The sequence below is a fragment of the Nocardia implantans genome, from assembly GCF_035544775.1.
In the GTDB taxonomy this organism is placed as follows: Bacteria; Actinomycetota; Actinomycetes; order Mycobacteriales; family Mycobacteriaceae; genus Nocardia; species Nocardia implantans.
The window spans coordinates 454870-504222 of sequence record NZ_JAYKYQ010000004.1 but is presented as its reverse complement, the minus strand read 5'-3'; the positions used below and the strand labels follow the sequence as shown (position 1 = coordinate 504222).

General features: G+C 70.4%; 44 protein-coding genes, 1 tRNA gene and 1 pseudogene (1 of these 46 only partly in view). 13 read left to right on the top strand and 33 right to left on the bottom strand.

Going from position 1 to position 49353, the window contains the following annotated elements; genetic code table 11:
- Positions 1-465: pseudogene (locus tag U3653_RS12900) on the bottom strand (hypothetical protein); the annotation flags it as partial.
- Positions 466-492: 27 nt separating this feature from the next.
- Between U3653_RS12900 and U3653_RS12895 the strand changes: the two are divergent.
- Positions 493-684 carry a hypothetical protein gene (locus U3653_RS12895; RefSeq protein WP_323124726.1) on the top strand — a complete coding sequence of 64 codons (192 nt, stop codon included), beginning with the start codon at positions 493-495 and terminating at the stop codon, positions 682-684.
- A 275-nt stretch (positions 685-959) separates the two neighbouring features.
- On the top strand, positions 960-2069 hold the full coding sequence (locus U3653_RS12890; protein ID WP_323124725.1) for a glycosyltransferase family 9 protein: 1110 nt from the start codon (positions 960-962) through the stop codon (positions 2067-2069).
- Between the two features lie 156 nt (positions 2070-2225).
- On the opposite strand, the gene U3653_RS12885 is transcribed toward U3653_RS12890, so the two are convergent.
- Both U3653_RS12885 and U3653_RS12880 read right to left on the bottom strand, forming a co-directional pair.
- Positions 2226-2301 (bottom strand) — tRNA-Gly (locus U3653_RS12885).
- A 71-nt stretch (positions 2302-2372) separates the two neighbouring features.
- Positions 2373-3587 carry an MFS transporter gene (locus U3653_RS12880; protein ID WP_323124724.1) on the bottom strand — a complete coding sequence of 405 codons (1215 nt, stop codon included), beginning with the start codon at positions 3585-3587 and terminating at the stop codon, positions 2373-2375.
- A 93-nt stretch (positions 3588-3680) separates the two neighbouring features.
- On the opposite strand from U3653_RS12880, the gene U3653_RS12875 reads away from it, so the two are divergent.
- Complete coding sequence (locus U3653_RS12875; protein WP_195078802.1) at positions 3681-4010, top strand: ArsR/SmtB family transcription factor; 330 nt, start codon at positions 3681-3683, stop codon at positions 4008-4010.
- Between the two features lie 137 nt (positions 4011-4147).
- Here the strand turns inward: U3653_RS12875 and U3653_RS12870 are convergent, their stop codons facing one another.
- The 4 genes from U3653_RS12870 to rpsO form a co-directional block, all read right to left on the bottom strand.
- Positions 4148-4570 carry an Rv0361 family membrane protein gene (locus tag U3653_RS12870; protein WP_195078801.1) on the bottom strand — a complete coding sequence of 141 codons (423 nt, stop codon included), beginning with the start codon at positions 4568-4570 and terminating at the stop codon, positions 4148-4150.
- 143 nt (positions 4571-4713) lie between these two features.
- Positions 4714-6054 carry a M16 family metallopeptidase gene (locus tag U3653_RS12865; RefSeq protein WP_195078951.1) on the bottom strand — a complete coding sequence of 447 codons (1341 nt, stop codon included), beginning with the start codon at positions 6052-6054 and terminating at the stop codon, positions 4714-4716.
- Between the two features lie 38 nt (positions 6055-6092).
- On the bottom strand, positions 6093-8369 hold the full coding sequence (locus U3653_RS12860; RefSeq protein WP_195078800.1) for a polyribonucleotide nucleotidyltransferase: 2277 nt from the start codon (positions 8367-8369) through the stop codon (positions 6093-6095).
- Positions 8370-9513: 1144 nt separating this feature from the next.
- The gene (gene rpsO / locus U3653_RS12855) at positions 9514-9783 is read right to left on the bottom strand and encodes a 30S ribosomal protein S15 (protein ID WP_063021162.1); all 270 of its coding nucleotides are present in this window, start codon (positions 9781-9783) and stop codon (positions 9514-9516) included.
- Between the two features lie 246 nt (positions 9784-10029).
- Here rpsO and U3653_RS12850 point away from each other — a divergent pair, with 246 nt between their 5' ends.
- Positions 10030-10848 (top strand): alpha/beta fold hydrolase, encoded by an 819-nt coding sequence (locus U3653_RS12850; protein ID WP_195078799.1) that lies wholly within the window; start codon positions 10030-10032, stop codon positions 10846-10848.
- A 4-nt stretch (positions 10849-10852) separates the two neighbouring features.
- On the opposite strand, the gene U3653_RS12845 is transcribed toward U3653_RS12850, so the two are convergent.
- Positions 10853-11824 (bottom strand): bifunctional riboflavin kinase/FAD synthetase, encoded by a 972-nt coding sequence (locus U3653_RS12845; protein WP_195078798.1) that lies wholly within the window; start codon positions 11822-11824, stop codon positions 10853-10855.
- A gap of 368 nt (positions 11825-12192) precedes the next feature.
- Between U3653_RS12845 and U3653_RS12840 the strand changes: the two genes are divergently transcribed.
- Positions 12193-12861 (top strand): metal-dependent transcriptional regulator, encoded by a 669-nt coding sequence (locus U3653_RS12840; protein ID WP_195078950.1) that lies wholly within the window; start codon positions 12193-12195, stop codon positions 12859-12861.
- 257 nt (positions 12862-13118) lie between these two features.
- Positions 13119-14360 carry an aspartate aminotransferase family protein gene (locus U3653_RS12835; RefSeq protein WP_195078797.1) on the top strand — a complete coding sequence of 414 codons (1242 nt, stop codon included), beginning with the start codon at positions 13119-13121 and terminating at the stop codon, positions 14358-14360.
- A gap of 450 nt (positions 14361-14810) precedes the next feature.
- On the opposite strand, the gene U3653_RS12830 is transcribed toward U3653_RS12835, so the two are convergent.
- The 12 genes from U3653_RS12830 to rimP form a co-directional block, all read right to left on the bottom strand.
- Positions 14811-15215, bottom strand: a complete 405-nt coding sequence (locus U3653_RS12830; RefSeq protein ID WP_195078796.1) for a hypothetical protein — start codon at positions 15213-15215, stop codon at positions 14811-14813.
- Between the two features lie 49 nt (positions 15216-15264).
- Entirely contained in the window at positions 15265-16164 is a 900-nt protein-coding gene (gene truB, locus U3653_RS12825; RefSeq protein ID WP_195078795.1) for a tRNA pseudouridine(55) synthase TruB, read from the bottom strand.
- Positions 16164-16832, bottom strand: a complete 669-nt coding sequence (gene npt / locus U3653_RS12820) for a 4'-phosphopantetheinyl transferase Npt (RefSeq protein ID WP_195078794.1) — start codon at positions 16830-16832, stop codon at positions 16164-16166. Before npt ends, truB begins: the two co-directional genes overlap by 1 nt.
- Positions 16833-16890: 58 nt before the next feature.
- On the bottom strand, positions 16891-17850 hold the full coding sequence (locus U3653_RS12815) for a metallophosphoesterase family protein (protein WP_195078793.1): 960 nt from the start codon (positions 17848-17850) through the stop codon (positions 16891-16893).
- A gap of 58 nt (positions 17851-17908) precedes the next feature.
- A complete protein-coding gene (locus U3653_RS12810) occupies positions 17909-19258 on the bottom strand; it encodes an MATE family efflux transporter (RefSeq protein WP_397069165.1) in 1350 nt (449 codons plus the stop codon).
- A gap of 144 nt (positions 19259-19402) precedes the next feature.
- A complete protein-coding gene (locus U3653_RS12805) occupies positions 19403-20404 on the bottom strand; it encodes a DHH family phosphoesterase (RefSeq protein ID WP_195078792.1) in 1002 nt (333 codons plus the stop codon).
- Positions 20405-20417: 13 nt separating this feature from the next.
- Positions 20418-20861: a 30S ribosome-binding factor RbfA gene (gene rbfA, locus U3653_RS12800; RefSeq protein WP_195078791.1), complete on the bottom strand. Its 444-nt coding sequence runs from the start codon at positions 20859-20861 to the stop codon at positions 20418-20420.
- Positions 20862-20948: 87 nt separating this feature from the next.
- The gene (locus tag U3653_RS12795) at positions 20949-21239 is read right to left on the bottom strand and encodes a DUF503 domain-containing protein (RefSeq protein ID WP_067810001.1); all 291 of its coding nucleotides are present in this window, start codon (positions 21237-21239) and stop codon (positions 20949-20951) included.
- Between the two features lie 75 nt (positions 21240-21314).
- On the bottom strand, positions 21315-24335 hold the full coding sequence (gene infB / locus U3653_RS12790; RefSeq protein WP_195078790.1) for a translation initiation factor IF-2: 3021 nt from the start codon (positions 24333-24335) through the stop codon (positions 21315-21317).
- A 108-nt stretch (positions 24336-24443) separates the two neighbouring features.
- The gene (locus U3653_RS12785; protein ID WP_323124236.1) at positions 24444-24776 is read right to left on the bottom strand and encodes a YlxR family protein; all 333 of its coding nucleotides are present in this window, start codon (positions 24774-24776) and stop codon (positions 24444-24446) included.
- A 122-nt stretch (positions 24777-24898) separates the two neighbouring features.
- Entirely contained in the window at positions 24899-25930 is a 1032-nt protein-coding gene (gene nusA / locus U3653_RS12780) for a transcription termination factor NusA (protein WP_067808621.1), read from the bottom strand.
- Positions 25927-26592, bottom strand: a complete 666-nt coding sequence (gene rimP, locus U3653_RS12775) for a ribosome maturation factor RimP (RefSeq protein WP_195078789.1) — start codon at positions 26590-26592, stop codon at positions 25927-25929. The genes nusA and rimP overlap by 4 nt, the downstream gene beginning before the upstream one ends.
- A 159-nt stretch (positions 26593-26751) precedes the next feature.
- Between rimP and U3653_RS12770 the strand changes: the two genes are divergently transcribed.
- Both U3653_RS12770 and U3653_RS12765 read left to right on the top strand, forming a co-directional pair.
- Complete coding sequence (locus U3653_RS12770) at positions 26752-27348, top strand: hypothetical protein (RefSeq protein ID WP_323124227.1); 597 nt, start codon at positions 26752-26754, stop codon at positions 27346-27348.
- Positions 27345-27779, top strand: coding sequence for a ferritin-like domain-containing protein (locus U3653_RS12765; protein WP_195078788.1), 435 nt, complete (start codon positions 27345-27347; stop codon positions 27777-27779). The genes U3653_RS12770 and U3653_RS12765 overlap by 4 nt, the downstream gene beginning before the upstream one ends.
- A 91-nt stretch (positions 27780-27870) precedes the next feature.
- Here the strand turns inward: U3653_RS12765 and U3653_RS12760 are convergent, their stop codons facing one another.
- A complete protein-coding gene (locus tag U3653_RS12760) occupies positions 27871-29622 on the bottom strand; it encodes an acyl-CoA dehydrogenase family protein (protein ID WP_195078787.1) in 1752 nt (583 codons plus the stop codon).
- 181 nt (positions 29623-29803) lie between these two features.
- Positions 29804-31561, bottom strand: coding sequence for a proline--tRNA ligase (locus tag U3653_RS12755; protein WP_195078786.1), 1758 nt, complete (start codon positions 31559-31561; stop codon positions 29804-29806).
- A gap of 58 nt (positions 31562-31619) precedes the next feature.
- Here U3653_RS12755 and yaaA point away from each other — a divergent pair, with 58 nt between their 5' ends.
- Positions 31620-32363, top strand: coding sequence for a peroxide stress protein YaaA (gene yaaA, locus U3653_RS12750; RefSeq protein WP_195078785.1), 744 nt, complete (start codon positions 31620-31622; stop codon positions 32361-32363).
- A gap of 85 nt (positions 32364-32448) precedes the next feature.
- On the opposite strand, the gene U3653_RS12745 is transcribed toward yaaA, so the two are convergent.
- Positions 32449-32628 (bottom strand): nitroreductase/quinone reductase family protein, encoded by a 180-nt coding sequence (locus tag U3653_RS12745; protein ID WP_195078784.1) that lies wholly within the window; start codon positions 32626-32628, stop codon positions 32449-32451.
- On the opposite strand from U3653_RS12745, the gene U3653_RS12740 reads away from it, so the two are divergent.
- Complete coding sequence (locus U3653_RS12740) at positions 32627-33223, top strand: PPOX class F420-dependent oxidoreductase (protein ID WP_323124226.1); 597 nt, start codon at positions 32627-32629, stop codon at positions 33221-33223. The two genes, U3653_RS12745 and U3653_RS12740, sit on opposite strands and share 2 nt — an antisense overlap.
- 78 nt (positions 33224-33301) lie before the next feature.
- On the opposite strand, the gene U3653_RS12735 is transcribed toward U3653_RS12740, so the two are convergent.
- Positions 33302-34768 (bottom strand): MFS transporter, encoded by a 1467-nt coding sequence (locus U3653_RS12735; RefSeq protein WP_195078783.1) that lies wholly within the window; start codon positions 34766-34768, stop codon positions 33302-33304.
- A 516-nt stretch (positions 34769-35284) separates the two neighbouring features.
- The gene (gene cobA / locus U3653_RS12730; protein WP_195078782.1) at positions 35285-36559 is read right to left on the bottom strand and encodes a uroporphyrinogen-III C-methyltransferase; all 1275 of its coding nucleotides are present in this window, start codon (positions 36557-36559) and stop codon (positions 35285-35287) included.
- A 163-nt stretch (positions 36560-36722) separates the two neighbouring features.
- Here cobA and U3653_RS12725 point away from each other — a divergent pair, with 163 nt between their 5' ends.
- Complete coding sequence (locus tag U3653_RS12725) at positions 36723-37166, top strand: nucleoside deaminase (RefSeq protein ID WP_195078945.1); 444 nt, start codon at positions 36723-36725, stop codon at positions 37164-37166.
- 9 nt (positions 37167-37175) lie between these two features.
- On the opposite strand, the gene U3653_RS12720 is transcribed toward U3653_RS12725, so the two are convergent.
- Positions 37176-38531, bottom strand: a complete 1356-nt coding sequence (locus tag U3653_RS12720) for a DoxX family protein (RefSeq protein ID WP_195078781.1) — start codon at positions 38529-38531, stop codon at positions 37176-37178.
- A 67-nt stretch (positions 38532-38598) separates the two neighbouring features.
- Complete coding sequence (locus tag U3653_RS12715; protein WP_323124225.1) at positions 38599-39957, bottom strand: DoxX family protein; 1359 nt, start codon at positions 39955-39957, stop codon at positions 38599-38601.
- Positions 39958-40182: 225 nt separating this feature from the next.
- Between U3653_RS12715 and U3653_RS12710 the strand changes: the two genes are divergently transcribed.
- The gene (locus tag U3653_RS12710; protein WP_195078780.1) at positions 40183-41313 is read left to right on the top strand and encodes a phosphotransferase family protein; all 1131 of its coding nucleotides are present in this window, start codon (positions 40183-40185) and stop codon (positions 41311-41313) included.
- Between the two features lie 2 nt (positions 41314-41315).
- Positions 41316-42413 carry an Rv3169 family protein gene (locus U3653_RS12705; RefSeq protein WP_195078779.1) on the top strand — a complete coding sequence of 366 codons (1098 nt, stop codon included), beginning with the start codon at positions 41316-41318 and terminating at the stop codon, positions 42411-42413.
- A gap of 225 nt (positions 42414-42638) precedes the next feature.
- Here U3653_RS12705 and U3653_RS12700 read toward each other — a convergent pair whose 3' ends face one another.
- From U3653_RS12700 to mqo, 6 genes are all read right to left on the bottom strand, one after another.
- On the bottom strand, positions 42639-43007 hold the full coding sequence (locus U3653_RS12700; RefSeq protein WP_195078778.1) for a cobalamin biosynthesis protein: 369 nt from the start codon (positions 43005-43007) through the stop codon (positions 42639-42641).
- On the bottom strand, positions 42994-44526 hold the full coding sequence (locus U3653_RS12695) for a cobyrinic acid a,c-diamide synthase CobB (protein ID WP_195078777.1): 1533 nt from the start codon (positions 44524-44526) through the stop codon (positions 42994-42996). The genes U3653_RS12700 and U3653_RS12695 overlap by 14 nt, the downstream gene beginning before the upstream one ends.
- A 79-nt stretch (positions 44527-44605) precedes the next feature.
- The gene (cobO, locus tag U3653_RS12690; protein ID WP_195078776.1) at positions 44606-45220 is read right to left on the bottom strand and encodes a cob(I)yrinic acid a,c-diamide adenosyltransferase; all 615 of its coding nucleotides are present in this window, start codon (positions 45218-45220) and stop codon (positions 44606-44608) included.
- A 256-nt stretch (positions 45221-45476) separates the two neighbouring features.
- Positions 45477-47489 (bottom strand): magnesium chelatase subunit D family protein, encoded by a 2013-nt coding sequence (locus U3653_RS12685; RefSeq protein WP_195078943.1) that lies wholly within the window; start codon positions 47487-47489, stop codon positions 45477-45479.
- 139 nt (positions 47490-47628) lie between these two features.
- On the bottom strand, positions 47629-48084 hold the full coding sequence (locus tag U3653_RS12680; RefSeq protein WP_195078775.1) for a GNAT family N-acetyltransferase: 456 nt from the start codon (positions 48082-48084) through the stop codon (positions 47629-47631).
- 19 nt (positions 48085-48103) lie between these two features.
- Positions 48104-49353, bottom strand: partial view of a malate dehydrogenase (quinone) gene (mqo, locus tag U3653_RS12675; RefSeq protein WP_195078774.1) — the 3' portion only. Its footprint extends 265 nt past the window's final position; 1250 of the gene's 1515 nt are visible here — the last part of the coding sequence; the start codon falls outside the window, past its right edge; its stop codon occupies positions 48104-48106.

The window sequence follows — 49353 nt, the reverse complement described above, 5'->3', positions numbered from 1 at the left end:
CCGGCCGCCCCGCGCCGCCGCCACCCCCGCGCCCGCCGCGGGCGGCCGCGGCCCCGCCCCCCCCCGCCCCGCACCGGAGTCGATTCTGGTGATCAGGACGGGCCTGCCGGACTGCCGGGCCCGGCCGTGGCCGTTCGGGGCGGCCCACGGGCCGATCGCCCGCACCCGCTGCTTGCAGACCGTCGCACCGCGCAGCGGGAGGGCGACGACCCGCACATGCCGGTCGAGCAGCCCGCGCAGCCGGGCGCCCGCCTCGTCGGCGGCGAAGCCGGCGATCAGCACGACTTCCGCACCGTCGGCCGCGGCCAGCCGGGCCGCCAATCCCGCTCCACCGGGGCGGAAGGTCCGGTGCGCGACGTCGACGACGGGAGCGGCCGACCCCGCGCTGCATCGGTCCGCGCGGCCGTCGAGGTCGATGTCGAGCAGCGCGTCGCCGATCACGACCAGCGGACCGCCCGCGGCCATCACCGTGGTGCCGATGCCCGGTAAGGCATGAGCATCGGATGGGTCTGCCGTCCCGGCGCGACGGCACCGGGCCGGATGCCGATCGCGTCGTGGCACGGCAACACGGGCGAACTCGGCGACGGCCCGGTCATCGCCCTCGCGCCGGCCGGTATTTGTCGCCCGGGACGCGGGCCGTCGTACCCGCACCGGGGCCTGGCAGCCGCCCACTCGGCGGCGTGACGATTCCGGCTACAGGCGGCCACACAGCGCTCGACCAGCGGACTCGCGTGCTCGGACACCGTGGCGATCTGCACTGCTGGCTCCGTTCGCCGAGGACGATTGGATCGAACGCAGTAACGATCCGGGCCTCGCGGCGAAGCCCGCACGTGCGGACATGCCCGGACCGACCGTGCCGAAACATCCGATCCTGGACGGGGCGCGGTTTGTGCCGTCGGCTCCCGGGTAGAACGACGGCATTCGTTCCGGGCCGTCGGCTCGTCCCCGCAGGAGGTCGCATGGCACAGGCGAGCGGCGCGATGGCCGGCGCGGAACTCGCTTCTGGTCCGGCGCTCGGCCCGCTCGGCGAGGTCTTTCCCGATGTGCGGCGCATCGCGGTACTGCGCGGCGGCGGTCTCGGCGATCTGCTGTTCGCCCTTCCCGCGATCCACGCGCTGGCGGCGACGTATCCCGGCGCCCGCATCGTCCTGCTCGGGTCGGCTGAGCACGCGGAACTCCTGCGCGACCGGCCGGGCCCTGTGCACGAGGTGGTGGTCGTCGCCGAGCAGGGCAGGGCATGCGGCGAGGTCGATCGACAGCTGGGGCGAATCGATCTGGGTGTGCAGCTGCACGGCGGGGGCGCGTGGTCGAATCCGTTCCTCACCAGCCTGCGGCCACGGTGGACGGTGGGTTCCCGCGCCGCGGGGGCGGCTCCCCTGTCCCGCATGCTGCCGTTCCGCTACTACCAGCACGAGACCTTGCGCGCGCTCGAGGTGGTCGGTCTGGCCGGCGCGGCGCCCGTGCTGCTCGAACCCCGCCTCGAGTCGACGCCGTCGGATCGGTCCGCCGCCGACCAGGCCCTACGCGGTCTGCGCGGGCCGATCGCCGCCATTCATCCCGGGGCCAGAGATCCGCGCCGTCGCTGGCCGCCGGATCGCTTCGCCGAGATCGCCGCCCACTGCCTGGACCGGGACCTGGCGGTCGTGATCCTGGGCTCACAGTCCGACCGCGACCTCGTGGCCGACCTCCGCTCGCGCATCGGCGCGCGATCACCCGGCGCGGGGATCCGGCAGGTCCGCGCATTGGTCGGCGCGCCGCTACCCGCGCTGTGCGGCGTCCTGGCCCGCAGCGCGATCTTCGTCGGCAACGACAGCGGTCCCCGTCATCTGGCCAGGGCGTTCGGTACCCCGACCGTCGGCATCTTCTGGATCGGCAATGTGATCAACGCCGGGCCGCTCGGTCGGGCCCGTGATCGCGTGCTGATGTCGTGGACCACGGCCTGCCCGGTCTGCCACCGCGACTGCACCGACGAAGAACTGCCCCGCTGCCCGCACGACGTGTCGTTCGTCGCGGGCGTGCGGACCGCGGACGTCCGCCGCGATATCGATGACCTACTCGAGCACCGCTGACCACGGCCCGGCACTGCACCTCCGAGCGACGGAATTCGCGCTCGATCACCCCAGAAGAAGTTCACGGAGAAAGTCGAGGGGTGTAACGGGGGTGACCCGGAAACGCTTGTGGAGCAGGCGCCTCGGCGCGACCGGCGCGGCGGCCGGATGATTTCGTGGAGCGGATGACGGGATTCGAACCCGCGACCCTCACCTTGGCAAGGTGATGCGCTACCAGCTGCGCTACATCCGCATGCGCATCGCGGTGACCGCGATGCGACACAGAACATTAGCGGACACGCGCGGCAAAAAGCCAATCGCCGCTCATACCCGCCCGGCCGCCCGCCGGTCGCCGCGCAGGCCGAGACCGGCCGCGATCAGGCAGGCGACGGCCACGACACCGACGAACCACGGGAACACGGCGCTAAGCCCCCAGGTGGTGGCCGCCCACCCGGCGAGGATGGTGGGCAGCGCCATGGCCGAGTAGGCGAGCAAGTAGTACGCCGACATGGTCTCGCCGCGCTTGTGTTGCGGCACGACCTCCGACAGGTGGCGCAGCGATCCGCCGAAACCGAGACCGAAGGTCGCGCCGAGCGCGACGCCCGCGGCGAGCACCGCCACCCAGTTGTGCGTGGCCAGCGCGGGCACCGTCAGCACCAGCGACAGCGCCATGCCGGTGTCGCCGAGAATGGCCGCGCGCCAGGCGGGCACTCCGGTCGCGAACAATTGCGCGGTGGCGCCGGAGAGCGCGGTCGAGGCGACGACGGCCCCGCCGAAGACCAGATTGTGGATGCCGGTCTGCTGGGTGGCCAGCGAGGGGTACAGCGACAGCAGCACGCCCAGCACCGACCAGGCCGCCATCACGCCGATGGCCGAGAACCAGAAATCGGCCCGGATCTCCGGCGGCACGGCGGGTTTCGCGATCCGGATGCGTCCGGCCACCCGGGCCGAATGCGGTTCGCGCAGGGCGAGCACGCCGGCGCCGATCGCGAGGCAGACGACGGTGATCACCACGTACGGCGTGCGCAGCGGATGCGGCGCGTACTGCGCGAGCAGCGCCGAGCCGAGGATCGCCACCGCCATGCCCACGTTGAACGCGACACCGCTGAGCTGGCCGGACCGCGCGCCGCGGTGCGGACGAAGATCCAGCAGCGCGGCCGCGCCCGCGACCACGGTCGAGCCGACCGCGACGCCGTGCAACGCCCGGGCCAGCAGCAGCATGGGCACACTGTCGGCGAGGACGAACACCAGCAAGCCTGCGACCATGGTGGCGAAGGCGCCGAGCAGCACCGGTTTCCGGCCGACCACGTCGGAGATCCGTCCCGACACCAGCACCGCCCCGAGGGCGGCCACCGCGTACACCGCGAACACGATGGTCGTGGTGAGCGGGGACAGATGCCATTGCTTCTGATAGATGCCGTAGAGCGGCGCGGGAACGCCCGAAACCCCCAGCGCCACACCGCTGGCCGCCAGCACCAGGGCGTAGGCCCAGCGCTGCGCGGTCTGCTCCTCGACGGCCACCGCCATCGTCGCTGCCATCGGAACTCCGATCGGGTAAGTTTGATGATGATCGAACAGCATTCGACGATACATCCGGTACGACAATCATCAAACCCGAGAGTGAGCCAGATCATGGCCGATGTCCGAGACGCGGACCAGCAGGCGCCCCCGGTCGCCGCGCTGCCCGTGGTGCTCAGCGCCCTGCAGGACCCGGTGCGCTTGGAGATGGTGCGCAGGCTCAGCAACGCGGGAACGGCGGTGCGCTGCGGCGCGCTCTACGAGGTGATCAACAAGTCGACCGCCACCCACCATTTCAAGATTTTGCGCGAGGCGGGCGTGATCGAGCGGCTGACCATCGACGGCCAGACCTGCCAGCGTCTGCGCGCCGACGATCTGGAGTCCGCCCTGCCCGGGCTGGTTGCGACGATCGTCGCGGCCGCCAACCGCGCCTGCCGGGATTGACCCCGGCCGAGCGGGTTTGGTCGACAGGTATCGAAGGCCGCTCGCGCCCGGTAATGATCGGCCGAGCGGGTCCCCGGTCGACAGGCGTCGAAGCGCCACTGCCCGTCCGGCAGCGACCGGTCGGGCAGGTCCCCCGGTCAGCAGGCGTCGAAGCGCCACTGCCCGTCGACGAAGGTCCAGGTCTTGGGCTTCGTGTCGTCCTCGGACGCGCGAGCGTCGAAATTCTTGACCGTGACCGTCCCGGTCGATCCGGAGACGGTGACGGTGATCTCCGACGGCTTCGACTTCAGGTCCCTGCCGTCGTAGAGCTGCGCCATGGATGCCGCGAAGTCGTCCTCGTTGAGCGTGAGCCTGCAACGCGCGGAACGGAACTGATACGCGGCGGCGTAGTCGTGATCGGCCAGCGCGTCGTTCATCTTCCTGGCGTCCGCGCGCAGCGCCGCCTCGGTCGGCTCGCCCGGCTTGCCTGCGTCCGCGTCCGTCCCGCCGCACCCGGCCAGCACGAGGACGGGCAGCGCCACCGCGCCCAGCAGGCGAAGGGCACGACTCGTTCGGTTCATCTCGACTCCTTGCCAGAGATCGCCGGATCCGGCACCCGGACAATCGCGTTCAACGCCCTCCGGCGAAGACCGACGGCCGGGCGGCCGAAACAGTATCGCGGCGGCGGACGCTCCGCCAAGCCGCGACACCGCCCGCGCTCGGATCAGCTCGGCACCAGCCGCCGGACGGCGGCGGGCAGGTCACGGGTGCGCTTGTACGGTCCGGCGACCGACGCGGCGAACGGCCGCGCCAGCAATGTGCGCGCGACGGCCGACACTTCCTCGGTCGTGACGGCGTCGATGCGCGCCAAGGTCTCCGACACAGTGCGATGGTTGCCGTAACTGAGTTCGCTGCGCCCCAGCCGGTTCATGCGCGAGGCGGAGTCCTCCAGGCCGAGCACCAACCCACCGCGCAACGAGCCCTTGGCGCGGGCGCACTCGGCGTCGCTGATGCCGTCGGCGGCGACTTCCTCCAGGACGCCGCGCGCCAGCGCCGCCACCTGCCCGAGATTCTCCGGCTGACAGCCGATGTACACCGAGAACGCGCCGGTGTCTGCGAAGGTGTCGACGCTGGAATACACCGAGTAGGCCAGCCCGCGCTCCTCCCGGATGCGCTGGAACAGCCGGGAACTCAGGCCGCCGCCGACCACGGTGTTCAGCACCGACAGCGGCCAGCGCCGGTCGCCTTCGTGCCGCCCGAAGGCGCGCACGCCGAACACGAGATGCGCCTGTTCGCTGTCGCGGTGGCTCCAGTGCAGCCGGGGGTCGCCGTGGGGGCGGAACCGGCCCTCGCGCCGCGGGGCGGGCGTGGCCGCCGGATCGAGCCGGTTCTCGAAGGCGCGATGCACCAATTCCACGGTGTGGTCGTGCTCCACGTTGCCCGCGACCGCGACCACCATCCGGTCCGGCCGGTAGCGCCGCAGGTGGAACGACCGCAGCTGCGCGGCCCGCATGCCCTCGATGGATTCGATCGAGCCGATCACCGGACGCCCGATCGGATGATCGCCGAACAGCGCGGCCAGGAAGGAATCGCCGACCAGGTCCTCGGGGTCGTCGTCGCGCATCGCGATCTCCTCGAGCACCACCTGCCGCTCCACGTCCACGTCCGACGCCCGGCACAAACCGTTGAGCACGACGTCGGAGACCATGTCGACCGCCAAGGGCAGGTCGTCGTCGATGACGTGCGCGTAGTAGCAGGTCTGCTCCTTCGCGGTGAACGCGTTGAGTTCGCCGCCGACCGCGTCCATCGCCTCGGCGATGTCGAGGGCCGACCGCGTCGGCGTCGCCTTGAACAGCAAGTGCTCCAGGAAGTGCGCGGCCCCCGCGACGGTGGGGCCTTCATCGCGCGACCCGACACCCACCCACACGCCGACGGACGCCGAACGCACTCCGGGCAGATGCTCGGTGACCACGCGCAACCCACCGGGCAGTACGGTGCGCCGCACGCCGCTGTCCGAGTCCGCCCGCAGCTCGAGTGACGAACCCCCCTGCCCGGTGCTGAGCAGAGGGGTTGTCGTCTTCTTCTTCGTCACAGAGACAAGTACTACTCGGTCCCGGCCGAACCCGCATCGGCCGCGTCGTCGCCGGGCTCCTCGGCGTTCTCCTCGACCGGCACGAGCGAGATCTTGCCCCGGTTGTCGATGTCGGCGATCTCCACCCGCAGCTTGTCGCCGACGTTCACCACGTCCTCGACCTTGGCCACGCGCTTGCCGTTGCCCAGCTTGGAGATGTGCACCAGACCGTCGCGGCCCGGCAGCAGCGAGACGAACGCGCCGAAGGCGGTGGTCTTGACGACCGTGCCGAGGAAGCGCTCGCCGACCTTCGGCAGCTGCGGGTTCGCGATGGCGTTGATCGCGTCGATCGCGGCCTGCGCGGACGGGCCGTCGGTCGCGCCGACGAACACGGTGCCGTCGTCCTCGATGGAGATGTTGGCGCCGGTGTCCTCGGTGATCTGGTTGATCACCTTGCCCTTGGGGCCGATCACCTCGCCGATCTTGTCGACCGGGATCTTGATCGCGGTGACGCGCGGCGCGTACGGGCTCATCTCGTCCGGGGTGGCGATGGCCTCGGCCATCACGTCCAGGATCGTGGTGCGCGCGTCGTGCGCCTGGCTGAGCGCACCGGCCAGCACCTGCGACGGGATGCCGTCGAGCTTGGTGTCCAGCTGCAACGCCGTGACGAACTCGCGGGTGCCCGCGACCTTGAAGTCCATGTCGCCGAAGGCGTCCTCGGCGCCGAGGATGTCGGTCAGCGCGACGTAGCGGACCTCTTCCTCACCCTGGTCGTTGGTGACGGTGTCCGACACCAGGCCCATCGCGATACCGGCCACCGGCGCCTTCAGCGGCACACCGGCGTTCAGCAGCGACAGGGTGGAGGCGCACACCGAACCCATCGAGGTGGAGCCGTTGGAACCCAGCGCCTCCGACACCTGACGGATGGCGTAGGGGAACTCCTCCTGGCTGGGCAGCACCGGGATCAGCGCCCGCTCGGCCAGCGCGCCGTGGCCGATCTCGCGGCGCTTGGGCGACCCGACGCGGCCGGTCTCGCCGGTGGAGAACGGCGGGAAGTTGTAGTGGTGCATGTAGCGCTTGCTGGTCTCCGGGCCGAGCGAGTCGACCTGCTGGGCCATCTTCACCATGTCCAGGGTGGTGACGCCCAGGATCTGGGTCTCGCCCCGTTCGAACAGCGCCGAGCCGTGCGCCCGCGGCACCACGGCCACCTCGGCGGACAGCGCGCGGATGTCGGCCAGCCCACGGCCGTCGATGCGGAAACCGTCGGACAGGATGCGCTGGCGGACCAGCTTCTTGGTGACGGAGCGGAACGCCGCGCCCAGCTCCTTCTCCCGCCCGGTGTAGTCGTCGGCGAGGCGGTCGAGCACGGCGAGCTTGATCTGGTCGATCTTCTCCTCGCGCTCCTGCTTGCCTGCGATGCTCAGCGCCTCGCTCAGCTCGCGCTTCGCGGTGCCCTCGACGGCCTCGTACACGTCCTGGCCGTACGGCGGGAAGAGCGGGAACTCCTCGGTGGGCTTGGCGGCCAGCTCCGCGAGGTCCTGCTGCGCGCGGCACAGGCGAGCGATGAACGGCTTGGCGGCCTCGAGCCCTTCCGCGACCACGGCCTCGGTCGGCGCCTGCGCGCCGCCGTCGACCAGCGCGATGACGTTCTCGGTGGCCTCCGCCTCGACCATCATGATCGCGACGTCCCCGGAGTCGACCACGCGGCCGGCGACGACCATGTCGAAGACCGCGCCCTCGAGCTGCTCGGTGGTCGGGAAGGCCACCCACTGGCCCTCGATCAGCGCGACGCGAACGCCGCCGACCGGGCCGGAGAACGGCAGGCCCGCGAACTGGGTGGACGCGGACGCGGCGTTGATCGCCACCACGTCGTAGAGGTCCTTCGGGTCCAGGCTCAGCACGGTGACCACGACCTGGATCTCGTTGCGCAGGCCGTCGACGAACGACGGACGCAGCGGACGGTCGATCAGGCGGCAGGTCAGGATGGCGTCGGTGGAGGGGCGGCCCTCGCGGCGGAAGAACGAACCGGGGATGCGGCCCGCGGCGTACATCCGCTCCTCGACGTCCACCGTCAGCGGGAAGAAGTCGAACTGGTCCTTGGGCTGCTTGCCCGCGGTGGTGGCCGACAGCAGCATGGTCTCGTCGTCCAGGTAGGCGACGACCGAACCGGCGGCCTGCCGGGCGAGGCGTCCGGTCTCGAACCGGATGGTGCGGGTGCCGTAGCTGCCGTTGTCGATCAGCGCGACGGATTCGAACACGCCCGGCTCGACCTCGACGGCAGAGCTCTTGCGTTCGGTTGTTTCGGTCATTTCTTCTTTCTCAACCTCTCGTCTTCGCCGGCTCGAGCGCACGGTGGCGCGATCCGGCTGTCGTCAGCCGTACCGGGTACGGACGCGCGGCAACCCTCCTGGCTGCGACGCGCACACCCGGCCGAATCCCCTTGGATACGGCGACGCGGAGGCGGTCATCGATCGAAGCCCGACGGCGCAACTCGCTGCCGATAGGCCACTACCGAAGACCGACGCCACGCGACGGGTGCATACGGCTGTGCAATGTTGTCGTGCGACGGGGGCGATCCGCTCCCCTGTCCACATATAGCCAACGGTGCGATTGTACGTCTCCCCATTGGCCGAACCAGCGACCGCCTCGGACACCCCCGTGTCGAGCGGCCACCTACCACTCCGTCCGCCGGCACACCGGAGGCCCGATGGCCGGGAACCGCGCAACTCACGGTCGAACCAGAACATTCCCGAATACCTGACGCGGCAGGCACCAGCATCACTACCTGGCCACGTCCAGTTCATGTGAAACCACACTCCACGGGAAATCGCCGTCACGATCAGCAGAAGCACACCGCTCCGGCAGACCGAAAGCGCGACGAGCGACGGTCACCAGCGGCGACCCGAACATCCAGGGCAGAACCTCCCTGTCGGCCAACTACCAATCGACGCGGGCCAGACAGTGAACACATCGAAGTCGCGGCCCCGCCGACAAGCAGTTCCCGCACGAACCCCGGACTACACGGCTCGATCGAACGGATAGTTCCGGAACACCCCGGACAACGCGGCCTCACCGAACGACCACCTCGACCACCGCGACCCCGCTACGACAGCGTGCACAAATCGGTCACGGTGCGCGGGCACAAGGCGTCCGCACCCGGCGACACCGCGGCAGCCGCCTCGCAATCTTCTGGCGCGCGGGCCAGCGGCGTACACGGTCAGCCACCGCGACCCCGCTACGCCAGGCATACACCCGATAGCGCCATCACAACAAAGCGCGCCCAGCCCACCTCGACCATGTCTTTCGAGCGAAGCGAGACCGAGCATCCGCCGTTCGCGGCCCGGCTCGCGTCCGAGCGACCGCTGCGTCCGCGACGAAGTCGCCAGCAGCGGTCGCTCGGACGCGAGCCACAAAGGGGCCGCGAACACCCAGCGCCGCAGGCGCTGGAAAAAATTACCGCCTGAGCCCGAGCCGCTCGATCAGCGAACGGTAGCGGTTGATGTCCTTGTCCTGCAGGTACTTCGACAGCCGCTTGCGACGACCGATCAGCGCCATCAGTCCGTGGCGGGTGTGGTGGTCGTGCTTGTGCTTCTTCAGGTGCTCGGTGATGTCGGCGATGCGCTTGGACAGCAGCGCGATCTGCGCCTCCGGCGAGCCGGTGTCCTTCTCGTGCAGGCCGTACTCGGCGAGGATCGCCGATTTCTGCTCGGTGGTCAGTGCCATGGGGCATCCACTCCTGTTTCTCAGTTCCGCGCTCGAATCTCCGGTCACCCGGGTGTGGGCGCCACCGCGGACCGCAGCAAACCCGAGGGAACACCCTACCGGACCGGGAGCGGTCCGCCGAAATCGCGGGCCCGCCGAGCCGGTTCCGGCGCGCAGGGAAGCAACGGCATTACCTCACGGGTAATCGACTCGCCGCATTTCGGCTGCGAATCTGCTTGTCGTACCGCCGAATACGAGGAGACGACGATGCCTTACCTGGAGACGACCGACGGCACCCGCCTGGCCTACGAGGACTACGGCACCGGAGCGCCGATCGTGTTCCTGGCCGGGTGGTCGCTGCACGCGGAGATGTGGGAGTACCAAGTCCCCTTCTTCGTCGAACAGGGTTACCGCTGTGTGCTGCTGGACCGGCGCGGACACGGCCGTTCGGACCGCCCGTCGACCGGATACGACTTGGACACCCGCGCCGATGACGTGGCCGAGCTGATCGAACGGCTGGATCTGCGCGAACTCACCTTGGTCGCCCACTCCGCGGGCGGCGCGGAAGTAGCGCGCTATCTGGCCAGGCACGGCACCGCGCGGGTCGCGCGCATCGCGCTGCTGGCCACGACGCTGCCGTTCCTGCGGCAGACCGAGGACAATCCCGAGGGCCTTCCGGAGGAGCTGAGCCGGGCGTCGGTCGCGCAGTGGCGCACCGACCGGCCCAAGTGGTTCGCCGACCGGGCGCAGGGATACTTCGCCACCCACCTGGGCAACGACGTCTCTCCCGCGCTGATCGAGCACGAGACCCGCCGCTGCCTGTCCGCTTCGCCGTGGGCCACCATCGCGGTCTGGGAGTCGACCTTCCCGTCCGATCACCGCGAGACGCTGCGGAATCTGTCGATTCCCGCCCTGGTCGTACACGGGGTCCCTGATCAGTCCATCCCGATCGACGCCAGCAGCAGGCGCACCGCGAAACTCATCCCGAACTGCGTCTACAAGGAATACCCGACCGCGGGGCACGGCCTGTACGTCACGCACGCCGAGCAGCTCAACGAGGACCTGCTCGAGTTCATGAAGTCCTGACCGTTCAGCGGGCGTCGGCGGCGGTGAGGATTTTGCGCGCGGTCTCCACGTCGCGGCCCATGCACTCGATGAGCTCGTCCACCGACTCGAACTTGCGCTGGCCGCGGATGTGCTCGACGAAGTCCACCGCGACGTGCTGACCGTACAGATCGGCCTCGCCGTCGAGGACGTACGCCTCCACCGTGCGGGCGCGTCCGGAGAAGGTCGGGTTGGTGCCCACCGAGACGGCGGCCATGGCCCGCTCGCCGGGGGTGACGGTGCCGATGGTGGGGCCGGGGCCGAGCACGGTGAACCATCCGGCGTACACGCCGTCGGCCGGGATCGCGGCGTGCATCGGCGGCGCGACGTTGGCGGTGGGGAAACCGAGCTGCTTGCCGCGGCCGTCGCCGTGCACGACGACGCCTTCCACGCGGTGCGGGCGCCCGAGCGCCTCGGCCGCGGCCGCCATGTCCCCCGCGTCCACGCACGCGCGGATGTAGGTGGAGGAGAAGGTTACGGCGTGTTCGGCGAGCAGGCTCACTCCGTCGACCTCGAAGCCGAATCGCCTGCCGAGTTCGCGCATGGTCTCGACGGTGCCCGCGGCCTTCTTGCCGAAGGTGAAGTTGTCGCCGACCACCACCTCCACCACGTGCAGCCGCTCCACCAGCAGATCGTGGACATAGCGCGCCGGAGTCAGCTTCATGAACTCCTGGGTGAAGGGCATGACGCAGAACACGTCGACGCCCAGTTCCTCGGCCAGCTCGGCGCGACGGGTGAGGGTGGTCAACTGCGCGGGATGTGAGCCCGGGCGGACCACTTCCATCGGGTGCGGATCGAACGTCATCAGCACCGCGGGCACGCCGCGCGCGGCGGCGGACTTCACGGCCCGGCTGATCAACTGCGCGTGGCCGCGGTGCACACCGTCGAACACACCGATCGTGAGGACACAGCGCCCCCAGTCCGCGGGCACCTCGTCGAGACTTCGCCATCTCTGCACAGTGCGCAGCCTACGCAAATCAGGTGCCGAACAGTATTCGGGCGTGCTGATCTCACACAACGGTTCCGCCGCCGTGAGCCGACGCGGAGGTCCGAGCCGCATCAGGGGCATACGGCTGTCCGTCATCCGGCCGGATGACGACGCGACCGCGCTCGGCTGCGCGCGCTCCCGGCATCCATCCGCCCACTTCTCGGCGGTGAACGGCGAATAGCGATTCGTTGTCGATCAGAGCACGGCAGGCCGAGGATGTGTGTATCGCGACGCCAGTGCCTAAGCTCGGTTGTGTGCCAGGTAAACGAGATATCGCCACTCGACGCGAGTTGGCCGACGCCCCGGCGCCGGGCGATGCGCACGGCGGTACCGCGACGATCGCGCCTGTGCTGTCCTCGGTCGCGCAGGACTACCTGAAGGTCATCTGGACCGCGCAGGAGTGGTCTCAGGAGAAGGTGACCACCAAATTGCTCGCCGAACGGATCGGCGTCTCGGCCTCGACCGTGTCCGAAGCCGTCCGCAAACTCGCCGACCAGGGATTGGTCGAGCACGCTCGCTACGGCGCGATCGCCCTCACGCCGGAGGGCCGCAGGGCCGCCGTCGCGATGGTGCGCAGGCATCGGCTCATCGAGACCTTCCTGGTGAACGAACTCGGCTACGGCTGGGACGAGGTGCACGACGAGGCCGAGGTGCTCGAGCACGCGGTCTCCGAGTTGCTGATGGCCCGCATCGACGCCAAACTCGGATACCCCGATCGCGATCCGCACGGCGACCCGATCCCCTCGGTGGACGGCGCGGTGCCCACCCCGCCCGCGCGCCAGCTCAGCGACTTCCGCGCCGGTGAATCCGGCCGGGTCGCGCGCATCTCCGACGCCGACCCCGACATGCTGCGCTACTTCGACTCCGTCGGCATCGCCTTGGACACCGCCATCACGGTCGTCGAACGGCGCGACTTCGCGGGCACCATCGCCATCCGCATCGGCGCCACCGAGTCACCGACCGACCTCGGCCGCCCCGCCGCCGACGCCATCTGGCTCACCGCCTGACCGGTCGCCTCCGTACCGGCCGCACAGGCGTCTCCGCTGCCCCCGAGCGGCGACGCGGCCGGGCAGAACATACGGCAGGCCCCGTGTCCGCCGTGCGGCGCTCGTCTCGGTCGATTGCGCTTGCGGGCGGCCAGCCCACGGCGTAGGCGTCTGGCCGCACGCCGCATCCGGCAATCGCCGCGACCCTGCCGCAGGTTATGCATAGAGTTGACAATCCGGCAATAGACATCCGCACCCGTACCGGGAGGCGATTCACCATGACGGAGCTCTCGCCCATCCTGAAACAAGCCACGCCGGTGATCGTCGACCACGGCGAGGGGTGCTACCTCTACGGCACCGACGGCCGCCGCTATCTGGACTTCACCGCGGGCATCGGCGTGACCAGCACCGGCCACTGCCACCCGAGGGTGGTCGCCGCCGCCCAAGCGCAGGTGGCCTCGCTGATCCACGGCCAGTACACGACGGTGCTGCACCGGCCGCTGCTGGAGCTGACCGAGCGGCTCGGCGTCGTGCTTCCGGAAGGACTGGACACGCTGTTCTTCGCGAACTCCGGCAGTGAGGCGGTCGAGGCCGCGCTGCGCCTGGCGCGCCAGGCCACGGGGCGGCCGAATGTCGTCGTCTTCCACGGCGGTTTCCACGGCCGCACCCTGGCGGCCGCGACCATGACGACCTCCGGTACCCGTTTCTCCGCCGGGTTCGGCCCGCTCATGCCGGGCGTGCACGTCGCGCCTTTCCCCACCGCCTACCGCTACGGCTGGAGCGAGCGCGAAGCGACCGTCTTCGCGCTGCGCGAACTGGACTACCTGTTCGCCACGCTCACCTCGCCCGCCGAGACCGCCGCGTTCATCGTGGAGCCGATGCTCGGTGAGGGCGGTTACGTGCCCGGCAACGCCGAGTTCTTCCAAGGGCTGCGCGAACGCGCGGACCGGCACGGCATCCTGCTGGTCTTCGACGAGATCCAGACCGGCTTCGGTCGCACCGGAAAGTTCTTCGGGCATCAGCACTTCGGCGTCCGGCCCGATGTCATCACCATCGCGAAGGATCTGGCCAGCGGGTTCCCGCTGTCGGGCATCGCGGCGCCGCGCGAACTGATGGCGCGGGCGTGGCCGGGCTCGCAGGGCGGCACCTACGGCGGTAACGCGGTGGCGTGCGCGGCGGCGATCGCCACGCTGGACGTCATCGAATCCGAGGGGCTGGTGGACAACGCGGCTGCCCGCGGGGAGCAACTGCTGCGCGGTCTGCGCGCCTGCGCCACCAAGGCGATCGGCGATGTCCGCGGCCTCGGACTGCTCGTGGGCGCCGAGTTCACCACGGCCACCGGCGAGCCCGGCACCGCCACCGCCGCGGCCGCTCAGCGCGCCGCGGTGGACAAGGGCCTGCTCCTGCTGACCTGCGGCGCGCACATGAACGTCGTGCGGATGATTCCGCCGCTGATCGTGACCGACACGCAGATCGAGGACGCTCTGGCGATCTGGTCGGAGGTGCTCGCCGAGCTGTAGCGCGCATCCACCGCTGTCTGCCCACCCGGCGGCCCGATCAGGAAGCAGGACCGCGTGGCGCCGCAACATCACCCTCACCCTCACCAAGGCCGCCATCTCCGGCCACGCACGTCTGCTGGACGAACAAGCGCCGCAGACCTGCGCCGCGGCTGGCACGCGCGGTGCGCTGGAATTGCGACGCCTTCCACGCCGAGGCCCGGCCTCCTCACCCCGGCCCAGGCGCTGCGGCTGACGGCGGACAACGACCATCCCGGCGCGCAGGCGCTGCTCGTTCCGACACCGCGAGGCACATCATGACGGTGCTGCCGGACCTGGAGGCTACTTCGGGCAATCCGGTGCTGACGGCCAACCAGGTGACGGTCTGGGCGGGGCTACAGCTGGCCGGCGCCGAACCGGTCGTTCCCCGATTCGGAAGCTTGTTCGGCCCGGCGCGCCGGAGCCTTCGCGATATCAGCAGACGAGGCCAGGGTCCTGCGGCACGGGCAGGTGCAGGCATTGCAAAGTGTCGAGCAAGTGGTCAGGGGGCCGCACAGCCACGACTTGGTCGAGCAAGTCCGGTTCACCGGGCGGCCGGATCTCGATTCGATGTGCCCCCGCGGGGAGGTCGTAGGCCAACGAGTAGGCGTGTCCCTGTGCGACCTTGCACGGATTGCCGTCACAGCTCACGTTCCGGCCATCGATCCACACTTCCACATCGAGCACCCGCACATCGTCGGAGTCGGGCAGGGTCACCAGTATCCGCCCGCGGCCTTCCAGCACCGATGCCTGCGTGGCTGCGCGCGCCTCGCCGGCATTGCCGACCAGCGCCGCGCCACCGACCAGGACCGCGACGATCGTCGCGACGACTCGCATCATCGGCATTCACTCCTCGGCGCAAGGTGGTCCGCCATTATCGCCCGCTGGATCAGAGATTGGCAGGGCGGACGACCATCACCGAGGACGCGCGATTGCCCGACTCACGCAGCAGGGCGATAGCGCGTTCTTCCGGATCGATGGCGGCGTAGACGCCGGGGATTCCGGCCGGGGCGAGCCAACGTCCGTTGCGCAGGTCGTCGGCCTGCTTCGCATCGATGTCGCGGCGCGGGAACGCCGTTCGCACCGCGGCGTCGATATCGAGGCTCAGCTGCGGCGTGCCGGACTCGGCGGCGGCGGCCAAGTCGTCCAGGGTACGGGCGCGCTCGAGCGTGAAGGGGCCGACTCTCGTGCGGCGCAACGCGGTCAGGTGGCCGCCGACGCCGAGCGCGGCGCCGAGGTCACGGGCGAGCGCCCGCACGTAGGTGCCCGAGGAGCACTCGACCACCACCTCCAGGTCGACGAAATCGCCGACGTCGCGCCGGGCGAGCACGTCGAAGCGCGACACCGTGACCGGGCGGGCGGCCAGCTGCACGTCCTTGCCGGCACGGTGGCGGGCATAGGCGCGTTCGCCGTCGACCTTGATCGCGCTCACCGTGGCGGGCACCTGCTCGATGTCGCCGGTCAGTTCCGTTGTGCGCGCGGCGATCTCGTCGTCGGCGAGGTGGCCGGCCGGAGTCGTGGCCAGCACTTCGCCCTCGGCGTCGTCGGTGTTGGTCGCCTGCCCGAGCCGGATGGTCGCGGTGTACGCCTTGGTGGTCAGGGTGAGCAGGCCGAGGAGTTTGGTCGCGCGCTCCACGCCGAGCACGAGCACGCCGGTCGCCATCGGGTCGAGCGTGCCCGCGTGACCGATCTTCTTGGTGCGCAGCAGTTTGCGGCATTTCGCGACGACGTCGTGGCTGGTCCAGCCACCGGCCTTGTCGATGACGAGCAGCCCGCCGAGTCCGTCCATCAGACGTGCGCGATCGCGGTCAGGATGTACCCGTCGGTGATCAGCCAACGGCCGTCGAACGACAGCAGCGGCGTGCCGCCGTCGGTGGTCTGCCCCGGCACCAGCAGTTCGGTGTGGAAGCTGCCGCGCCCGGAATCGGCGGAGCTGTCCTCGATGTCGAAGGTGATGTGCGCGTCCTCGAAGCCGAGCCAGCGCAGCGTCAGCGGGAACCACGCCTTGTAGGTGGCCTCTTTGGCGCAGAACAGCAGCCGGTCCAGGTGCAGTCCGGAATCGGTGGTCTTCAGCCAATCCCGCTCCGGCGGCAGGCTGACCGAGTCCAGTACGCCGTCGGGCAGCGTGGCGTGCGGCTCGGCGTCGATGCCGATGGAACGGAACCTCAGCTTGTGGCCGAGCGCGGCGGCCTGATAGCCGTCGCAGTGGGTCAGGCTGCCGACGATTCCGCGCGGCCACACCGGAGCGCCGCGTTCGCCCTTGCCGATCGCGACCGGCTGTTCGCCGAGCTGCGTGAGCGCCAGCCGGGCGCAATGCCGCGCGCCGATGAAATCACGGCGCCGCTTCTCCACCGACTTGGCGATGAGATGCTCCTCCGCCGGATGCGGTCGCAGATCCTCCGGGTACGCCAGCAACTCGGCCGAGGCCACACCCGCGGGCAGAATGTTCTCGATCATCACCGACGAGCGTAGTCGAGCCGCGCGGGATCGGATCGCAGCGCCATGTGCCCCCGGACTACGCCAGCCCGCGCCGCTGCTGCGCCTTGCTGCGCATCTCCGCGGCTGCGGCCTCCATCTCGGGGGTCACCTGGAAATGCCCGCCCCACTTGTTCAGCGTGCCCGGCGGGTACTCCGGGGCGGGCAGGATCTGGCGCAGCAATCGCTCGGGCAGGCCGCGGCGCTGCCATTCGCGCGGGTAGCCCAGCGACACCTCCTCGAACCGGACGCCGTCGTAGTGCGAGGTCCGCGGGATGTGCAGGTGACCGTAGACCGAACAGACCACGTTGTAGCGGGTGTGCCAGTCCGCGGTCAGCTCGGTGCCGCACCACAGCGCGAACTCCGGGTAGAACAGCACGTCGGTCGGCTGCCGCACCAGCGGGAAGTGGTTGATCAGGACGACCGGTGTGCCGGGAGCGAGCGCGTCGAGCTTGCGCTTGGTCGCCTGCACCCTGGCGTGACACCAGGCGTCCCTGGTCAGGTACGGATCCGGCGAGAGCAGGAATTCGTCGGTGGCCACCACGTTGCGCTCGCGGGCGATCGCCAGGCCCTCCGCCTTGGTGGTGGCTCCCTCCGGCAGGAACGAGTAGTCGTACAGCAGGAACATCGGCACCAGCGTGACCGCTCCGCCGTGCTCCTCGGCGCCCGCGCCCTGCCACACCGGAAAGGGGTCCTCCGGCGTCAGCACGTCCAGGTCGCGGCACATCGACACCAGGTAGTCGTAGCGCGCCGCGCCGACCATCTGCACCGGGTCCTTCGCCGTCGTCCACAGCTCGTGATTGCCCGGCACCCAGATCACCTTGGCGAACCGGCCGCGCAGCAGTTGCAGCGCCCAGCGGATGTCCTCGGTCTTCTCCCCCACGTCGCCGGCCACGATGAGCCAGTCCTCCGGCGAGTCCGCCTTGATCTGCTCGACGACCGGCCGATTCCCCTGGTGCCCGACATGAATGTCGCTCACCGCCATCAACTTGGGTATCACCACACCTACCTTGGCACATCGATTCGGATTCGCACGCACCGGCCGAGCCGGGTGTCGGTCACCTCGGCAACTCGGCGCCGACCAGGGCCCACCGGCCCGACAGCGCCCGGCCCGCGACGGCGACCAGCCGCAACAGCATGAACGCGGCGAGGCCGGACCAGATTCCGGCGACGCCCCAGTCGAAGATCAGCGACAGCCAGATGGCGGGCAGGAAACCGAGCAGCGCCGCACCGAGCGTGGTGGTGCGCAGATACGCCGCGTCGCCCGCCCCGAGCAGCACGCCGTCGAGCGCGAACACGATGCCGGCCACGGGGATGAGCGCGACGAAGAACCACCACACCACATGCGCGCGCTCGAGCACGTCCGGATCGTCGGTGAACAGCGCGGGCATCGCCACCGCCCCCGCCGCGAAGCAGGCGGCCAGCCCGAGGCTGAAGATCTCCGACCAGCGGGTGACGCGCCGGGCGATGGCGCGGGCGCCGGTGGCATCGCCCGCGCCGAGCGCCGCACCGGTGAGCGTCTGCGCGGCGATGGCCAGCGCGTCCAGCGCGAGCGCCAGGAAGTTCCACAGTTGCAGCACCAACTGGTGGGCCGCTACCGACGCGGCGCCGAAACGCGCGGCGACCGCCGCCGCCGAGACGAAGCAGGCCTGGAAGGCGAAGCTGCGGACGATCAGGTCGCGCCCGAGTACGAGCTGCGCGCGCATCACCGACCAGTGCGGGGCGAGGGAAACGCCCTCGCGCAGCAGCGCGCGCAGGAACAGGACCGCGGTGACGATCTGACCCGCCACGTTCGCCACGGCGGAGCCGGGCAGGCCGAGATGCGGTGCGCCCAGCACTCCGTGCACCAGCACCGGGCAGAGGATCGCCGACGCGGCGAGTCCGGCGACGACGTAGACCAGCGGCCTGCGCGTCTCCTGAACGCCGCGCAGCCACCCGTTGCCCGCCATGGAGATCAGGATCAGCGGCACGCCGAACAGCGCGATCCGCACCCAGTCCAGCGCCTGCTGAGCGATGTCCCCGCCGCCGGCGATGGCGCTGGTCACCGGCACGGCGAACGCTTGGACCAGCAGCAGGATCGCGAGGCCGACGGCCACCGCGATCCACGTCGCCTGTACGCCCTCGGCGACGGCTCCGCGGTGGTCGCCCGCGCCGTGGCGACGCGCCGAGCGCGCGGTGGTGCCGTAGGACAGGAAGGTCAGCTGCGAACTGGTCTGCGCCAGGATCAACCCGCCGACGGCGAGACCGGCCAGCGCGAGCGCGCCGAGCCTGCCGACCACGGCCAGATCGAACAACAGGTAGATCGGTTCGGCGACCAGCACGCCGAGGGTGGGCAACGCGAGGCCGAGAATGCGCCCGGGACCGGCAGCGGCAGCCCGGTCGACGGGCGCCGGTTCGCTCGCTGGCAGGGCCGGGTCGCCGATATCCGCGTCGCCGGGACTCTGCGCGCTCACGAACACCTTCCCCGCACGTCGCTCCTTCCGAGACCACCGTCGTTCCGACCTCGACACGGCTCACCGACGAACACGGATGCGCCAGGTCGAGACATACGGTTATCCGAGCGCGGTCAGCAGCGCGCCGATCAAGTCCTCGGGCGCGCCGTGCGCGGTGTAGCCGGCGGCGAAGCGGTGCCCGCCGCCGCCCAGTGATGTGGCGACCTCGGCGACGTCCACCCCGTCACCCGCGGAGGCTCCGCTGTCGCGCGAGCGCAGCGACACCGTCCACCGATCCGGCACCACACGCGATTGCTTGAACACCGCGGCGATTCCGGCTTCGGCGGTCGTGCGCACGATATCGATGACGCTCTCGATTTCCTCCGATCGCACGTCATCGATGTCGTCGCGCCGCACGAACGCGTACACCAACCCCACGCCGCCGCGCGCCTCCGGGACGAGCTGCGCCGTCCCGAGCACGCGGGAGAGCATGGGCAGCCATCCGAACGGGTGCGTGTCCATCAACGTGCGGGCGATGTGCGCACCATCGATGCCGGTGGCAAGCAGCCGCTCCGCCAGTTCGTGCGTGCCCGGCCGCACCCACCGGAACGAACCCGTGTCGGTGACCAGACCGGCGTACAGGCAATGCGCCACGTCCGCATCGATCGGCACACCCCACGCGTCGAGCAACCGGGCGATCAGGCTCGTGGTGGACTCCGCGGCGGGATCGACCACATTGATCGCTCCGAAGCACGTGTTCGACCGATGGTGATCGATCACCAATGTCGTTGCGGCACCGGGCAATCGATCGGCCAGCGCCCCCAGCCGCCCCGCACTGCCGCAATCGACCGCGATGAGCAGGTCGACCTCGGCGCGCACCTCGGCCGGGGCCACCAGGTGCCGCACGCCAGGCAACGATCGCATCGACATGGGCAGCTCCGCGGGCTCGGCGAAGGACACCTGCACCGCGACGCCGCGCCGATGCAGCACCAACGCCAGCGCCAGACCACTTCCTATGGTGTCCGCATCGGGCTGCACATGGCAGACGATGGTCACCGAGCGCGCGGCGTCCAGCGCCGCCACGGCCGTGTCCAAGCCGGCCGTTTCCCGCATCGTCGTCATCGACTACCGCATGTCACTCGTCGGCGTCGCGTTCGACCTTGTAGGGGTCGGCGTCGCCCGCGTGCCTGGCGGTGGCCGCCACCTTGGCGACCTCGTCGTCCGCGGCCCGCGCCCTGGCGAGCAGTTCCTCCATCTGCCGTGCCGCGTCGGGCACGGTGTCCAGTACGAATGCCAGCGTGGGGGTGAACTTCACCCCCGTTCCCGCACCCACTTTCGAGCGCAGAACACCCTTGGCCTTCTCCAGTCCGGCCGCCGCGCCTTCGTAATCCGGTTCGGCGTCGAGGGTTTCACCCATCACGGTGTAGTACACCGTCGCCTCCCTGAGATCGCCGGTGACCTTGGCGTCGGTGATGGTCACGAAACGCAGCCGCGGGTCCTTCACCTCGTATTCGATCGCGGTCGCGACGATCGAGGAGATCCGCTTGGCGAGTCGGCGTGCCCTGGCTTGGTCCACCATGGCCGTTTCCTCCTCACTATCAACTCTGTTCGGTGGCGGTCGTCGCGTGGCCCGGTGCCGCCACCCGAGCTCCGTCGCTACGCCGCGTCAGTCCTCGGGCCCGAAGATTCGGCGGCGCACCGCCAGCAACTGTAACTCCGGACGGGCCGCGACGTGCCGTTCACATTTGTCCAGCACCTCGGTCAGGTGATCCATGCCCGCACTGACCATGGCCACGCCCAGCAGCGAGCGACGGTATAGATCGTGTTCCCCGCCTTCGGCCGCACTCACACCGAAACGCTGTAATTCGGCCAGAATCGGCCGGATCACCGAGCGCTTCTGTTTCAGTGAATGCACATCACCCAGCAGCAGGTCGAACTCCAGTGCACCCAGGTACACCCTTACCCTCCCCAGTTCAGGAAGACCGGCCGGACGCCGCGCTCATCGCGCGGCGTCCGGTCTCGTCTCGGTCTATCAGTCGCGCGGCTTCTCGCGCAGCTCGTAGGCCTCGATGATGTCGCCTTCCTTGATGTCGGAGTAGGTGACCGTCATACCGCACTCGAAGCCCTCGCGGACCTCGGTGACGTCGTCCTTCTCCCGGCGCAGCGACGAGATCGTCATCGTCTCGGCGACCACCACGTTGTCCCGGAGCAGGCGCGCCTTGGCGTTGCGCTTGACCGAACCCGACGTGACCATGCAACCGGCGATGTTGCCGACCTTCGACGAACGGAAGATCGCCCTGATCTCGGCGCGACCCAGCTCGACCTCTTCGTAGATCGGCTTGAGCATGCCCTTGAGGGCCTTCTCGATCTCGTCGATGGCCTGGTAGATCACCGAGTAGTACCGGATGTCGACGCCCTCGCGGTTGGCCAGCTCGGTGGCCTTGCCCTCGGCGCGGACGTTGAAGCCGATGATGATCGCGTTCGAGGCCGACGCCAGGTTGACGTTGGTCTCGGTGACGCCACCGACGCCACGGTCGATCACCCGCAGACGCACCTCGTCGCCCACCTGGATCCCGAGCAGCGCCTCTTCGAGGGCTTCGACCGTACCGGAGTTGTCGCCCTTGAGGATCAGGTTCAGCTCGCTGGTCTCCTTCAGCGCGGCATCCAGATCTTCCAGGCTGATCCGCTTGCGGCTGCGTGCGGCCAGCGCGTTGCGCTTGCGCGCGTTGCGCCGGTCGGCGATCTGCCGCGCGATCCGGTCTTCGTCGACCACGAGCAGGTTGTCACCGGCGCCCGGCACCGACGTGAAGCCGATGACCTGGACCGGCCGCGACGGCAACGCCGCCTCGACGTCCTCGCCGTGCTCGTCCACCATCCGGCGCACCCGGCCGTAGGCGTCTCCCGCCACGATCGAGTCGCCGACCCGCAGGGTGCCGCGCTGGATGAGCACGGTCGCCACCGGGCCGCGGCCGCGGTCGAGGTGCGCCTCGATGGCCACGCCCTGCGCGTCCATGTCCGGGTTGGCACGCAGGTCCAGCGCCGCGTCCGCGGTCAGCAGGACCGCCTCGAGCAGCGCGTCGATGTTGATGTTCTGCCTGGCGGAGATGTCGACGAACATGGTGTCGCCGCCGTATTCCTCGGCGACCAAGCCGTACTCGGTGAGCTGCTGACGAACCTTCTGCGGGTTCGCGCCCTCCTTGTCGATCTTGTTGACCGCCACGACGATCGGCACGTCGGCCGCCTGCGCGTGGTTGATCGCCTCCACCGTCTGCGGCATGACGCCGTCGTCGGCGGCGACCACCAGGATCGCGATGTCGGTGGCCTTCGCACCGCGGGCACGCATGGCGGTGAACGCCTCGTGACCAGGGGTGTCGATGAAGGTGATCAGCCGGTCCTCGTCGCCGAGGTGGGTGAGCACCTGGTAGGCGCCGATGTGCTGGGTGATGCCACCCGCCTCGCCCTCGCGGACGTTCGCCTTGCGGATGGTGTCCAGCAAGCGGGTCTTACCGTGGTCGACGTGACCCATGACGGTCACCACCGGCGGACGCTGTTCGAGGTCTTCCTCGCCGCCTTCGTCCTCGCCGTAGGTGAGGTCGAACGACTCCAGCAGCTCGCGGTCCTCGTCCTCGGGGCTGACCACGTGCACGACGTAGTTCATCTCGCTGCCGAGCAGCTCGAGGGTCTCGTCGTTCACCGACTGGGTCGCGGTGACCATCTCGCCGAGGTTGAACAGGGCCTGCACCAGCGCGGCCGGGTTCGCGTCGATCTTCTCCGCGAAGTCCGACAGCGACGCGCCGCGGGCGAGCCGGATGATCTCGCCGTTGCCGCGCGGCAGCCGCACGCCGCCGACGGCGGGCGCCTGCATCGAGTCGTACTCTTGCCGCTTCTGCCGCTTGGACTTGCGGCCACGCCGTGGCGCGCCACCGGGACGGCCGAACGCGCCGGCCGCACCACCGCGGCCACCGGGACCACCCGGACGGCCGCCGCCACCGCCGCCACCGGGACGACCGCGGAAGCCACCGGCCGCACCACCGGCGCCGGGCGCACCCGCGCCCGCTCCGGGAGCGCCGCCGCCACCGCCGCGGTAGCCGCCACCGCCACCGCCACCGGGACGACCGGCACCGGCGCCGCCGGGACGACCGGGACGACCCGCGCCGGGGCCGCCCGCGCCGCCGGGACGCGCCGCACGCGACGGCATCGCGCCGGGATTGGGACGAGGCGGCATCGAGCCGGGGCTCGGCCGCGGACCGCCGGGACGCGGCCCACCGGGGCCCGGCGTCGGACGCGGGCCACCCTGGGCCGGGCCGGGACGCGGACCACCCTGCGACGGACCCGGACGCGGGCCGCCCTGGGCCGGGCCGGGACGCGGGCCACCCTGCGAAGGACCGGGACGCGGACCACCCTGACCGGGGGCCGGACGCGGCGCGGGACGCTCGGGAGCCGACGAGTACGGGTTGTTACCGACGCGCGGGGTCTTCGGCCCCGGACGCGGGCCGGGCGCCGCGCCACCCGGGCGCTGACCGCCCGGGGCGGGGGCGCCGGGACGCTGCTGCTGTCCGGGACGCGGACCGCCAGGAGTCGGACGCGGACCGGCCGGGGCGGGCGCGGAACTCGCGCTCGCGCCGGAAGCCGCGGCGGCCTGCGGGGTGACCGTTTCCCTTGCGGCGGGCTTGGGCGCGGGCGCCGGTCCCGGACGCGCGGCGGGGCCGGGCTTCACGGCGGGCGATTCGCCGGTGCGCGCGGCGGGAGCGGCGGTCTCCTGCGCGGTGGGCGCCGGAGTGGGCGCCGGAGGACGGGGACCGGGACGCGGGCCTGCGCCCGCTGGCTTGGGGGCCGGACGGCCGGACGGTCCGGGGCGTGCACCCGGCTTGTTGCCGTTGGACGGGGCGGATTTCGCCGCGAACGACTCACGCAGCCTGCGCGCGACGGGAGCTTCCACCGTCGAGGACGCCGACTTCACGAACTCGCCCTGCTCCTTGAGCGTTGCGAGTAGTTCCTTGCTCGTGACACCGAGTTCTTTTGCCAACTCGTGCACGCGGGCCTTGCCTGCCACTGCTCTCCTCACTGAGAGGTCGAGCAGCCCCACCGTTCTGGGGACGGCGGCCCGCACGACCTCGGGTTATCTCCGATGGACGTTCATCGTTGGTACTTCACGGTGTGCTCATGAGTGCTCGTGCCTGTTCTCGAGGTAATGCTCCAGGGCTGAGATATCCAGATATCCGGACACTCGTAGTGCTCTGCCGATCGCTCGGCGCCGCTCTGCCGCGCGCAGACAAGCCGAAAGGGGGTGCAGCCAGGCACCCCGTCCGGGAAGTCTGCGCCGCGGATCGGGAACGATCTCGATGACGTGGGCGCCGTCTCCGGTCTCACGGTCCCGAGCCACGATCCGCAACAGATCGACGGCCAGCTCGCGCTTCCGGCATCCGATACACGTTCGCACCGGAGCCGCGGGGCGCTGGGGCGCCGGGTGCTGCTCGGTGGTGCGATCGCGCAGTGGAACCGAAGGCTCGGACTGAACCTTGGACCACTCTACCGCTGCCACGCGCCGAACGCCGAACCCCTCCCCTTCGGAAGTTACGAACCTGTCATCCCGAGCACTGCGCCCGCGGACTCCCGTCAACTCCGATGCGCCTCCGTTCGCACGGATCCGCCCAGGTCACCGGGGGCGGCGTCGCTGCGGATATCGATGCGCCACCCGGTCAGCCGCGCGGCGAGGCGGGCGTTCTGCCCTTCCTTGCCGATCGCCAGCGAAAGCTGGAAATCGGGGACGACGACGCGGGCCGCCCGAGCGTCCGGATCGACGATGGTGACCGAAACCACTTTCGACGGCGACAGCGCATTACCGACGAAGGTCGCCGGATCGTCGGCGTAGTCGATGATGTCGATCTTCTCGCCGGCCAGCTCGCTCATCACGTTGCGCACGCGCTGTCCCATGGGCCCGATACAGGCGCCCTTGGCGTTGACGCCGGGCACCGTGGTGCGCACGGCGATCTTGGAGCGGTGCCCCGCCTCGCGCGCCACGGCGACGATCTCCACCGAACCGTCCGCGATCTCCGGCACCTCGAGTGCGAACAGGCGCCGTACCAGGTTCGGGTGGGTGCGCGACAGCGTGATCTGCGGCCCGCGCGGCCCACGCGAGACGCCGACGACGTAGCACTTGATCCGGTCGCCGTGCTCGTAGGTCTCGCCGGGCACCTGCTCGGCGGGCGGGATCAAGCCCTCCGCGCCGTGCAGCTCGCTGCCGATGCGCACGACGACGGTGCCGCGGGCGTTGGCGCGCGCGTCGCGCTGCACCACACCGCCGACGATGTCGCCCTCGTGGGTGGAGAATTCGCCGAAGGACTTCTCGTTCTCCGCGTCGCGCAGCCGCTGCAGCACGACCTGTCTGGCGGTGGTCGCCGCGATCCGGCCGAAACCCTCCGGGGTGTCGTCCCATTCGGAGATCACGTTGCCGTCGGCGTCCACCTCGCGCGCCATCACCCTGACCACGCCGGTCCGCTGGTTGATGTCGATGCGCGCGTTGGGCTGGTGCCCCTCGGTGTGGCGGTACGCGGTGAGCAGCGCCGACTCGATCGCGGAGATCACGGTCTCGATCGAGATCCCCTTGTCGGCGACGATCGCGCGCAGGGCTTCGATTTCGATGTTCATTCCACGATCCCTTCGGTCGGCGAATCGGACGCTGTTACGGATTCGGACAATGCATTCGGTGTTCCTCGGAGCTTCGCGGCGTCGTCCACCGCCACCGCGTCTTCCGCACCCGGAGCGGGCCGCCCCGGGACGACTCCGCCCGCGAGTTCCAGCTCGCGCGCGCCGGGCGGGGAGAACTCGACCTGGACGACGGCCGTGGCGATGTCGGCGAGCGGCACCGTCACCAGGCGCGGGTCGCGTTTGCCGCCGAGCACCAGCGCCACCGCGTCGCCGGTGAGCGCGCCGACCCTGGCCTCGAAGGTCGCCACCCCCTCCGGTGGCTGCGCGCCTTCCCGCAGCCGCACGCGCACCTTCCGGCCGCGCGCCCGCCGCCAGTGCCTGGCGGCGGTCAACGGGCGGTCGATCCCAGGGGTCGTGACCTCCAGCAGGTAGGGCGTCTCGCCGAACTCCCCCGCGTCGTCGAGCAGCGCCGACAGCTCCGTGCTCAGACTCGCCAGGGCGTCCAGATCGGAGGTGTCGCGGTCCACGGTCACCTGCACCCGAGCCTGCGCGTCGACGTGCTTGCCCGCCGTCGCGATCTCGACGCCCTCCAGATCGAATCCTCGGCGTTCGACGAGACCAGCTACGAGCTGGCTCACCCTTTCCTCGGTCGGCATCGGCATATGGGCGGCTCCTGGTTCAGTTGTGACGCGGCGGGAAAATTCTCTACCGAAGGTCTAGCGTAACGCGCCACGAGAGTGTAAAGGACCAGTGGTCGAGGAGTCCGCACGCCACGGCCGACGCTGGTCCGCACAGCGTCGCGAGTCTGGCACGATAGTGCCGTGCCCATCCGCCTTCCCGCCCCGCCGCGTGCCGGGCGCACTACCGGCATGCCCTCCGACCGGCACGAGCCCCGCCACACCGTCCTGGATCGTCGCAGCGCGCTCCGACTCGCGGGCGGGGGGACGGCCGGGGTGCTCGCCCTGGGCGCCTTGGCCGGCTGCACCGGTGACGACGTGGTCCACGAGCCGGATCCGCTTGCCGCACAGGAGGTCGCGGCCCGCGCCGACGCCGCGGCGGCGAGCGCGGCCATCGCCGTCGCGCCCGACCGGCACGCCGCGTTGGCGGCGATCGCGGCCGAGCGCACCGCCCACGCCGACGCCTTGCGCACCGAGATCGACCGCGCCATCGGCGTCTACGCCGACGGCACCACACCGGCGCACCGCACCCGCGCGGGCGCGTCCGGCCCGTCGGTCGTGGCGTCGGGCAGCGCCGTGCCGCCCACCACTCCGCCGAGCGTCGAGACGCTGCGCACGCAGCTCACCGCGTCCCAGAAATCGGCGGCCGAGCTCGCTCGCGCCCTGACCGGCTACCGGGCCGGTCTGCTCGCTTCGATCAGCGCGGCCTGCGCGGTGCAGACAGGGGTGTTGCTGGCATGACCGAAGCCGAGCGCCGAGCGCTCATCGACGCGCTGAACGCCGAATACGGCGCGGTGTACGCCTACGGGGTGATCGCGGCCTACGCCTCCTCCGAGCGCACCAGGCTGGTCGCCGAGCACACCGCGGCGCACCGCGCCCGCCGCGACACCACCGTGGACGTCCTCGCGCTGGGCGGCGGGACGGTGCCGCCGCCGGACGCGGCCTACACGACGCCGTTCGCGGTGACCGATCCGATCTCCGCCGCCCGGCTGGCCGTGACGGTCGAGTCCGACACCGCCGTCGCCTGGCGGTCGGTGGTCGAGCGCGGCGATTCCATCGCCATCCGGCGCACCGGCGTGGAAGCGCTCACCGAGGCCGCCGTCCGGCTGGCCGCGTGGCAGTCGATCCTCGGCGCGAATCCGCCCACGGTCGCGTTTCCCGGCAAGGCCTGACCCCGGCTACCCGCGACCCTGTGCGCCGCAAGAAACGGCGCGAACGGCGGCCGCGGACAGCGCGGGCCGTCGTTCGCTCGACATGTGACCGCTACGGCCGCATCTCGTAGGCGCCGTCGTAGGACGCCACCTCGGCCCACACCCGGTCGAAACGCGGGCGGTCGGCGACCGGCGGCCGCAGCGCGGACGCGGCCCAGCCCTGCTGCTCCGGCGTGGCCGACGGCTTGCCGTACAGCGCGGTGGCGTGAGTGTTGAAGTCGCGGATCTGGAAGTCGAAGATCTGGTCGATCAGGTCGCGGTCCAAGCCGGTGATCGCGGCCTGCTCCAGGATCAGCTGGCCGTAGACCACCAGGGAGAACAGGTGGCCGATGGTCAGCATGAAGTCCAGGTCCTTCTGCTGCGCGGCGTCCGGGGCCGCGGTGGTCAGCAGCGTGCGCAGCGCTCGGGCCTGCTCGTAGAAGCGGCTCACGTTGGGGATGTCGGCGTGCTTGTCGTAGATCGGCGTCCAGTCGGCGAAGCGCACCTTGCCCGCGCCACGCGCCGGGCCCTGGCGCCAGAAGAACGCGTCGTCGGCCGGGTCCTGGCGGGTGCCGATCTCCGGGTAGTCCTGCGGGTCGAACAGATAGTTGGGCATGAACTTCAGGATCTGCCCCACGTTCACGTGCACCGTGCCCTCCAGCCTGGGCAGCGTGCTGATCAGCCGCTGCACCTCGGCGAAGTAGGTGTTCTTCTCGAATCCCTTGGCGGCCAGCACATCCAGCAGCAGTGTCATGACGGTCTCGCCCTCGGAGGTCACCTTGGACTTCGTCATCGGGTTGAACAGCAGGTACCTGCGATCCTCCAGGCTCGCGCTGCGGAAGTAGTCGATCGCGCGGTCGCTGAACAGCTTCATCGCGATGATGCGCGCGTAGGCATCGACGAAGTTGGCGCGCACGTGCGGGAATTCGGTGACCGGGTTGCCGTAGAGGACGCGGTTGTTCGCGTGCGTGATCGCCTCGTAGAAGGAGTGCTCGACCATGCCGATACCGCCGTGGCAGAGGTTGAACTTGCCCACGTTCACGGTGTTCAGCGCCGCGGAGAACGCCTCGGGGCCGGTGTGCAGGATGTCCTCGGCGCGCACCGGGTAGTTCTCCAGCCGGAAGGTGCTGACGTACATCTGCTGGTGCACGACATTGCCGAGCAGGTGGTAGTTCTCGTGCCGGGAGTCGGCGGCGAACCAGACGTACGCGTCGGCGCCTTCCAGGTCGGCGCGACGGGAGAACACCGACACCATGCTGGCCACGTTGCCGTTGCCGATGTAGTACTTCTCGCCGTCGGCGCGGAACAGGATTCCGGCTTCGGCGTCCGCGCTGCCCGGCTCGGTCGGGGTGAGCACCAGATCGGTGTTGTAGATGTCGGCGCCGTGGGTCTGCTCGGACAGGCCGAACGCCATCACCTCGCCCGCGGCCAGGTCGGCGGCCGCGCGCTTCTTGGCCGCCTCGTTGTCGCTCTGCCAGATCGGGCCCAGACCGAGGATGGTGACCTGCTCGGCGTACCAGTACGCCAAGCCGTAGAAGCCGAAGATCTCCGACAGCGCGGCGTTGCGCGCCGCGTCCCAGCGGCGGTCGGGGTCGCCGTCGGCGTACGCCGCCGGGGTCAGGAAGGTGGCGAACAACTTCTCCTTCTTCACGAAGTCGAGGAAGTCCGCGGTCCACACCGCGTTCGCGTCGTCGGCGAGCAGACGCTGCTTGCCCCGCCCCTCGAACCACTCGATCGTGGCGCGCAACAGGCGCCGCGTCTCGGCGTCGAACTGCTGCGGGTCATAGGTGGCGGGGTTGAACAACCGCACGTCGGTGTTTGTCATGCCGGTTAACTTACCAGCAGGTAACAGCAGCGTGGACGAGGTCTGCGGATCTGTGACCAGCGAATTCAGGTTACGGTCGCGTAGGTGTCCGCCGTTCCGTCGCGCGAGCACAGCCCAGGCCACGCGAGCCCGTTGCGAACGGCCCCCGGCGGATTCCGTCGGGGGCCGTTCGGGAAGCAGCTCAGCCGCGCACCTTGGCCACCACCGCGTCCACCGCGGAGGCGGCGGGAAGTTCCTCGGTCTCGCCGGTGAAACGGTCGCGCAGTTCGACCTTGCCCTCGGCCCAGCCCCGGCCGATCACCAGCACCAGCGGCATACCGAGCAGCTCGGCGTCTTTGAACTTCACCCCCGGCGAGGCGGTGCGGTCGTCGAAGAGCACGTCCAAACCCTGCGCGTGCAGGCCGGACACCACTTCTTCGGCGCCGGCGCGGGCCGCGTCGTCCTTGTTCGCGATGACGACGTGCACGTCGTAGGGCGCGACCGCCGCGGGCCAGCGCAGCCCCTTGTCGTCGTGCTGCTGCTCGGCGATCACCGCGACCATGCGCGAGACGCCGATGCCGTAGGAGCCCATGGTCAGCCGCACCGGCTTGCCGTTCTCGCCGAGCACGTCCACCTCGAACGCGTCGGTGTACTTGTTGCCGAGCTGGAAGATGTGGCCGATCTCGATGCCGCGCGCCGCCACCAGGGCGCCGCGCCCGTCGGGCGAGGGATCGCCGTCGCGGACCTCGGCCGCCTCGATGGTGCCGTCGGGGGTGAAGTCGCGGCCCGCGACCAGGCCGACGACGTGCTTGCCAGGCTCGTCGGCGCCGGTGATCCAGCTGGTGCCGGTGCCGACACGGGGATCGACCAGGTAGCGAACGCCGTTGGCCTGCAGTGCCTTCGGGCCGATATAGCCCTTGACCAGGAACGGGTTCTCGGCGAAGTCGGCGTCGGTGAGCAGTTCCACCTCGGCCGGTTCGACCGAGGCGCCGAGGCGCTTGTCGTCGACCTCGCGGTCACCGGGGACGCCGATGCCGACGATCTCGGTCTTGCCGTCCGGGTGGCGCAGTTTGACCATCACGTTCTTCAACGTGTCGGCCGCGGTGACCGGGCGGCCGTAGCGCTCGGCGATGCCCGCGCTGTTGGCCCAGTCCACCAGCGTCGCGATGGTCGGGGTGTCGGGGGTATCGTGCACGACGGCCTCGGGCTGCCCTTCGATCGGCAGCGGTTCGGGCGCGGGCGTGACCACCGCCTCCACATTGGCCGCGTAGCCGGACTCCGGGCAGCGCACGTAGGTGTCCTCGCCGACGGGGCTGTCGGCCAGGAACTCCTCCGAGGCGCTGCCGCCCATCGCGCCCGAGGTGGCGGCCACGATGACGTACTTGACCCGCAGCCGGTCGAAGATGCGCTGGTAGGCCTGGCGGTGCGCGTGGTAGCTGGCCTTCAGGCCGTCCTCGTCCAGGTCGAAGGAGTAGGAGTCCTTCATCACGAACTCGCGCCCGCGCAGGATGCCCGCGCGGGGACGTTCCTCGTCGCGGTACTTGGTCTGGATCTGGTAGAGCGTGACCGGCAGGTCCTTGTAGGAGCTGTACTCGCCCTTCACGGTGAGCGCGAACAGCTCCTCGTGGGTGGGGCCGAGCAGGTAATCCGCGCCCTTGCGGTCGCGCAGCCGGAACAGGCCGTCGCCGTACTCGGTCCACCGGTTGGTGGTCTCGTACGGTTCGCGTGGCAGCAGCGCGGGCAGGGAGATCTCCTGCGCGCCGATCGCGTCCATCTCCGCGCGCACCACGTCCTCCACCTTGCGCAGCACGCGCAGGCCCAGCGGCAGCCACGAGTAGACACCCGGGGCGACGCGGCGCACATAGCCGGCACGGACCAAGAGTTTGTGGCTGGGCACCTCCGCATCGGCGGGATCGTCGCGGAGAGTGCGCAGGAACAGGCGGGAGAGGCGGGTGATCACGGATGCACAGGGTAGTCGCTGGCCGAACGCTGGTCCCAGCGCATTACCGTATTCGTTCGTGCTGGTGCTGCTGCCTCCCTCCGAAACCAAGTCCGACGGCGGCTCCGGGGCGCCGCTCGCGCTGGACGCACTGGCGATGCCGCAGCTCACGGCGGTGCGTGCCCGGCTGATCGAGGAAGTCGTTCGGTTGGCGGCCGACCCGGAACGCTCCCGCGCCGCGCTCGGCCTCGGCAAGGGCGCCGACGGCGAGATCGCCCGCAACGCCGCGCTGCGCACCGCTCCGACGCGTCCCGCGCTGGAGCGCTACACCGGCGTCCTCTACGACGCGCTCGACGCGCGCTCGTTCACCAAGGCGCAGCGGGCCAAGGCGTACGCCCGGCTCGGCATCGGCTCCGCGCTGTTCGGCGCGGTCCGCGCGAGTGACCCGATTCCCGCCTACCGCCTGTCCGGCGGCTCGAAACTGCCCGGACTGCCGACGCTTTCGGCCGTCTGGCGCGACGAGTTGCCCGCGGCGCTGCACGCTGAGGCGTCGGGCGAACTCGTCGTCGACCTGCGCTCGGGCACCTATCAGCAGCTCGGGCGGGTGCCCGGCGCGATCACCGCCAACGTGCTGACCGAACATCCGGACGGGTCACGGACGGTGGTGAGTCATTTCAACAAGCACCACAAGGGTCTGCTGGCGCGCGCGCTCGTGCTCAGCAGAGCCGAACCGGCCGATGTGCGCGGCGTCGCGCGGGTGGCGGCCAAAGCGGGGTTGCGAGCCGAGATCGCTTCGCCGACGGAGCTTTTGATCATCACCTGAGCGCATCCGGCTGTTCCGTGGTGCGGGGCGAGTTCGGCCCGATTCGTGCCTTCGGCTCACGAGCACCTGGCGCCGTCGAGCCGTGTCAGTTGTCGTGCGCGGTCAACAGGACAAGAGGGATACGGCGGGTCGTTCGCTTCTGGTAGGTCTCGTAGCCGGGGTAGGCCGCGACAACCTCCGCCCACCGCCGCCCGCGTTCGGCCGCGGTGAGGACGTGCCGGGGGGCCCGGCTGATCAACACGGTCGCGGGCGCGCGTGGCGACATGGTCGTCGTGCACAACACCTTCCGCAGGCACTTCCGCGCTCTGCCCGAACGCGCGCACCGCGAGGCGGCCGGATTCGCCGCCGCCCGATCCTTCGGTCCGCGACCGGCTCGACAGAGTTCTTCGGCGGCGTGCGCGGAGCCGACGGGAATGCCGTGCGGCGCCGCGTTGTTCGCTCAGAACGTGACCAGCATCGCAGAGCTCTCCGACGACCTGAAGAAGTACCTGGACGAAGAAAAGGTCTTCGCCACCGCGGCCACGATCGGCCCCAACGGGCAACCGCATCTGACGGTGATCTGGCTGAAGCGCGACGGCGACGACCTGCTCTTCTCCACCACGACCGATCGCCAGCAGGGCAAGAACCTGGCGCGCGACCCGCGCATCACCGTGCTGATCAACCCGCCGGACAACCCGTACGTCTACGCGGAGATCCGGGGCAGCGCGACCATCACGCCCGACCCGGAGAAGACGCTGCCCGACGAGCTCTCGGCGAAGTACACCGGACAGAAGTACGCGGACTTCAACCCCGCGTCGGTCAACGACGGGCCACGCGTCATCGTGCGGGTGACACCCCGGCGCGTAGTGGGCAGGTTCTGAGTCCGCGTCGGCGACCTCGACCACGTCTTCCAAGCCCATGAGGAGGCCGCGAAAACGCCGCGACGAACAAGCGGCGAATCAAACGCTCCCTTGCTGCGCTTCCTCTTGGGCGTGCTGGGCCATGGCCAGTTGCTGGGGGGTGAAGCGCAGAGTCAGGGCGACCAGTCCGGCCGCGAACGCGACGAGGGCGCAGACGAACAGCACCAGGGTGTAGCCGTTGCCGAGCGCGGCGATCTCCGCGGGCGTCATCCCGGCCACCTTCTCGGTGCGGCCCCCGAGCGAAAGGGTCCGTGAGGCCGCGATCGGGGTGAGCAGGCCGATGGCCACCGGCGTGGCCAGGTTCATGAACATCTGCCCGACCGCGGCCAGCGGCCCGATATTGGCCGGTGGCACGCCGACCAGCACGCACAATGGTGCGAGCACCATGGCGATGCCGACGCCCAGGCCGATCACCACCAGCAGCGGCAGCAGCGTGGCGAAGTACATGACCTCGCCGTCGAGAGTCGAGCCGAACAGCAGTCCGACGCCGAGCACCGCGGCCGCGCCCGCGAGCAGCCAGCGCGGCGCGATGTACAGCGCCGCCTTGGAGGCCACCGCGCCGCCGATGCCGATGCCGACGGTGAACGGGATCGCCGCGACGCCCGCCTTGAGCGGCCCGTACCCGATGACGTTCTGCATGAACTGCGCGACGAAGAAGGTCATCGCGCCCAGCACGCCGCCGGCCAGGAAGATCAGCAGGAAGGTGGCGACGCGGTCGCGGCTGTCGAACAGCGACCACGGCAGCAGCGGGTCGTCCACCCGCCGCTCCAGCGCCACGAAGACGATCAGCAGCACCACGCCCGCGATCAGCGAACCGATGATCGCCGGGTGCCCCCATCCCATCTCCGGCCCTTCGGTGGCGCCGAACACGATCGAGGCGCAGGCGATGGTGCCGAGCACCGCGCCGGGCAGGTCGAGGGCCGAACGGTGATGTTCGGTGTCGGCCAGCTTGTAGGCCGCGCCGAGGATGATCAGCGCGCCGATCGGGACGTTGATCAGGAAGATCCACCGCCAGGACAGCTGGGTCAGCGCGCCGCCGACCACGAGTCCGCCGACCGAGCCGATGCCGACCATCGAGCCGACGATCGCGATCGCCTGATTGCGTGCCTTGCCCGGCGCGAAGGTCGTCGCCACCAGCGCGAACGCGGTGGGCGCTGCGACAGCGGCGCCGGCGCCCTGGAACGCGCGCGCCGCGAGCAGCATCGCCTGGTTCTGCGCCAAGCCGCACAACAGCGAGGCCAGGGTGAACAGCGCGACGCCGACCACGAGCATGCGCTTGCGGCCGAACGCGTCGCCGAGCCTGCCGCCGAGCAGCATCAGGCCCGCGAAGGTGAGCCCGTAGGACGTCACCGTCCACGCGCTGCCCGCGCTGGACAACCCCATCTCCTCCTGCAGCCGCGGCAGCGCGAAGATCACGACCGTGCCGTCGAGCACGACCATGAGCTGCAGTCCGCTCAGGACTAGGATCGCGAGCCCGAAGGCCCGCTGCGTCACTGGATACTGCATCGTCGCAGCGGGGTTCCGAAGCACAGTGAGTCACTGTAATTGATGCCGCTGCCGCATTTGTCCACCCACCGGCCCGGTCGGACCGGTGACGGGGAGCTGTCCCGACCATCCGGCCGGGTCAGGCCGGCGCCGGCTGCTCACCGCGTGGAGCGCCTCCGAGACGTCCGCCCCACTCTGCCCGGCGGTCGAGGCGGAAAGGCATGACGCGGCGCGGACGACGCGGCGGAGGTCGGCGATGCTGCCTGGTCCGACGCCGACAGCCGACCGTCCGTGACACGCGGGCCGAAGGGCGGGCGACTCGCCCGCTCCGCTCCCCCACTCGTCGGCTGAGCGATCTGCTGCGAAGTCGAATGCCAACGGCCCGCGCACTCGGCGAACGGCCACCGTCACGGGTGCCGAGGCGACCTGACAGGCGGGGTTGCGTGCACCACCGTCCGCTCGGATTCGGATCACGCGGCAGCGGCAGCGGCAGCGGCAGCGGCAGCGGCAGCGGCAGCGGCAGCGGCAGCGGTGAGGCTAACCCGCCGCGGAGTCGGCGTGCGGAACGATCGCGTCGGCGGAGAATCCGGCGGTCGGGCCGATCACCACGATCGCGGGTGGGCGGATACCCTCGGCGCGCACCCTGGCGGCCACCGTGCCGAGATCGGCGCGCAGCACGCGCTGCGTGCGCAGCGTGCCCTCCTGGATGACGGTGGCGGGCGTTCCCGCCGGGCGGCCGCCCTCCAGCAGCGCCGTGGCGAACTGCTCGATCCGCTCCACCGCCATCATCAGCACCAACGTGCCGCGCAGCCGGGCCAGCGCGGGCCAGTCCACCAGCGAGTCCGGGTGGTCCGGCGCGACATGCCCGCTCACCACCACGAACTCGTGGGTGACGCCGCGGTGGGTCACGGGGATACCCGCGGCCGCGGGCACCGAGATGGGACTGGTGACGCCGGGCACCACCGTCACCGGAACCCCGGCGGCCACGCACGCCTCCAGTTCCTCGTAGCCGCGCCCGAACACGTACGGGTCGCCGCCCTTGAGCCGCACCACGAACTTGCCCGCTTTCGCGCCTTCGATCAGCGCGTTGTTGATCGCTTCCTGCGCCATCGCCCGCCCGTACGGGATCTTGGCGGCGTCGACCACCTCGACCTCGGGCCCGAGTTCGGCGAGCAGTTCCGGCGGCGCGAGCCGGTCGGCCACCACCAGATCCGCCCTGGCCAGCAGCCGTCGTCCGCGCACGGTGATCAGGTCGGGATCACCCGGTCCGCCGCCGACCAAGGCGACGCCTGGCGCGATCGGCGTCGAGTCGTCACTCACCACTCCGGATTGCAGAGCTTCCAGCACCGCGTTGCGCACGGCCGCCGAGCGCCGGTGCTGTCCGCTCGCGAGCACGCCGAGGGTCAGCCCGTCGTAGCGCGCGGTGGCGGGGGTGACCGCGGTGCCCAGCCGAGCCGTATCGGCACGCACGCAGAAGATCCGCCGCCGGGTCGCCTCGGCCACCACCGCCGCGTTGGTCTCCGGCTCGTCGGTGCACGCGATCGCGTACCAGGCGCCGTCGAGGTCGCCGTCGGCGTAATCGCGCAGCGTGACGGTGATCTGCCCGGAACTCGCCATCCCCTCGACCGCGGGCGTGACGGCACGACTCACCACGTGGACGTCCGCGCCGGAGGCGATCAGCAGGCCCAGCCTGCGCTGCGCCACCGACCCGCCGCCGACCACGACGACACGCCGGCCGTGCAGATCGAGCCCGACCAGGTAGTTCGGGTCGCCGGTGGGCTGGTCTTGCGTTGCGTCTGACGTGTTCGGCACAAGTTTCGAGCCTACGGCGTGACCGCCGGACCCCGGCAATCGACCGGCGCGGGCGGGGCCTACGGCGCGAGTGGCGAGCGATCCGGCAGCTCACGGCGGTAGGTTGCGGTGGAGTCGTCCAGCTCGGAAAGGCGGAGCGATGAAGCAGCTGACACCGGCACGACTGCTCGACGTGGCCTACGACGAAGCGCTGCGCGGACTCGCCGAAGGTGGGATCCCGATCGGCGCCGCCCTCTTCGACGCGAACGGCGCGGTGCTCGGCCGCGGCCGCAACCGCCGGGTGCAGTCCGGCGATCCCAGCGTGCACGCCGAGACCGACGCCTTCCGCGCGGCGGGACGACGGCGCGACTACCGCGACACCATCATGGTCACCACGCTCTCGCCGTGCTGGTATTGCAGCGGCCTGGTGCGCCAGTTCGGCATCGGCTCGGTGGTGGTCGGTGAGTCGCTGACGTTCTCCGGCGGGCACGAGTGGCTCGCCGGCCACGGCGTCGCCGTCACCGTCCTGGAGGACCGGCGCTGCATCGACCTGATGACCCGCTTCATCGCCGAGCATCCCGCGCTGTGGCACGAGGACATCGGGTTCGCCGACGACCTCGAGGCTTGACCGGGCGGCTCAGCGGAAATACGGATATTCCTGCACCCAATGGAACCCGCGGCCGCGCACGGGGAAATCATCGAGCGCGACCGAGGTCAGTGCCACCGAGACCGGCTGCCCGGCGAGGGTGCCCGTCAGAGTCAGCCGGTCGGGTGCCGGCCGGTCGAAGCCGAAACTGCCCAGCGGTTGCGGCCCCGCGCCTGCGGCCGCGGGCGGCGCGGCCATGACCACGGTGCGCGCGTCGGGATCGACCATGGCGAGCACCGGTACCAGCTGGCCGTCCATTCGTTGCACCGTGACGCCGTCCCGATCGAAAACTATTCTCTGCCAACGTAATCCGTCGGTTGTCAACGGGGGCAGCGTTTTGCCGTCCACGCTGAAGTCGGTGACCGCCCAGATGCCGTACAGCGGAGGTTCCGGCCGCCCCGCGCCCTGCTCGTTCCACCTCTCCCAGCCGGTGTAGGCGTTCGAGAACACCAGCCACACACCGAGCGCGATCTGCATCACGGCCGCGATGCGGTCGGCCCGGGGCGAGCGCAGCAACGGCGGCGCCGTGGACGGTCCGGTGGGCCGGTCGAGTACGAGCACGTTCGCCAGACGGCCCGCCTCCGGGGCGAGCAGCACCAGGCACAGCAGCATCAGGTGGAACGACAGGATCTTGGCGGGCACGTCGTAGGTCATGTCCAGCACGAACACCTGCGTCGTGCACACCAAGGCGAGCAGCGCGCCCACCAGTGCGGTGCGCGGCACGAACAGCAGTACGCCCGCGAGCAGTTCCGCGCAGCCCAGCAGGATCTCGTACTGCGGCGACACCCCGATGTGGTTCCAGAGCACCGCCATCGGACTGAAATTCCCGTAAGGCTCGAGCAGCCGGCTCAGCGGGGTCGGCGGCATCTGGGTCGGGATGGCTTTGGCCATGCCGTAGGCGATCATCTGCCCGGCCAGGCACAAGCGCACGAACAGCAGCAACCACGGCTGCAAGGCCCGGTAGTGCGGCCGCCGCCGGTCCAGCGCACTCCAGACGACGGTGCCGAGCACCGCCACTACCAGGACGACGAACACCAGCACCCAGAAGTAGGCCTGGTCGCCGCTGATCGAGGCCGTGTTCGCCGCGACGGACGCCCCGAACACCCGCGTCCCGGTCCCTTCGATCACCGGGCGCAGCGCACGGGCGGCACCGGAGTTCACCCAGTCCGGCAGCCCTTCGCGCGCCGATCCGAGGAACTCCGGGACGATCGACGGATAGACCAGGCAGAACAGCCCGAAATACAGGAAACCGAAGCGGAAGGCCACCCGCGTCGTCGCGCGCCAGGGCCGGGGTTGCGGCGCTTCCTCGTCCGCGGCGTCTGTCCGTTCGAGGATCGCTTCGGTCACGGCGGTCCCTCCAGTCCCAGTCGATGCAGACCGAAGGTATCCAAAAGCACCGTTGGCGTTGGCGATTTCAGCGGAAGTACGGATATTCCTGCACGAAGTGGAAGCCTCGGCCGCGCAGCGGGAAGGAGTTCAGGTCCATCCGGTCGAGCGACAAGGTCACCGGTGTTCCGTTCAGCTCGCCCGTCAGCGCCAGCGCCTCGGGTCCGGGCTGGGTGAAGGTGAAAGCTCCGAGACGGGCGGGTGGTGCGCCCGCCGACGGCGCGGCCTCCGACAGCACGATGGTGTGCGCCGCCTCGTCGACCACCGCGACGACGGGCACGAAGGAGTCGTCCATCGTCTGCACCGTCGTCCCGCTGCGATCGATGATCAGCCGCTGCCAGCGGCCCTCGTCGGTGCGCAGCGGCGGAGCCGGATGCCCGTCCCTGGTGAACTCGCCGACGGTCCAGATGCCGTAGAGCGGCGGCTTCGGCGCGCCGTCACCCGACTCCTGCCAGGCTTGCCAGCCGATGTACACCCCACCGATCAGCACCCACAGACCCAGCGCCACTTGCGCCCCTGCCGCGATCCGGTTCGCGCGGCGGGAACCGAACAGCGGCGGCTGCGCGGCGGGTTCGGACGGACGTTCCAGCACCAGGACGTTCGCCAGCCGCCCGGCCTGCGGCGCCAGCACCACCAGCGACAGCAGCAGCAAGTGGAACGAGAGGATCTTCACCGGCACGTCGTAGGTCATGTTCAGCACGAAGACCTGCGCCATGCTCACCAGGCTGAGCAACGCGCCCGCCGTCGCGGTGCGCGGCAGGAACAGCAGCAGGCCGCCGAGCACTTCGGCCGTGCCGAGCAGGATCTCGTACGCCGGGGCGGCGCCGACCTGGTTCCACAGCACCGACGCCGGGCTCATCGTCCCGTACGGTTGCAGCAGCGCGGTCAGCGACGGCGCGGGCATCTGCGACGGAATCGCCTTGGCCAGGCCGTAGAAGAGCATCTGGCCGCCCAGGCACAGCCGGACGAACACCAGGAACCAGCTGAGCAGTGCCGCGTAGTCGCGGCGACGGCGATCGAGGACCGACCACACGATCGTGATCAGCGCCGCCGCGACCAGTTCACAGAAGATCAGCACCCAGATCGCGGCCTGATCGCCGCTGCCGGAATCCTCGTGCAAGACGGCTTCGACCCCGAAGAGATGGTCGCCGACCCAGCCGACCAGCGGGCCCGTCGCGCGCATCTGCCAGATGACCGCGTCCTCCGGCAGCCACTTGCTCAGTATTCCGGTGAAAACGAAGAGGATCTGCGCGAACAGCAGGCAGAACAGGCCGAAATAGGCGAAGGCGAAGCGGAACGCGATCCGGGCCGGCAGGCCCCACGGCCGCCGCTCGGCGCCGTCCCGCGCCTCACCGCTGGCCACCACATCCATTTCGACGGTATTCACACCGCTCCCCTCGCCGGCCGACACATTGGTCAGCCGAACGTATCCGACCAGGTCATGGGATGACCTCCGGGAAAACCCTGGCTTTCCGGGTCCTTCTTTCGGCCTATGTGTCCGCCCGACCAGGCCGCACGGGATTCGTTCCCGGTTCCGGCCCGCCAATAACTAGAACGCGTTACAGTCGCGTATCCCGGGCGAACCCCGGCCGCACGTGTCAGGAGGACAACGATGACCGACGATCCGGACCCGGCACAGCGACATCAGCTGACCGTCAGCGAACGCGACCTCGACACGCTCGCCGGGGACCTGACGCGCTGGCTGCACACCAAAGTCGCCGCTGACGAACCGCCGCGCATCCACGATCTGTCGCGTCCGCAGTCCGGCGGCATGTCCAGCACCTCGATCCTGTTCGACGCCGAGTGGACCGCGGGCGGGCGGGCCGAGCGCGGGTCGTTCGTCGCGCGGATGGCGCCCGAGGCCGGATCGTTCCCTGTCTTCGAGACCTACGACCTGGCCACTCAGTACCAGGTGATGGCGGGTGTCGCCGCGGCCACCGACGTTCCGGTGCCGGGCCTGTGCTGGCTGGAGAACGACGAGAAGCCGCTCGGCGCACCGTTCTTCGTCATGCGCCGGGTGGACGGACGGGTGCCGACGGACAACCCGCCGTACGTGTTCATCGGCTGGCTGTTCGACGCCGATCCCGCCGAACGCCTCCGGCTCGCCCACAACACCGTCGAGGTGATCGCCAAGATCCACGGCATACCCGACCCCGCGGCGCTGTTCCCGATGCTGGACGGGCCGGGCGAATCGCTGCGCAGGCACGTCGCCGCGCAGCGCTCGTGGTACCGATGGGGGCTCGCCGACGACGGCTTCGAAATCCCCCTCATCGAGCGAAGTTTCGCGTGGCTGGAGCAGCACTGGCCCGCCGACCCCGGCCCGGACGTGCTCACCTGGGGCGACGCCCGTCCCGGCAACATCATCTACCGCGAATTCGACCCGGTGGCGGTGCTGGACTGGGAGATGGCCGCGCTCGGTCCGCGGGAACTCGACCTGGGCTGGGTGATCTTCATCCACCGGTTCTTCCAGGACCTGGCCACCCGCTTCGGTCAGCCCGGACTGCCCGACTTCCTGCGCCGCGACGACGTGGTGTCCGAATACGAAGAACTGACCGGCCATGCGGTGCGCGATCTCGATTTCTACATCGTGTACGCCGCGCTGCGCCACGCGATCGTGATGGCGCGGGTGAAGCGCAGGATGATCCACTTCGGCGAGGACACCGACACGCCGGATCGCGACGACTACGTCATGCACCGGGCAAGCCTGGAAGCGCTGCTCGACGGAACCTACGAATGGGACTGATCATGCCTGTGCCCTTGGACGAATACCCGATCCACCAGACCCCGTTGTCACTGGCCCGGGTGGCCAGTAGTGACCGGAACTTCTACGACCGCAGCTACTTCAACGCCCACGACCGCGACGGCGGAACGTTCCTGATCACCGGACTCGGCGTGTACCCGAATCTCGGGGTGACCGACGCCTACGCCGCGGTCCGTCGCGGCGACACGGTGCGCGCGGTGCGCTTCTCCGACGCGCTCGGCGACCGCAGCCTGGACCAGCGCGTCGGCGGCTACCGCGTCGAGGTGCTGGAGCCGCTGCACCGCATCCGAGTGGTCTGCGAGCACGACGATCTGGGCTTCGATCTGACCTGGACCGGGGCGTTTCCCGCCGTGCAGGAACAACCGCACCTCATCCTCGCGGGCAACCGGCCGATCATCGACGCGTCCCGCTTCGCGCAGGTCGGCTCGTGGGCCGGAACGCTGCGCGTGGACGGCGACGACGTCGCGGTCGACCCGGCGGTGTGGACCGGAACCAGGGACCGGTCGTGGGGCATCCGCCCGGTCGGCGAGACCGAACCGCCCGGCCGCGCGGCCGCCGAACCCTCGGGCGGATTCTGGTGGCTGTACGTGCCGCTGCGGTTCGACGATTTCGCCGTCGTCGTCATCGTGCAGGAGCAGCCGGACGGCAGGCGCACGCTCAACGACGCGACCAGGATCTGGCCCGACGGACGCACCGAACAGCTCGGCTGGCCCCGCATCTCCATCGACTACCGTTCCGGCACAAGAGTTCCCGTCGGTGCGCGACTCGAGCTGACCACGCCGGACGGCAAGCCCCTGGAGATCGAGATCACGCCGGGCACTGGCGTTCCCCTGCACGTCGGGTGCGGCTACGGCGGCGATCCCGACTGGCAGCACGGCCAGTGGAAGGGGCGCGACTGGTCGTCCTCGAGCCGCTACGACCTCACCGATCCCGGGATCGTCGCCCGCATCCCCTACGGGGTGACCGATCACGTCGCCCGCGCCCGCTGCGGCGACGCCGAAGGCTGGGGCCTGTTCGAGCACGCCAGCATCGGCCGCCACGACCCGACCGGCTTCGCCGACTGGGGCTCGGTCGCGCCCTGAGACAACCACCGTCGCGTTCCCCGGGTGGTCACTGCCGGTTGTTGGTGGGGGAATACCTGGTGGCGAAGAGCAGGCGGTGGGCGCCGCACAGTCGCGTCGCAGTAGGCCCGCAACGACGCCCAGGCGGGCGTGGCAGGCGGGCAGCGACATCCACGCGGTCGCAGCGATCGGGAACGGCACCCACGCGGTCGCGGCGATCGGGCGAATGTCCTCGGCAACCGGGCGCTACGGCGCGAACAACGCCGCCGCGAGCACCACGCCGTGCACGACGCGTTTGGGCAGCACCAGCGGCCCGCCGTCGGCGGCGAGCAGGGCAGCGGCCTCCGCGACGCTTGCCGTGCCGACGGCCGAGCGCGTCCGGTCGCCGGGGTTGGGGACGGTGACCGACGCCAGTTCGTCGGCGGAGTAGGCGCGCAGCGGTACCTGGAGGTCGGCGGCGACGGCGCGCAGGCCGGGTTCCGTGGCGCGCTGCGCGATGGTGGCCAGGCACACGATCCGGTGGTCGCCCACACCCTCGCGCAAGGCGGCGCTGATCGTGCGGGCCGAGGTGCGTGGTCGCAGGCCGATGCCGACGACGACCTCAGCCGACGGCACGGGAACTCGCGAACCGCGTCGCGGCGGCGACGAATCGCCGCACCGCCGCGGGATTCCCCGCCGGATGGGTGTGCAAGTACGACGCGTGCACGTTGCCGCTCGACGCCCCTTCCTGGACTCGCTCCCCCGCGCTGCCACGCCATCCCCACACCGGATCGCGCGGCGGCGCCGACACCAGACGGGTGCGGTGGAACTCGTGCCCGCGGACCCGCTCGCCGACGCGCCACAGCGGCGAGTCGGTCAGCGCGACGGCGTCCCGGTAGCCGAGGGTCAAGCGCGAGCCGAACTCCGCGTCGGCGTCCACCACTCCGGCCATCGGGTGCCCGTCCAGTGATCGGGTCAGATACAGCAACCCGGCGCACTCGGCGTGCATCGGCATCCCGTGCCGGGCGGCTTCGGCCACCGCCCGCAACAGGCCGGAATTGGCGGCCAGTTCTGCGGCATGCTCCTCAGGGAAACCACCGGGCAACACCAATGCCGCTGTTCCGGTAGGCAATCCGTCGTGCAGCGGATCGAACACGGCCACCCGCGCCCCTGCGGCAACCAGTAGCTCGCGATGCTCGGCATAGCCGAACGTGAACGCTGGGCCACCGGCCATGGCGACCAGGGGACCCTGCCCATCGGCGGGCTCGACGGCAATCGCGCCGTCCGCGCTTCCGCCGGCGCTCGAGGCGTCGCCGGGCTCGGTCGAGACGCACAAGTCCTCATCACCGTCGACCGTCGAGGTACCCGAGTCACCGACTCCGCCAACAGAACTCGCAGCAGATGCTCCTTCGAGCCCACGCACGGCCGCGTCGGGATCCCACGCCGGTCCCGTCACCGACGAGCGGGCGAGTGCCGCGACGGCATGCAGGTCCACATGCGCGGCCACGAGGTCCGTCATCGCCGCGACCGCCGCCGTGGCGGCCGGACCGTGTTCCACGGCCGGGATCAGACCGAGATGCCGGGACGGCACCTCCAGTTCGGCCAAACGCGGCAACGACCCGAGCACCGGCAACCCGACGCGATCGCAGGCGGCGCGCAGCACCTGCTCGTGCCGTTCGCTGCCCACCCGGTTGAGGATCACCCCGCCGAGCCGGACCCCGCTGTCGAAGGTGGCGAATCCGTGCAGCAGCGCCGCCAAACTCTGGCTGTGCCCCCGCGCGTCCACCACCAGCACCACCGGAGCCCCGAGCAGAGCCGCGACCTGCGCGGTCGAGCCCTCCGCCACCGGACCCGAATGATGTTCGTCGATCCGCCCGTCGAACAACCCCATCACGCCTTCGACCACGGCGAGATCGCATTCCGCGACACCGTGCCGGTACAGCGGCACCACCCGCTCCGCCCCCACCAGCACCGGATCCAGATTCCGCCCCGGCCGCCCCGCCGCCAACCCGTGATACCCAGGATCGATGTAATCGGGCCCCACCTTGAACGGCGCCACCCGATGCCCCACCCTCCGCAATGCCCCCACCAACCCGGTCGCCACCGTCGTCTTCCCGCTTCCCGACGCCGGCGCCGCCACCACAACGGCCCTCATCCGCGCCCCCGCGTCGCGAGCGGCACACCATCGTGCGGGCCTCTCGCGATTCGCCGCAGCCATGTGCCGCTCGCGGACATCACCATTCGATGCCTCGCTGGCCTTTGCGGCCCGCGTCCATGGGGTGTTTGAGTTTGGCCATCTCGGTGACGAGGTCGGCGGCGTCGAGGAGGGGTTGGGGGGCGTCGCGGCCGGTGATGACGATGTGCTGGTTACCCGGGCGGGTACGGAGGGTTTCGACTACTTCGGCCGTGTCGACCCAGCCCCATTTGAGGGGGTAGGTGAATTCGTCGAGGACGTAGAAGCGGTGCTGTTCGGCTTTCAAGCGGCGGGCGATCTCCTGCCAGCCCGCCAGCGCGGCCGCCGCGTGGTCTTCTTCCGTGCCCTGCTTGCGGGTCCAGGACCAGCCCTCGCCCATCTTGTGCCATTCGACCGGCCCGCCCGCGCCGGTCTGCTCGTGCAGCGCGCCGAGCGCGCGGAAGGCGGCTTCCTCCCCGACCTTCCACTTGGCGCTCTTGACGAATTGGAACACCGCGACCTCGAAACCTTGGTTCCAGGCCCGCAGCGCCATACCGAACGCGGCCGTCGACTTGCCCTTGCCCGGCCCCGTGTGCACCGCCAGCACCGGTTGGTTGCGCCGCTGCCGCGTGGTCAGCCCGTCGTCGGGAACGGTCTCGGGAACACCCTTGGGCATCGAATCTCCTTGCTCGTCTTCGGATCACTCCGACCTATGGCGCGTCCACGCCGACAACCACGACCTTCCGCAACCCGACCTGCGCGGGTCGGCACGGAACGCCCCCACCGGGCGGCCGCCGTATGCTCGCGCCGCCGACCGCACGGGCGCCGTGTGGCCGGCGGCGCCAACCAGACGAGCACCGTGTGCTCGCGCCGCCAACCAGACAGGGGCCGCACGCCCGCGCCGCCAACCACGCGTGTGCCGTAAGTCGTTCTCACGCCGCGCGCGACGTGCCGCTGGGGCCCGCGGCACTCGATCGGACGACGTCGGCGACCGAATCGCCGGTCAGCTCGGCCAACCGCAGATATCCTCCGCGCAGTTCGCGAGCCAGATCCGCGGCGAGACCGAGCCGGATTATGCCGCGTTCGCAGTCGACGACGATCGAGGTGACCGCGTCCCTGGCCAGCGAGCGGGCCGCGGCACGGGCGCGCGGAACCGGGTCGGCGCCGCCGGTGGCGCGACCGTCGGTGAGCAGCACCAGCATGGGCCTGCGCCGGGGATCACGCACACGCTCGCGCAGCACCACCTCGCGCGCCTTCAGCAGGCCCGCCGCCAGCGGCGTCTTCCCGCCCGTGCGCATCCCCGACAGCCGGCGCACCGCGATGTCGACCGACGACGTGGGCGGCAGCACGAGTTCGGCCTCCGCACCGCGCACGCTCACGACGGCGACCTTGTCCCGGCGCTGGTAGGCATCGCGCAGCAGCGTGACCACCGCACCGGTGACCGCGGACAAACGGTCGCGGGCGGCCATGGAACCGGACGCGTCGACGACGAACACCACCAGATTCCCCTCGCGGCCCTCCCGGTACGCCCCGCGGAGGTCCTCGGCGGCCAGCCGCAGCGGCCCCGCGTCCCGCCCGCGCGCCCGCTGTTTCGGCGCGGCCGCCAGCACGGTGCCGAGCAGATGCAGCCCGGATGAGGTGTCGGTGCTGGAACGCACCACTCGTCCGTGCCGGGATTCCGCGCGAGAGCGGCGTCCCGGGGCGCCCTCGCCGACACCGGGAACCTCCCAGCGCGGTGTCCGCGCGCCGGCGGAAATCGGTGTGCCGGTGTGCCCTTCGCCCGAACGCCCGCCACCCGGACCTTCCGGCGGCGACGGGTCTTCGGGGCCGTCGGTCGGCGTGGGATCGTCGGGGCCGTCGTCGGAAGACTCCCGCCTTTCCGCTACCGCATCGTCCGTCTCCAAGGCATCCTGCGGAGGAGACGACGGCTGCTCGCGTTGCGCCTCCGCGGCGGCGTCGCGCATGGCGTCGTCGAGCTGTTGCTCGCTGATGCCCGGCTCGTCGAACGGATCGCGCCTGCGGCGGTGCGGCAGCGCCAGTTCGGCGGCCACCCGCACATCGTCCTCGGTCACCGCGTCGGCGCCGCGCCAGGCGGCATGCGCCGTTGCGGTGCGCGCCACGACCAGATCGGCGCGCATCCCGTCGACGTCGAACGCGGCGCACAGCGCGGCGATCCGGCGCAGCTCCACATCGTCGAGCGCCACCTGCCCCAGCCGGTCACGGGCGGCGAGGATGCGCTCGGCCACCGCGCGGTCGGCCTCGGCGTATCGTGCGGCGAATCCGGACGGGTCGGCCTCGTAGTCCAGCCTGCGGCGCACCACCGCCATGCGCACGTCCACATTCCGCGATGCGGCCACGTCCACGGTCAGGCCGAACCGGTCCAGCAACTGCGGACGCAGCTCGCCCTCCTCCGGATTCATGGTGCCGACCAGCACGAATCGCGCGGGATGCGAGTGCGACACGCCGTCGCGCTCGATGTGCACCCGGCCCATCGCCGCGGCGTCGAGCAGCACGTCCACCAGATGGTCGTGCAGTAGGTTGACCTCGTCGACGTACAGCACACCGTGATGGGCCGCGGCCAGCAGACCGGGACGAAACGCCTGCTCCCCGTCGCGCAGCACCCGCTCCAGGTCCAGCGAGCCGACCACGCGGTCCTCGGTCGCGCCTACCGGAAGCTCCACCAGGCGAGCGGGGCGCGCGCCGGTCTCGTCCACCACCGGCGGCAGCAGCTGTGCCAGCGCGCGCACCACGGTCGACTTCGCGGTGCCCTTCTCGCCACGCACCAGCACGCCGCCGATACCGGGATGCACCGCGCACAGGATCAGCGCCAGTTGCAGCCGTTCCTGCCCGACCACCGCCGAGAACGGGAATCCCGCCTCACCGTCCGAACCCGGACGAGTACGGCGATGCTGTTCGGACGTCGGCGCTGTTTCGGCACGGGACAAGGACACGCCCCAACTCTAAGCACGCGACCTCACCCGACCGACACGGCCCTTCGATTCAGAACCGATGCGGACACACCCTCGAAGCGCCGCACCCGCCCCGGAGACTCCCGGAGCGGGTGCGATTGGCGGGTAGGAGGGGCTACTCGCCTCCCCTGCGCATGGGCACGTGGGGGATCCCGTCTTCCTCGAACTCCGGACCGTCGACCTTGAAGCCGTGCTTGGTGTACAGGTCGATCAGGTAGCTCTGGGCGCTCAGGCGCACCGTCGCGGAGCCGACCTCGGCCAGCGCCGCCTGCAGCAGTCGCGTGGTGTATCCGTGCCCGCGGGCGGGCGCCGCGGTGCACAGCCTGCCGATGCGGAAACTCTTCACACCGTCGTGGTGCTCCTCGCACAACCGCAGCGTGGCGATGACCTCGCCCTCGTCATCGAGCCAGAAGTGCCTGGTCTCGGGGAGCAGGTCCTTCCCGTCCAGTTCGGGGTACGCGCACTTCTGTTCGACGACGAAGACTTCGACGCGAAGTTTCAACAGCTGGTAGAGCGTCGCGGTATCGAGATCCTGCGCCCAGGAGCGTTTGAGAGCAACCGTTGACATCATCGCGCCTTGCTATCACAACCTAGGCGTTCGCCGCGACCCCTGCACGTCTCGGCGTGTTGTCGCCGCCGTCGACGAGGTTGAGCGCCTTGGAGGTCCACTCCCACACTTCGTGGAACAACGCCGGGTCGTCGGAGAGCTTCACGCCCAGCGAGGGCACCATCTCCTTCAGCTTCGGCGTCCACGCGGCGTACTCCTGCGGGAAGCACCGCTGCAGCACGTCCAGCATGGCGGTGACGCAGGTGGAGGCGCCCGGGGAAGCGCCGAGAAGACCGGCGATCGTGCCGTCCTGCGCGGCGATCACGGCGGTGCCGAACTCGAGCACGCCGCCGACGCCCTTGCGGCGGATCACCTGCACGCGCTGGCCCGCGGTGATCAGCTCCCAGTCCCTTGCCTCGGCGCGCGGGATGAACTCCGACAGCGTGACCACCTTGCCCGCCTGCGACTTCAGCAGCTCGCTGACCAGGTACTTGGTCAGGCCGAGCTCGGTGACGCCGACGCCGAGCAGCGAGAAGATGTTGTTCGGCCGCACCGACTTGAACAGGTCGGTGTTCTTGCCATCCTTGAGGAACTTCGGCGTCCAGCCCGCGTACGGGCCGAACAGCAGGCCGGGCTTGCCCTTGATGACGCGAGTGTCCAAGTGCGGCACCGACATCGGCGGAGCGCCGACCGCGGCCTTGCCGTACACCTTGGCCTCGTGCTGGTCGATCAGCGCCGGGTTGACGCAGCGGAAGAACTGACCGCTCACCGGGAAGCCGCCGAAGCCCTTCGCCTCCTTGATGCCCGCCTTCTGCAGCAGCGGCAGCGCGCCGCCGCCCGCGCCGACGAAGACGAACCTGCTGATCAGCTTGCGGGTCTCCCGGGTGCGCAGGTTGCGGACCGTGACCACCCAGGATCCGTCGGACTGCTTGGCCAGATCGCGCACCTCGTGCCCGAAGGCCAGGTCGGCCCCGGACGCGCCGAGGTAGGCGAGCAGTTCCTGGGTGAGCGAGCCGAAGTCGATGTCGGTGCCGCCGTCGGTCCAGTTCAGCGCGATCGGGTCGGAGAAGTCGCGGCCGCGCGCCATCAGCGGCAGGCGGCGGGAGAACTCGTCGGGGCTGTCGATGTACTCCATGCCCTCGAACAGCGGGTGCGGCGCCAGCGCCTCGTACCGCTTGCGCAGGTACTCCACGTTGTCGGCGCCGTGCACGAAGCTGACGTGCGGGATGGGGTTGATGAACGCGGACGGATCACGCAGGATGCCGTTCTCCACGCCGTAGGACCAGAATTGCC

Bases quoted from the DNA above. Each gene is read 5' to 3' on its own strand.
- U3653_RS12695 (WP_195078777.1), bottom strand. From the start codon at position 44,526: ATGAGGGCCGTTGTGGTGGCGGCGCCGGCGTCGGGAAGCGGGAAGACG.
- npt (WP_195078794.1), bottom strand. From the start codon at position 16,832: ATGATCGAGAACATTCTGCCCGCGGGTGTGGCCTCGGCCGAGTTGCTG.
- U3653_RS12860 (WP_195078800.1), bottom strand. From the start codon at position 8,369: ATGACCGAAACAACCGAACGCAAGAGCTCTGCCGTCGAGGTCGAGCCG.
- U3653_RS12895 (WP_323124726.1), top strand. From the start codon at position 493: ATGAGCATCGGATGGGTCTGCCGTCCCGGCGCGACGGCACCGGGCCGG.
- U3653_RS12740 (WP_323124226.1), top strand. From the start codon at position 32,627: ATGGTCGTCGTGCACAACACCTTCCGCAGGCACTTCCGCGCTCTGCCC.
- nusA (WP_067808621.1), bottom strand. From the start codon at position 25,930: ATGAACATCGAAATCGAAGCCCTGCGCGCGATCGTCGCCGACAAGGGG.
- U3653_RS12870 (WP_195078801.1), bottom strand. From the start codon at position 4,570: ATGAACCGAACGAGTCGTGCCCTTCGCCTGCTGGGCGCGGTGGCGCTG.
- U3653_RS12760 (WP_195078787.1), bottom strand. From the start codon at position 29,622: ATGACAAACACCGACGTGCGGTTGTTCAACCCCGCCACCTATGACCCG.
- cobO (WP_195078776.1), bottom strand. From the start codon at position 45,220: ATGCCCAAGGGTGTTCCCGAGACCGTTCCCGACGACGGGCTGACCACG.
- U3653_RS12710 (WP_195078780.1), top strand. From the start codon at position 40,183: ATGACCGACGATCCGGACCCGGCACAGCGACATCAGCTGACCGTCAGC.
- U3653_RS12850 (WP_195078799.1), top strand. From the start codon at position 10,030: ATGCCTTACCTGGAGACGACCGACGGCACCCGCCTGGCCTACGAGGAC.
- U3653_RS12765 (WP_195078788.1), top strand. From the start codon at position 27,345: ATGACCGAAGCCGAGCGCCGAGCGCTCATCGACGCGCTGAACGCCGAA.
- U3653_RS12875 (WP_195078802.1), top strand. From the start codon at position 3,681: ATGGCCGATGTCCGAGACGCGGACCAGCAGGCGCCCCCGGTCGCCGCG.
- U3653_RS12805 (WP_195078792.1), bottom strand. From the start codon at position 20,404: ATGACGACGATGCGGGAAACGGCCGGCTTGGACACGGCCGTGGCGGCG.
- rbfA (WP_195078791.1), bottom strand. From the start codon at position 20,861: ATGGTGGACCAAGCCAGGGCACGCCGACTCGCCAAGCGGATCTCCTCG.
- U3653_RS12735 (WP_195078783.1), bottom strand. From the start codon at position 34,768: ATGCAGTATCCAGTGACGCAGCGGGCCTTCGGGCTCGCGATCCTAGTC.
- U3653_RS12705 (WP_195078779.1), top strand. From the start codon at position 41,316: ATGCCTGTGCCCTTGGACGAATACCCGATCCACCAGACCCCGTTGTCA.
- U3653_RS12880 (WP_323124724.1), bottom strand. From the start codon at position 3,587: ATGGCAGCGACGATGGCGGTGGCCGTCGAGGAGCAGACCGCGCAGCGC.
- U3653_RS12745 (WP_195078784.1), bottom strand. From the start codon at position 32,628: ATGTCGCCACGCGCGCCCGCGACCGTGTTGATCAGCCGGGCCCCCCGG.
- U3653_RS12890 (WP_323124725.1), top strand. From the start codon at position 960: ATGGCACAGGCGAGCGGCGCGATGGCCGGCGCGGAACTCGCTTCTGGT.
- U3653_RS12835 (WP_195078797.1), top strand. From the start codon at position 13,119: ATGACGGAGCTCTCGCCCATCCTGAAACAAGCCACGCCGGTGATCGTC.
- U3653_RS12830 (WP_195078796.1), bottom strand. From the start codon at position 15,215: ATGATGCGAGTCGTCGCGACGATCGTCGCGGTCCTGGTCGGTGGCGCG.
- rpsO (WP_063021162.1), bottom strand. From the start codon at position 9,783: ATGGCACTGACCACCGAGCAGAAATCGGCGATCCTCGCCGAGTACGGC.
- rimP (WP_195078789.1), bottom strand. From the start codon at position 26,592: ATGCCGATGCCGACCGAGGAAAGGGTGAGCCAGCTCGTAGCTGGTCTC.
- U3653_RS12680 (WP_195078775.1), bottom strand. From the start codon at position 48,084: ATGATGTCAACGGTTGCTCTCAAACGCTCCTGGGCGCAGGATCTCGAT.
- truB (WP_195078795.1), bottom strand. From the start codon at position 16,164: ATGGACGGACTCGGCGGGCTGCTCGTCATCGACAAGGCCGGTGGCTGG.